The sequence below is a fragment of the Streptococcus sp. W151 genome (genome assembly GCF_053010205.1).
Genome location: NZ_JBRKNT010000001.1, coordinates 748,645 through 806,315, shown reverse-complemented (window position 1 = coordinate 806,315; position 57,671 = coordinate 748,645). Strand labels below are relative to the sequence as shown.

47 protein-coding genes (2 of these 47 only partly in view) are annotated in these 57,671 nt (G+C 41.6%); 41 read left to right on the top strand and 6 right to left on the bottom strand.

Annotation, left to right across the window (positions count from 1 at the left end):
* A protein-coding gene (locus ACVC7Q_RS03850; protein WP_447264899.1) for a cation-translocating P-type ATPase crosses the window boundary here: on the bottom strand, positions 1–210 show its beginning. The gene continues 2,130 nt to the left of window position 1, outside the view; the window shows 210 of its 2,340 coding nt (coding positions 1–210); the start codon lies at positions 208–210; the stop codon falls past the left edge of the window.
* 172 nt (positions 211–382) lie between these two features.
* On the opposite strand from ACVC7Q_RS03850, the gene ACVC7Q_RS03845 reads away from it, so the two are divergent.
* The 14 genes from ACVC7Q_RS03845 to ACVC7Q_RS03780 all read left to right on the top strand — a co-directional run bounded on the left by ACVC7Q_RS03845 (position 383) and on the right by ACVC7Q_RS03780 (position 16,957).
* Positions 383–1,129, top strand: a complete 747-nt coding sequence (locus tag ACVC7Q_RS03845; protein WP_003006324.1) for a lysophospholipid acyltransferase family protein — start codon at positions 383–385, stop codon at positions 1,127–1,129.
* A gap of 66 nt (positions 1,130–1,195) precedes the next feature.
* Positions 1,196–1,864: a helix-hairpin-helix domain-containing protein gene (locus tag ACVC7Q_RS03840; RefSeq protein WP_447264898.1), complete on the top strand. Its 669-nt coding sequence runs from the start codon at positions 1,196–1,198 to the stop codon at positions 1,862–1,864.
* Positions 1,845–4,091, top strand: a complete 2,247-nt coding sequence (locus tag ACVC7Q_RS03835) for a DNA internalization-related competence protein ComEC/Rec2 (RefSeq protein ID WP_447264897.1) — start codon at positions 1,845–1,847, stop codon at positions 4,089–4,091. Before ACVC7Q_RS03840 ends, ACVC7Q_RS03835 begins: the two co-directional genes overlap by 20 nt.
* Before the next feature lie 75 nt (positions 4,092–4,166).
* Positions 4,167–4,769 (top strand): DUF805 domain-containing protein, encoded by a 603-nt coding sequence (locus tag ACVC7Q_RS03830; protein ID WP_447264896.1) that lies wholly within the window; start codon positions 4,167–4,169, stop codon positions 4,767–4,769.
* Positions 4,770–4,792: 23 nt separating this feature from the next.
* Entirely contained in the window at positions 4,793–5,827 is a 1,035-nt protein-coding gene (holA, locus tag ACVC7Q_RS03825) for a DNA polymerase III subunit delta (RefSeq protein ID WP_447264895.1), read from the top strand.
* A gap of 88 nt (positions 5,828–5,915) precedes the next feature.
* The gene (sodA, locus tag ACVC7Q_RS03820) at positions 5,916–6,521 is read left to right on the top strand and encodes a superoxide dismutase SodA (RefSeq protein ID WP_447264894.1); all 606 of its coding nucleotides are present in this window, start codon (positions 5,916–5,918) and stop codon (positions 6,519–6,521) included.
* A 209-nt stretch (positions 6,522–6,730) separates the two neighbouring features.
* Complete coding sequence (locus ACVC7Q_RS03815) at positions 6,731–8,203, top strand: helicase HerA-like domain-containing protein (protein WP_447264893.1); 1,473 nt, start codon at positions 6,731–6,733, stop codon at positions 8,201–8,203.
* Positions 8,204–8,301: 98 nt separating this feature from the next.
* Complete coding sequence (locus ACVC7Q_RS03810) at positions 8,302–9,369, top strand: serine hydrolase (protein WP_447264892.1); 1,068 nt, start codon at positions 8,302–8,304, stop codon at positions 9,367–9,369.
* Between the two features lie 315 nt (positions 9,370–9,684).
* Complete coding sequence (locus ACVC7Q_RS03805; protein ID WP_447264891.1) at positions 9,685–10,374, top strand: Crp/Fnr family transcriptional regulator; 690 nt, start codon at positions 9,685–9,687, stop codon at positions 10,372–10,374.
* Between the two features lie 237 nt (positions 10,375–10,611).
* Entirely contained in the window at positions 10,612–11,841 is a 1,230-nt protein-coding gene (arcA, locus tag ACVC7Q_RS03800; RefSeq protein WP_447264890.1) for an arginine deiminase, read from the top strand.
* 84 nt (positions 11,842–11,925) lie between these two features.
* Positions 11,926–12,942: an ornithine carbamoyltransferase gene (gene argF, locus ACVC7Q_RS03795; protein ID WP_155168925.1), complete on the top strand. Its 1,017-nt coding sequence runs from the start codon at positions 11,926–11,928 to the stop codon at positions 12,940–12,942.
* 82 nt (positions 12,943–13,024) lie between these two features.
* Positions 13,025–13,969: a carbamate kinase gene (arcC, locus tag ACVC7Q_RS03790; RefSeq protein ID WP_447264889.1), complete on the top strand. Its 945-nt coding sequence runs from the start codon at positions 13,025–13,027 to the stop codon at positions 13,967–13,969.
* Positions 13,970–14,093: 124 nt separating this feature from the next.
* The gene (locus tag ACVC7Q_RS03785) at positions 14,094–15,605 is read left to right on the top strand and encodes a YfcC family protein (RefSeq protein ID WP_368403693.1); all 1,512 of its coding nucleotides are present in this window, start codon (positions 14,094–14,096) and stop codon (positions 15,603–15,605) included.
* 17 nt (positions 15,606–15,622) lie between these two features.
* Entirely contained in the window at positions 15,623–16,957 is a 1,335-nt protein-coding gene (locus ACVC7Q_RS03780; RefSeq protein ID WP_447264888.1) for a dipeptidase, read from the top strand.
* Between the two features lie 29 nt (positions 16,958–16,986).
* Here ACVC7Q_RS03780 and ACVC7Q_RS03775 read toward each other — a convergent pair whose 3' ends face one another.
* A complete protein-coding gene (locus ACVC7Q_RS03775; RefSeq protein ID WP_009732532.1) occupies positions 16,987–17,457 on the bottom strand; it encodes an arginine repressor in 471 nt (156 codons plus the stop codon).
* 11 nt (positions 17,458–17,468) lie between these two features.
* Complete coding sequence (gene queA / locus ACVC7Q_RS03770) at positions 17,469–18,497, bottom strand: tRNA preQ1(34) S-adenosylmethionine ribosyltransferase-isomerase QueA (protein WP_447264887.1); 1,029 nt, start codon at positions 18,495–18,497, stop codon at positions 17,469–17,471.
* Between the two features lie 307 nt (positions 18,498–18,804).
* On the opposite strand from queA, the gene ACVC7Q_RS03765 reads away from it, so the two are divergent.
* The 10 genes from ACVC7Q_RS03765 (at position 18,805) to alaS (ending at position 31,054) form a co-directional block, all read left to right on the top strand.
* A complete protein-coding gene (locus ACVC7Q_RS03765; RefSeq protein WP_447264886.1) occupies positions 18,805–19,512 on the top strand; it encodes a glucosamine-6-phosphate deaminase in 708 nt (235 codons plus the stop codon).
* A 188-nt stretch (positions 19,513–19,700) separates the two neighbouring features.
* The gene (locus ACVC7Q_RS03760) at positions 19,701–21,047 is read left to right on the top strand and encodes a DUF1958 domain-containing protein (protein WP_447264885.1); all 1,347 of its coding nucleotides are present in this window, start codon (positions 19,701–19,703) and stop codon (positions 21,045–21,047) included.
* A gap of 71 nt (positions 21,048–21,118) precedes the next feature.
* Complete coding sequence (locus tag ACVC7Q_RS03755; protein WP_447264884.1) at positions 21,119–22,291, top strand: MFS transporter; 1,173 nt, start codon at positions 21,119–21,121, stop codon at positions 22,289–22,291.
* A 281-nt stretch (positions 22,292–22,572) separates the two neighbouring features.
* Positions 22,573–23,034: a hypothetical protein gene (locus tag ACVC7Q_RS03750; protein WP_447264883.1), complete on the top strand. Its 462-nt coding sequence runs from the start codon at positions 22,573–22,575 to the stop codon at positions 23,032–23,034.
* A 74-nt stretch (positions 23,035–23,108) separates the two neighbouring features.
* Positions 23,109–24,059: a competence protein CoiA family protein gene (locus tag ACVC7Q_RS03745; RefSeq protein ID WP_447264882.1), complete on the top strand. Its 951-nt coding sequence runs from the start codon at positions 23,109–23,111 to the stop codon at positions 24,057–24,059.
* Between the two features lie 72 nt (positions 24,060–24,131).
* Positions 24,132–25,934: an oligoendopeptidase F gene (gene pepF / locus ACVC7Q_RS03740; RefSeq protein WP_447264881.1), complete on the top strand. Its 1,803-nt coding sequence runs from the start codon at positions 24,132–24,134 to the stop codon at positions 25,932–25,934.
* A gap of 1 nt (position 25,935) precedes the next feature.
* Positions 25,936–26,655: an O-methyltransferase gene (locus ACVC7Q_RS03735; protein WP_447264880.1), complete on the top strand. Its 720-nt coding sequence runs from the start codon at positions 25,936–25,938 to the stop codon at positions 26,653–26,655.
* A 72-nt stretch (positions 26,656–26,727) separates the two neighbouring features.
* Positions 26,728–27,672, top strand: a complete 945-nt coding sequence (gene prsA / locus ACVC7Q_RS03730; RefSeq protein ID WP_447264879.1) for a peptidylprolyl isomerase PrsA — start codon at positions 26,728–26,730, stop codon at positions 27,670–27,672.
* Between the two features lie 253 nt (positions 27,673–27,925).
* Complete coding sequence (locus ACVC7Q_RS03725; RefSeq protein WP_447264878.1) at positions 27,926–28,411, top strand: LURP-one-related/scramblase family protein; 486 nt, start codon at positions 27,926–27,928, stop codon at positions 28,409–28,411.
* Between the two features lie 24 nt (positions 28,412–28,435).
* Positions 28,436–31,054, top strand: coding sequence for an alanine--tRNA ligase (alaS, locus tag ACVC7Q_RS03720; RefSeq protein WP_447264877.1), 2,619 nt, complete (start codon positions 28,436–28,438; stop codon positions 31,052–31,054).
* Between the two features lie 108 nt (positions 31,055–31,162).
* Here the strand turns inward: alaS and nrdF are convergent, their stop codons facing one another.
* From nrdF to nrdH, 3 genes are all read right to left on the bottom strand, one after another.
* Entirely contained in the window at positions 31,163–32,122 is a 960-nt protein-coding gene (nrdF, locus tag ACVC7Q_RS03715; RefSeq protein ID WP_003011591.1) for a class 1b ribonucleoside-diphosphate reductase subunit beta, read from the bottom strand.
* Positions 32,123–32,234: 112 nt separating this feature from the next.
* Complete coding sequence (nrdE, locus tag ACVC7Q_RS03710; RefSeq protein ID WP_447264876.1) at positions 32,235–34,394, bottom strand: class 1b ribonucleoside-diphosphate reductase subunit alpha; 2,160 nt, start codon at positions 34,392–34,394, stop codon at positions 32,235–32,237.
* Between the two features lie 114 nt (positions 34,395–34,508).
* Positions 34,509–34,727, bottom strand: a complete 219-nt coding sequence (nrdH, locus tag ACVC7Q_RS03705) for a glutaredoxin-like protein NrdH (protein ID WP_003006408.1) — start codon at positions 34,725–34,727, stop codon at positions 34,509–34,511.
* Positions 34,728–35,196: 469 nt separating this feature from the next.
* Between nrdH and ACVC7Q_RS03700 the strand changes: the two genes are divergently transcribed.
* The 17 genes from ACVC7Q_RS03700 to murA form a co-directional block, all read left to right on the top strand.
* On the top strand, positions 35,197–35,460 hold the full coding sequence (locus tag ACVC7Q_RS03700) for a phosphocarrier protein HPr (protein WP_003006411.1): 264 nt from the start codon (positions 35,197–35,199) through the stop codon (positions 35,458–35,460).
* 4 nt (positions 35,461–35,464) lie between these two features.
* Entirely contained in the window at positions 35,465–37,198 is a 1,734-nt protein-coding gene (gene ptsP, locus ACVC7Q_RS03695; RefSeq protein WP_447264875.1) for a phosphoenolpyruvate--protein phosphotransferase, read from the top strand.
* 490 nt (positions 37,199–37,688) lie between these two features.
* Positions 37,689–39,596 (top strand): 1,4-alpha-glucan branching protein GlgB, encoded by a 1,908-nt coding sequence (gene glgB, locus ACVC7Q_RS03690; RefSeq protein ID WP_447264874.1) that lies wholly within the window; start codon positions 37,689–37,691, stop codon positions 39,594–39,596.
* Positions 39,597–39,646: 50 nt separating this feature from the next.
* The gene (locus tag ACVC7Q_RS03685; protein WP_447264873.1) at positions 39,647–40,789 is read left to right on the top strand and encodes a glucose-1-phosphate adenylyltransferase; all 1,143 of its coding nucleotides are present in this window, start codon (positions 39,647–39,649) and stop codon (positions 40,787–40,789) included.
* Entirely contained in the window at positions 40,779–41,915 is a 1,137-nt protein-coding gene (gene glgD, locus ACVC7Q_RS03680) for a glucose-1-phosphate adenylyltransferase subunit GlgD (protein ID WP_447264872.1), read from the top strand. Before ACVC7Q_RS03685 ends, glgD begins: the two co-directional genes overlap by 11 nt.
* Positions 41,915–43,342 carry a glycogen synthase GlgA gene (gene glgA, locus ACVC7Q_RS03675; protein WP_447264871.1) on the top strand — a complete coding sequence of 476 codons (1,428 nt, stop codon included), beginning with the start codon at positions 41,915–41,917 and terminating at the stop codon, positions 43,340–43,342. Before glgD ends, glgA begins: the two co-directional genes overlap by 1 nt.
* A 232-nt stretch (positions 43,343–43,574) precedes the next feature.
* Positions 43,575–49,529, top strand: a complete 5,955-nt coding sequence (locus tag ACVC7Q_RS03670; protein WP_447264870.1) for a ZmpA/ZmpB/ZmpC family metallo-endopeptidase — start codon at positions 43,575–43,577, stop codon at positions 49,527–49,529.
* Between the two features lie 227 nt (positions 49,530–49,756).
* Positions 49,757–49,957, top strand: coding sequence for a F0F1 ATP synthase subunit C (locus tag ACVC7Q_RS03665; RefSeq protein ID WP_003006433.1), 201 nt, complete (start codon positions 49,757–49,759; stop codon positions 49,955–49,957).
* A 33-nt stretch (positions 49,958–49,990) separates the two neighbouring features.
* Positions 49,991–50,704: a F0F1 ATP synthase subunit A gene (atpB, locus tag ACVC7Q_RS03660; protein ID WP_004219958.1), complete on the top strand. Its 714-nt coding sequence runs from the start codon at positions 49,991–49,993 to the stop codon at positions 50,702–50,704.
* 19 nt (positions 50,705–50,723) lie between these two features.
* A complete protein-coding gene (atpF, locus tag ACVC7Q_RS03655) occupies positions 50,724–51,218 on the top strand; it encodes a F0F1 ATP synthase subunit B (RefSeq protein ID WP_004219970.1) in 495 nt (164 codons plus the stop codon).
* Positions 51,218–51,754 (top strand): F0F1 ATP synthase subunit delta, encoded by a 537-nt coding sequence (locus ACVC7Q_RS03650; RefSeq protein ID WP_013903319.1) that lies wholly within the window; start codon positions 51,218–51,220, stop codon positions 51,752–51,754. The genes atpF and ACVC7Q_RS03650 overlap by 1 nt, the downstream gene beginning before the upstream one ends.
* Positions 51,755–51,769: 15 nt before the next feature.
* Positions 51,770–53,275, top strand: coding sequence for a F0F1 ATP synthase subunit alpha (atpA, locus tag ACVC7Q_RS03645; protein ID WP_049496722.1), 1,506 nt, complete (start codon positions 51,770–51,772; stop codon positions 53,273–53,275).
* 15 nt (positions 53,276–53,290) lie between these two features.
* The gene (locus tag ACVC7Q_RS03640; RefSeq protein WP_049490543.1) at positions 53,291–54,172 is read left to right on the top strand and encodes a F0F1 ATP synthase subunit gamma; all 882 of its coding nucleotides are present in this window, start codon (positions 53,291–53,293) and stop codon (positions 54,170–54,172) included.
* 85 nt (positions 54,173–54,257) lie between these two features.
* Positions 54,258–55,664: a F0F1 ATP synthase subunit beta gene (gene atpD, locus ACVC7Q_RS03635; protein ID WP_013903321.1), complete on the top strand. Its 1,407-nt coding sequence runs from the start codon at positions 54,258–54,260 to the stop codon at positions 55,662–55,664.
* Between the two features lie 13 nt (positions 55,665–55,677).
* A complete protein-coding gene (locus ACVC7Q_RS03630) occupies positions 55,678–56,097 on the top strand; it encodes a F0F1 ATP synthase subunit epsilon (RefSeq protein ID WP_003002471.1) in 420 nt (139 codons plus the stop codon).
* A gap of 98 nt (positions 56,098–56,195) precedes the next feature.
* On the top strand, positions 56,196–56,426 hold the full coding sequence (locus tag ACVC7Q_RS03625) for a DUF1146 family protein (RefSeq protein WP_013903322.1): 231 nt from the start codon (positions 56,196–56,198) through the stop codon (positions 56,424–56,426).
* A gap of 66 nt (positions 56,427–56,492) precedes the next feature.
* Positions 56,493–57,671: the 5' portion of a UDP-N-acetylglucosamine 1-carboxyvinyltransferase gene (gene murA, locus ACVC7Q_RS03620; protein WP_447264869.1), read on the top strand. The gene runs 105 nt beyond the window's last position; the window shows 1,179 of its 1,284 coding nt (coding positions 1–1,179); the start codon lies at positions 56,493–56,495; its stop codon lies off the right edge, out of view.

Genomic DNA, 57,671 nt, shown 5'->3' with positions numbered 1-57,671 from the left:
CGCGAAAAAGATCATATTGCTCCAGGCCTGTACAGCAGCCAAGGCTACGGCAATCACAAAGTTTAAGGTATTAAACAAGGTGAAGACGTTGCGCTTAATGATTTGCCAGGTACTGGTACTTGTATTCGTTGTAAAATCATTGGTTTGTCCGCGATCCATTTTCTTGCGGACTTCACTGAGGGATAACCCCTTTAATTCATTCGTTTCCATAGACAATATGATATCATTTTTTTGAGAAAAAGACTATCTAGAATCGGTCCGCTGAGACATTTTTTATCTAAAAAAGTTTGCGGTCAAAATCAGGATACGGTATAATAAGAAAGAACGTTTTACATGATGGAATATCTTGTAGAGATTAATGAAATGGATTTGAGGAACAACTATGTTTTATACCTATTTACGTGGCCTTGTTGCCTTTATTCTTTGGGTTTTAAATGGGAATGCCCATTACCATCATAAGGACAATATTCCAGATCGGGAAGAGAACTACATATTGGTATCGCCTCACCGGACCTGGTGGGATCCAGTCTATATGGCCTTTGCGACCAAGCCAAAGCAGTTTATCTTTATGGCGAAAAAAGAACTCTTCACCAATCGTATTTTTGGATGGTGGATTCGTATGTGTGGGGCTTTTCCGATCGACCGTGAAAATCCGGGAGCAGAAGCCATTAAGTATCCTGTCAATATGCTGAAAAAGAGCAACCGTTCCTTGATTATGTTTCCAAGTGGAAGCCGTCATTCTCAAGACGTCAAAGGCGGTGTTGCCATCATTGCCAAAATGGCTAAGGTCCGTATCATGCCAGTGACATATACTGGTCCAAGAGACTTGAAAGGGTTGGCAACGGGTGAACGCATTGATATGAACTTTGGACATCCGATTGATATTTCGGATATTAAAAAGATGAATGACGAAGGAGTGGCAGAAGTTGCCCGTCGTATTCAAGAGGAGTTTGACCGTTTGGATGCGGAAGCGCAAGCGATCAACACTCCAACAAAACCGTTTATCTTGATTCGTTTGTTAAAAATCCTTTTGATTCCTCTTGTCTTAGTCGTGGGCATCTTGACCTTGCTCTTTAGTTACCTAGCCAGCTTTGTATGGGATCCGGACAAACATCGAAAAAACAAGTAAAAAAACTGAGAGTTTTTCTCAGTTTTTTTTATTTTTACGAATAATAAAAGTGAGAGGAGGTTTCTTATGGAGGATATCATCGAAAAAATCAAAGAATATAAGCTCTTTTTAACACTTACAGCTATCGGACTCTTACTTGGAGGGTATTTTCTTTTTCATCGACCTCAGTCGAGTACATCAACTATACCGGATCTCTATCAGACTTCCCGTTCAACTTCGAGCAAAGAAAAGACATCTGTTTCTAGTTCAAGAGAAGAAAAGCCGGCTGCTTCAGTGTCTGATGCGCCCGAGATCATTACGGTCGATGTCAAAGGGGCTGTTAAACAACCAGGTGTCTATGAGTTGCGCTCTGATAGCAGAGTCCACGATGCCATTCATAAGGCGGGTGGAATGACTGCTGAAGCCAATAGCCAATCAGTCAATTTGGCACAAAAACTCTCTGATGAAGCAGTGATTTATGTCGCCAAAGAAGGGGAGGATGTTCCAACACTTGGAAGTTCAGAAAGTCCTGCAACTTCGTCTGCATCAGCAGAAAAAACAGGCAAGGTCCATTTAAATCGAGCGACCGAGTCAGAACTCCAAACGGTATCAGGCATTGGTCAGAAACGAGCCCAGGACATTATCGCCTATCGCGACGCAAATGGCCCTTTTCGATCAGTGGATGATCTTAAAAATGTTTCAGGAATCGGAGAGAAAACACTGGAGAAACTAAGAGATGCTTTCACGGTGGATTAAAGACCTTCCTTTTTCGCTTGTCCATCTCGCTTTTTTACTTCTTTGGTTGTATTTTAGTGTTTATCGCCCATCTTGGCTTTCGATCAGCGGTCTAGTAGTGGTGATATGTTTAGTGGTTCATCACTATAAGGAGGATCGCCCAAGTTTGTTGCGTCTTGCTTTAGCAACTCTTTGTTTTGCGGCCTTCTTTGTTTTTCAGCGAGCCCAGGATCATCCAAAACAAGTCGAAAGTCGCTCCCCAGCCCATTTACATCTGATCCCAGATACCATCAAGGTTAATGGAGATGCCCTGTCTTTTCGTGCTAAAGATCAGGGTAGTACCTACCAAGTTTTTTACACCTTGAAATCTGAGAAAGAAAAACAGCAGTGGCAAAATCAAATCCACTTGCTGGAGTTGACGTATAAGGGTGTCATAGAAGAGCCAGAAGGGCAGCGAAATTTTAGAGGTTTTGACTATCGAGCTTATTTGAAGACTCAGGGAATATATCACCAAATTAGAATTGAAACGATCCAATCTGCGCTTCCCGTCCAAACGTGGAATGTTTTCGATTGGCTATCTCAATGGAGGCGCCAAGCTATTGTTTGGAGCAAGGAGCACTTTCCACAGCCAATGAACCAGTATATGACCGGCCTTCTTTTTGGTTATTTAGATACGGATTTTGAGGAGATGGATCAGCTTTACACGAGTTTAGGAATTATTCATTTGTTTGCCTTGTCTGGGATGCAGGTCGGCTTTTTCATCAATGGGATCCGAAAAGCTCTTTTACGTCTAGGAATCTTGCAAGAGACAGTCGATATCTGGATGCTTCCAATCTCTTTGATCTATGCTGGCTTGACAGGTTTTTCTGTTTCAGTCGTTCGCAGTCTCTTACAAAAACTCCTCTCTCAAAAGGGCGTCCGAGGGATGGAAAATATGGCGATGACCTTGATGCTCTTAATGATTCTCATGCCTAAGTTTCTCCTGACGGCTGGAGGCGTCTTGAGTTGTGTCTATGCCTTTATTTTGACCTTGGTAGATACTAATTCTTATTCAGGAATTAAAAAGGTGCTAGTGGAAAGTTTCTGGATTAGTCTGGGGATCTTGCCCCTTTTGACCTATTATTTTAGTGTCTTTCAACCATGGTCACTCCCTTTAACCTTCCTCTTTTCTTTCTTGTTTGATCTTGTTCTCCTTCCAGGGTTAACAGTGCTATTTATCTTATCGATTCTAAAGCCGCTTACGATTTTTAACAGTTTCTTTCTTCTCATAGAGGAATGTATTCGTTGGATCTCAAAGCTCACGTCGGTACCGTTGGTATTTGGTCAGCCGACGGGATTAGCTCTGATCGTCCTCTTACTTCTTTTAGGGACCTTATATGATCTTCGAAAGCAAAAAAACCTTCGTTTTCTGTTCATCGGTATGATTCTACTCATCTTTTGTTGGACCAAGCATCCTTTAGAAAATGAGATCACCATGGTGGATATCGGTCAAGGAGACAGTATCTTTTTACGCGATTGGAAAGGAAGGACCATTTTGATTGATGTCGGAGGACGCGTCACTTTTAAAAGTGGAGACAAGTGGCAAGAGCGCAGTCAATCTGCCAATGCGGATAAAACCTTGATTCCCTATCTCAAGAGTCGAGGTGTTGGAAAACTCGATGCTTTGGTCTTGACCCATACAGATCAGGACCATATGGGCGATATGCTAGAGGTTGCAAGACAAATCCCAGTTAAAAAAGTGTATGTCAGTCCAGGCAGTCTAACCAGTTCCAAATTTCAAGAGAAATTGAAACAGCTTCATAGTCCAGTTAAAGTAGTCCAGAGAGGGGATCAACTTCCTATTTTTGATCATCATCTCGAAGTCTTATCTCCTGATGAAGTGGGGGATGGCAAAAATAATGATTCGATTGTCCTCTATGGGCAGTTTTATCAGAAACGGTTTTTGTTTACAGGTGATCTGGAAGAAGCTGGGGAGAAAAAACTATTGGGAAACTACCCCCAATTACAAGTGGATGTCTTGAAAGTAGGCCACCACGGATCGAAAGGTTCCTCTAGTGATGTATTTTTGGATCAGGTACATCCTCATTTGGCTTTAATCTCCGTTGGAAAGAAAAATCGCTACCAGCACCCTCATAAAGAATTGCTCGATCGTTTAGAGGAACGATCCATTTCTTACCTTCGTACAGATGGAAGAGGAGCGATTCGCTTGATTGGGTGGGATCATTGGAGGGTAGAAACGGTCCGCTAGAGATGAGGAGAGGTTTGCTTTCTATGCTGAAAATTGCTATTATAGAAGGTGAAATCAATGTAAAGGTAGAATCGTATGAACGCATTTAAGCAATTTTGGATACAGTATGCAGATTTTTCAAGTAAGACCAGTCGAGCCCATTTTTGGCTAGCCTTTTTCTGGAATTTCCTGATTTCTTTGCCTCTTTGGGTTTTTTACATCGTGACTTCTTTATCCCATCAAAATGCTCAAGAAATACTCAATTTTTCAACTGTTCATTCTAAAACAGGTCTATGGGCACTCGCTTTCTTAGCATTCTTTTACTTCCTCATTTTGGTACCCAGTCAAGCCATTTGTGTGCGTCGCTTGCGGGATGCTGGGATCCATTGGTCTTGGATCTTTTTGAACCTTGGTCCGGTCCTACTCTATTTGTTGACGGGGCTAGATATTTTCCTGTTTCTTTGGGTGATTACAGTTGTTTCTCTCCTGATTCTCATGATGCTTCCAGGAAAAAATACCTTCCCAAAACCAGTAGAAACTCCTATGGGAGTAACTTCTGAACCACAGGTCACCGCGACAGGGGGGAGCTTTGGAGGCAACTCGTTTGAGCAAATTCCTAATTTTGTAGCAGCTCCAGATTTGTCCGACGAAAAACCACCATTGGAACAAAAAATGGCTGCTGAACACGAAATCCACTAAACGGATAAAGATAAGAGAGTTTCATGCAAGCAATTACCGATACTAAACATCTGACGGTTCAAACTCTGCCTTCTATTCTTGTCTTGACAGGCGAGGATGTAGGTCAATTTGAATGGTTAAAAAAAGACATTTTAAAAAAAATAGGCTATGATCCCTCAGATTTGAATTATTCTTATTTTGATATGAAGGAAGCCTCCTATGCTGAGGTAGAGCTGGATTTGGTCAGTCTTCCCTTTTTCGCTGATGAAAAAATTGTGATTTTGGATCACTTATTGGATCTGACTACTGCCAAAAAACGCTATTTAACAGATGAAGATCTGAAGCAATTTGAAAACTACCTGGAAAATCCTTCTGAATCGACCCATTTGCTGATATTTGCAGAAGGGAAATTAGATAGTAAGCGTCGCTTGGTCAAACTCCTAAAACGGGATGCCCAAATCATTGAAGCGGCGACTCCTAAAGAGCAAGAGGTAAAGCGCTATTTTGCAAGCCAAGCCAAAGAATTGGGCCTGCAGTTTGTGGGCGATTCCTTGGACCAACTACTATTAAAATCTGGCTATGATTTTGGAGAGTTACAGAAGAATCTCGCTCTTTTGCAGGCTTATAAAGAGGATGGTCAGATTACCCTCGAAGATATTGAGGAGGTTGTTCCCAAAACCTTGCAAGATAATATTTTTGATCTGACCCAAATGATTCTCAAACGCCAAATCGATCAAGCCCGGAATTTGGTGAAAGATCTCCGCTTACAAGGAGAAGATGAAATAAAATTGATTGCTATTCTGTTGGGGCAATTCCGAATGTTTTCTCAAGTAAAAATATTTTCAGAAGAAGGTCAATCCGAAAGCCAAATCGTAGCGAGCTTGTCGGAGTTGTCAGGACGCAAGGTCAATCCATATCAGGTGAAGTTTGCCTTACGGGATAGCCGCAAGCTTTCCCTGTCCTTTTTGAAACAGGCCATGATGACCTTCATCGAGACGGATTATGCAATTAAAAGTGGAACGTATGATAAAGACTACTTATTTGATTTGGCACTTTTAAAAGTGGCAAATAGCGTCTAAACATGAATGAAATTGCAAGCAGATTAGTTGAATAATTTAGCTGTTTACGTTATTATCAAATCAGTAATAAAGAAAAGAGGACCATAAAATGGCTATCATTTTACCAGAATTACCATATGCTTATGATGCATTGGAACCTTATATCGATGAAGAAACCATGCATTTGCACCATGATAAACACCATCAAACATATGTAAACAATGTGAATGCAGCTCTTGAAAAACATCCTGAAATTGGAGAAGACCTTGAAAGCTTGTTAGCTAATGTTGAATCCATACCAGCTGACATTCGCCAAGCGGTGATTAACAATGGTGGTGGTCATTTGAACCACGCTCTTTTCTGGGAATTGATGACTCCAGAACAAACAGCTCCTTCAGCAGAACTTGCTGCAGCTATTGATGCCACATTTGGTTCATTTGAAGACTTCAAAGCAGCCTTCACAGCAGCAGCAACGACACGTTTTGGTTCTGGCTGGGCATGGTTGATTGTCAACAAAGAAGGTAAACTTGAAGTCACTTCAACAGCAAACCAAGATACACCAATCTCTGAAGGAAAAACACCAATCCTTGGTTTGGATGTTTGGGAACATGCCTACTACGTGAAATACCGTAACGTACGTCCTGACTACATCAAAGCTTTCTTCTCAGTGATCAACTGGAATAAAGTTAATGAGTTGTTTGCAGCAGCAAAATAATAAAATAAAGGAATCTATAAGAGCGACAATTGGCTCTTATAGATTTTTTGTTTGTATCCGGAAAATCGGAGTATAATTTCTTGCGTTTGGACAGGAAAATGATACACTAGTAGGAGTGTGTCTTACTTATCAGAAGCCCAGTTTGAAGGGCCTAGGCAAGGAAAAGATGACCGTTAAAATGAAAACTGAAACATTCAGGGAGAAATGAAATGACTAGTATTACCATTACCAAAGGAGCAGTTGAGACGCCTATCTATTTACGGATGTTGAATCGTCATGGCTTGATTGCAGGAGCAACAGGGACAGGGAAAACAGTTACCCTCAAGGTCCTCACAGAAAAATTAAGCAAAGAGGGCATTCCGGTCTTTCTAGCTGATATCAAGGGAGATTTATCTGGTTTAGCCAAAGCGGGGCAATGGACTCCAAAACTGGAAGAACGCTACAAACTGCTTGGTCTCAAAGATCCGTTTGAGCCGCAAGCCTTCCCTGTTCGATTGTGGGATGTCTTTGGCCAAGCTGGTCATCCTGTTCGTGCGACTGTCGAAGGAATGGGGTCGTTGCTTCTTTCTCGTCTACTTGATTTGAATGAAACTCAATCAGGAATTCTTGCAATTGTCTTTAAAGTGGCTCAAGAGAAAGATTGGCCCTTGCTTGATTTGAAGGACCTGCAAAGCCTTTTAAAGGAAGTCTATGAACACAGCTCAGACTATTCTGCCCAATATGGTAATATCACCAAACAATCTGTTGGTGCGATCCAAAGAAGCCTCTTGGTTCTTGAAGAAGAAGGAGCGGATCAGTTTTTCGGAGAGCCTGCACTTGATTTAAGTGACTTTATGCAACTCGATGCATCAGGGCGTGGGTATATCAATATTCTTTCAGCTACAAAGCTCTTTCATTCACCAAAATTGTATTCAACCTTTTTAATTTGGATGTTGTCTCGTCTCTTTGAAACACTTCCCGAGGTTGGGGATCCCGAAAAGCCAAAACTGGTTTTCTTCTTTGATGAAGCCCATCTCCTCTTTAAGGATGCAAGCAAGCTCTTTCTTGAGAAGGTCGAGCAAGTCGTGCGCCTGATTCGTTCTAAGGGTGTAGGGATTTACTTTATTACCCAAAATCCTCAAGATCTACCAGAATCTGTTTTGGCACAGCTTGGAAATCGTGTACAACATGCTCTTCGAGCTTATACACCAAAAGAAATGAAGGCCATCAAGGTGGCTGCCCAAAGTTTTCGTCCGAATCCAGACTTTGATACAGAAACAGTGATCACAGAATTAGGGACAGGGGAAGCCTTGGTTTCTTTCCTGAATGAGAAGGGGCAACCTAGTGTTGTTGAGCGTGCTTATATTCTCTCTCCTCAATCGAGTTTTGACCTCTTAAATGAAAGTGAACAATTGGCCTTAATCACGACATCGCCTTTCCATCAAAAGTATGCGACGACGATTGATCGGGAATCTGCCTATGAAAAATTAGCAGCTAAAGCAAGCAAGGAAGCACAAAAAGAGGAGAAAAAAGAAGCAGAAAAAGAACGAGCTACGGCGGAAAAAGCAGAGCAAAAGCACAGTCCAGGTCGCCCAAGAAAATCCAGTCTTGAAAAAGCTAAGGATTCCTTCTTGAGTTCCTTATTCCGGACGATTGCGCGTGAGATCGCTAAGCTAATTATGGGCTCCTTTAAACGAAAATAAGCCATTGATGAAAAGAAATAAACTTTTTAAAAAGAAATCGTTTTCTATTTCTGATAATTCTTGTTATTTTCAGTAGAATCTTTTATAATTAATCTCGTATGAAAAAATATTTTAATCTACGCTCGATCATGATTGCGATCAGTATTCTATTGTGCTTAGTGGGAACAAGCGCACTGGGCTACTTGCATGTTACGCAACCAACAGCATCAGCAATTGAAAAAAAAGCAAAGAAAACAAAAGAAGCAAAAGAAAAAGATATAGAAAAGTCTACGCCTGAGACGAAAAAACCACGTGTCAAATCTCCTGAAGCCAAGCAAGCAGTAGTAGACGCAGACATGGAAACGATGAGTGCTTATGGCCTTGTCTATGATTATGCTAATAAGGGGTTGGTAGAGGTTGTCCAGGATTTCCTAGCGGAAAGTGGAATTGATCCGTCACAAGTTGCCTTCACGTATCGCAATGCCATTACAGGAGAGCAATTTGCCATGAATGATCTTCAACCAATGACGGCAGGAAGTACCTATAAGCTACCGTTGAATATGTTGGTGGTGGATGAGGTCACAAAGGGTAAACTCAATTTAACAGATCGGTTTGACATTAACAACACCTACTATGAATATGTAGGGGAACATGACAATTACGTTGCTGCCTTTGATGGAGCCATGTCTATCCCTGATATGCAACGCTATTCATTAGTTTACTCTGAAAATACCCCAGCCTATGCCTTGGCAGATCGTTTAGGGGGAATGGAGCAAGCGCGCAAGTTATTCAGTCGCTATGGTCAATCTCGCTCACCAGAAGTCAAAACCTTTAGCGAAGATAATAAAACGACAACGGATTATTATATCCATGTATTGCAATATCTTTGGAATCATCAAGAAAAATATGCAGATTTGTTGGAATTGATTGGGGAATCTTTCCCAGGTGAGTACTATAAGAAATTCTTGCCAGATTTGGTCATTCAACAAAAACCGGGCTATGTTGCGGAAGCGCTCAATGTGGATGCCATTGTCCGTGAATCGACCCCTTATTTGGTTGCCATCTATACTGCAGGGCTGGGTGGAACGACCCCAGAAAGTTCTGAAATCAGTGGTGTTGGTCTTTATCAATTGGGTCAATTGGCTTATGTTATTAATGAATGGCATCGTGTGAATATGAATGAATAATTGACGGAAGAGGCTGGGACAAAAGTCCTGGCCTCTCAATTGTCTTTGGATTGTCGAGCAAGACGCAGTGGTTGAGTGGGCTCTACTACGCAGATTTCATCAGCTTTTACAGCCCTACTCAACTGTGCGGAGGTAGGACGATGAAATCGAATTCTAACGAATTACTGATTTCTGTCCCACTCTCTTTTCTTCTATCACAGTAGCTTAGAATTCACTTGGTGTTTCGAAATACTTTTCTGTTTTAAAGAGGCTTCTTTCCCTCTTCTATCAAAAAATATGTTATACTAATTAATAGTAATAAGAGGAAGTATAGACATGATTACAAAGGAAGATTACCAGTTGGTCCGCTCGCATCCAGCCTTCTCTGCGTTGCCAGTGGAGCTATTTGATAAATTAGCTGTTGAAATTCATGCTAGGGATATCCAAAAAGGACAAATTTTATTTTATGCAGGAGATAAGCGGGATCGCATTTTTCTGCTTTCAAAAGGCTTTGCTCGCATTGAGCAATTCGATTCGTCTGATCAATTTTCCTATATGGATTATATCAAGAAAGGGGCCCTGTTCCCTTATGGTGGGATGTTTCAGGATGAGCGTTACCACTATACAGCTAGTGCGGTGACAGATTTGCGTTGTTTCGTTATCCCTGTCAACCTCTATGAATTATCTGCCCAAGAGAGTAAGGAGCAGTTGCTCTTCATTACGAGAAAGCTCTCGTCAATTTTAGAATTTCAAGAGTTGCGTCTACGTAATGTCGTGACAGCTAGTGCCAGTGAGCGTGTGGTTCAATCTTTAGCTATCTTGTGCAAGGACTATGAAAGTTTAGGAAATCAACTTCCATTTCCAATCAGTATGAAGGAAATGGCCAAATTAGCGGCCACAACCCGAGAAACCGTCAATCAAGTTTTAAAGAAACTCATCGATTCTCATAAGATACAGTATGAGAGAAAACAATTAACCTTTCTAGATACAGCCTACTTTTTAAATAGTTTTAAAGAGATCAATTAATTTGTTGATCTTTTTTATTTTTGTAAAAAAAAAATATATATTCATAAAAACAATATAAAAGACAAAATATGCAAAGAAAACGCTTCATATTAACTAAAAAATAGAAATAATTCAAAATAATGACAAATTCTTTGCATTAAAAAAGTAGAATCCTTCGTGAAAGCGGTAACAATAAAGAATATAATAACAATTGTAATAAAGCTTGTGAACAAGTTCGAAGAAAAAGGAGGACTATAGATGTCTACACACCCAATTCATGTTTTCTCAGAAATTGGAAAACTGAAAAAAGTTTGTTTGCACCGTCCAGGTAAAGAGTTGGAAAACTTGATGCCTGACTATCTTGAACGTCTTCTTTTTGATGATATTCCTTTCTTGGAAGATGCTCAAAAAGAACACGACGCATTTGCTCAAGCGCTTCGTAACGAAGGTATCGAAGTACTTTATCTTGAACAGTTAGCTGCTGAGTCATTGACTTCTCCAGAAATTCGCGATCAGTTTATCGAAGAATACCTTGAAGAAGCGAACATTCGTGGACGCCAAACAAAAGTTGCGATCCGTGAATTGCTTCATAGCATTGAAGACAACCAAGAATTGGTTGAAAAAACAATGGCAGGGGTTCAAAAAGCTGAACTTCCAGAAATTCCTGAAGAAGCAAAAGGATTGACAGACCTTGTTGAATCTGACTATCCATTTGCGATTGATCCAATGCCAAACTTGTACTTCACACGTGACCCATTTGCGACAATTGGTAATGCAGTATCATTGAACCACATGTACGCAGATACACGTAACCGTGAAACTTTGTATGGTAAATACATCTTCAAATACCACCCAGTTTACGGTGGAAAAGTTGAACTTGTCTACAACCGTGAAGAAGATACTCGTATCGAAGGTGGAGATGAGTTGGTACTTTCTAAAGATGTATTGGCAGTTGGTATCTCACAACGTACTGATGCTGCATCAATCGAAAAATTGTTGGTAAACATCTTCAAGAAGAACGTTGGCTTCAAGAAAGTATTGGCCTTCGAATTTGCTAACAACCGTAAATTCATGCACTTGGATACAGTATTCACAATGGTGGACTACGATAAATTCACAATCCACCCAGAAATCCAAGGTAACCTTCGCGTCTTCTCTGTAACTTATGAAAACGAACAATTGAAGATCGTTGAAGAAAAAGGTGATTTGGCTGAATTGCTTGCTGAAAACCTTGGTGTTGAAAAAGTTACATTGATTCCATGTGGAGATGGCAATGTCGTTGCTGCTGCGCGTGAACAATGGAACGACGGTTCAAATACTCTTACAATCGCACCTGGTGTGGTAGTCGTATACGACCGTAACACTGTTACGAACAAAAAATTAGAAGAATACGGACTTCGTTTGATCAAGATCCGCGGAAGTGAATTGGTTCGCGGTCGTGGTGGACCTCGTTGTATGTCAATGCCATTTGAACGTGAAGAAATCTAATGTAGAAGACCGAGAGCTGGTCTTGAGGGATCAGCTCTTCCTTCTTACTGATCAATACTAGAAAGAAAATAGGAGACAATTAGAATGACAAATTCAGTGTTCCAAGGACGTAGCTTCTTGGCAGAAAAAGACTTTACACGCGCAGAGTTAGAATACCTCATCGGACTTTCAGCTCACTTGAAAGACCTTAAAAAACGCAACATCCAACACCACTATCTTGCTGGAAAAAACATTGCGCTTTTGTTTGAAAAAACTTCAACTCGTACTCGTGCTGCCTTCACAACAGCAGCTATCGACCTTGGTGCTCACCCAGAATACCTAGGTGCAAACGACATCCAACTTGGTAAAAAAGAATCTACAGAAGATACTGCTAAGGTTCTTGGACGTATGTTTGACGGTATTGAATTCCGTGGTTTCAGCCAACGTATGGTTGAAGAATTGGCTGAATTCTCAGGTGTTCCAGTATGGAATGGTTTGACTGACGAATGGCACCCAACTCAAATGCTTGCAGACTACTTGACTGTTCAAGAAAACTTTGGACGCCTTGAAGGTTTGACACTTGTGTACTGTGGTGACGGACGTAACAACGTTGCAAACAGCCTTCTTGTAACAGGTGCTATCCTTGGTGTGAACGTACACATCTTCTCACCAAAAGAACTCTTCCCAGAACAAGAAATTGTTGAATTGGCAGAAGGATTTGCAAAAGAAAGTGGCGCTCATATCTTGATCACTGAAGATGCTGACGAAGCTGTGAAAGGTGCAGACGTACTTTACACTGACGTTTGGGTATCAATGGGTGAAGAAGACAAATTTGCAGAACGTGTTGCCCTTTTGAAACCTTACCAAGTAAACATGGATTTGATTAAGAAAGCTGATAACGAAGACTTGATCTTCTTGCACTGCTTGCCAGCCTTCCACGATACAAACACTGTTTACGGTAAAGATGTTGCTGAAAAATTCGGCGTAGAAGAAATGGAAGTTACTGACGAAGTGTTCCGCAGCAAATATGCTCGTCACTTTGACCAAGCTGAAAACCGTATGCACACTATCAAAGCGGTTATGGCAGCTACTCTTGGTAATTTGTACATTCCAAAAGTTTAAGACTTAACCGTATACCAACAGCTATAGGGGCTGGACTGCTAGCTTTAGTCCTGCCCCTATTTTTTATAGAAAGGGAAAATTCATGTCAAGAAAAATCGTCGTTGCTTTGGGAGGAAATGCTATTCTCTCATCTGATCCTTCTGCGCAAGCTCAACAAGAAGCACTTGTAGAAACAGCTAAACACTTAGTTAAATTAATCAAAAATGGGGATGAGTTGATCATCACTCACGGGAATGGTCCTCAAGTAGGAAACCTCTTGCTCCAACATTTGGCTGCAAATTCTGAAAAGAACCCAGCTTTCCCACTTGATTCATTAGTTGCTATGACTGAAGGAAGCATTGGCTACTGGCTTCAAAATGCTCTTCAAAATGCTCTTCTTGAAGAAGGAATTGAAAAAGATGTGGCTTCTGTTGTGACACAAGTCGTTGTTGATAAGAACGACCCAGCTTTTGTTAACCTCAGCAAACCAATTGGCCCATTCTACTCAGAAGAAGAAGCAAAAGCAGAAGCTGAAAAATCAGGTGCAACTTTCAAAGAAGATGCTGGTCGTGGCTGGCGTAAAGTTGTGGCTTCACCAAAACCAGTGGATATCAAAGAAATCAATACCATTCGTACTTTGTTGAACGACGGTCAAGTCGTTGTAGCTGCTGGTGGTGGCGGTATCCCGGTTGTGAAAGAAGCAGATGGTAGCTTGACTGGTGTTGAAGCGGTTATCGATAAAGACTTTGCATCTCAACGTTTGGCTGAATTGGTAGAAGCAGACCTCTTCATCGTCTTGACTGGTGTCGATTATGTCTTTGTGAACTACAACAAACCAGATCAAGAAAAATTGGAACATGTCAATGTCGCTCAATTGGAAGAGTACATTAAACAAGACCAATTTGCACCAGGAAGCATGCTTCCAAAGGTGGAAGCTGCTATTGCCTTTGTAAATGGTCGTCCAGAAGGAAAAGCAGTCATCACTTCACTTGAAAACCTTGGAGCTTTGATTGAGTCTGAAAGTGGAACAATCATCCAAAAAGACTAATGAAAAATTAGGAAAAAACTAGTATTTTAAAGCTTATTGTGATAGAATAAGTCTATAGGTAAGCGTTTTACAAGAGACTCTTGTAAAACATCACTCACACTTTGTTGCGTTAGGAGGAAGACAAATGAGTGAAAAAACGAAAAAAGGATTTAAGATGCCTTCATCTTTTTCCGTATTGTTAATCATCATTGCCATTATGGCAGTGTTAACTTGGATTATTCCAGCTGGTCAATACAAGGTTGACGATGCAGGTGCTATCATTGCAGGTAGTTATGAATCTGTAAAAGCACATCCTCAAGGGATTTGGGATATCTTGATGGCTCCAATCAATGCGATGCTTGGTAAAGCACCAACCAGTGCAGCGATTGACGTAGCCTTCTTCATCTTGATGGTCGGTGGTTTCCTTGGCGTTGTGAACGAAACAGGTACCCTTGATGTAGGGATTGCTTCTATCGTTCGCAAATACAAAGGCCGCGAAAAAATGTTGATCTTGATCTTGATGCCATTGTTTGCCCTTGGTGGTACAACTTATGGTATGGGTGAAGAAACTATGGCCTTCTATCCACTTCTTGTTCCTGTTATGATGTCTGTTGGTTTTGACAGCTTGACAGGGGTGGCTATTATCCTCTTAGGATCACAAATCGGATGTTTGGCGTCGACATTGAACCCATTTGCGACAGTTATCGCTTCTGATACTGCAGGGATCTCAAGTGCTTCAGGTCTCTTGCTCCGTGTAATCTTCTGGATTGTCTTGACAGGACTTAGTACCTACTATGTATACCGTTATGCAGATAAGGTTCAAAAAGACCCAACCAAATCTCTCACCTATGCAACTCGTGAAGAAGATTTGAAACACTTCAACGTAGAAAGTGGCGAAGAAATCCCTTCACAAATGAACAAGAAACAAAAACGTGTCTTGCTCGTCTTCATTTCAACATTCGTCATCATGGTTGCTGGATTTATCCCATTCAAAGATTTGGGTATTACATTCTTTGAAAACTTTAACGAATCTCTTCATAAAGTTCCAGTGCTTGGTCAATTGATCGGTAACACAGATGCTCTTGGTACATGGTACTTCCCTCAAACAGCTATGCTCTTTGCCTTCATGGGAATCCTTGTTGGTATCATTTATGGCTTGAAAGAAGATAAAATCATTTCATCCTTCATGAATGGTGCAGCTGACCTCTTGAGTGTTGCGCTTATCGTAGCAGTAGCACGTGGTATCCAAGTCATCATGAACGATGGTATGATCACTGCGACAATCCTTCACTGGGGTGAAGAAGGACTGAAAGGTCTGTCATCTCAATTGTTCATTGTCTTGACTTACATTTTCTACTTGCCAATGTCATTCTTGATCCCATCATCATCTGGTCTTGCCAGCGCAACAATGGGTATCATGGCACCTCTTGGTAAATTCGTCAATGTACCAGGTAGCTTGATTGTCACAGCTTACCAATCTGCATCTGGTGTCTTGAACTTGATCGCACCAACTTCAGGTATCGTAATGGGAGCTCTTGCTCTTGGACGTGTTGATTTGAGTGCATGGTGGAAATTTATGGGTAAATTGGTCGTAGCGATTGTTGTGATTACTATTGCCCTTCTTCTACTGGGAACTGTGGTTCCATTCTTGCAATAGAATAAAGTAGGTGTTTCATGAAAAAAAGAATTAAGGACGATGTGAAAGAGCAGTTTTTAAACTCTCTTCAAACCATCATTTCTTACCCTTCTGTATTAAATGAAGGGGAAAATGGAACACCGTTTGGACAAGCTATCCAAGATGTCCTAGAAAAAACCTTAGAGCTTGCTCAAGAATTAGGTTTTCAAACATATATAGATCCTGAAGGATACTATGGATATGCAGAGATCGGTCAGGGGGAAGAACTCCTGGCCGTTCTTTGTCACTTGGATGTTGTTCCAGCCGGTGATCTAAAAGATTGGCAAACGCCACCCTTTGAAGCGACTGTTGTCGGTGACTATCTAGTAGGTCGTGGTGTACAGGATGATAAGGGGCCGTCCCTCGCTGCCCTCTATGCAGTTAAGAGTTTGCTGGATGATGGCATCCAGTTTACCAAACGAATCCGCTTTATCTTTGGGACGGATGAAGAAACCTTATGGAGGTGTATGAACCGCTACAATCAAATTGAAGAACAAGCGGATCTTGGGTTTGCACCAGATTCTTCTTTCCCATTAACCTATGCTGAAAAAGGCTTGTTACAAGTGAAATTGCATGGCCCAGGTTGGGATGATCTTCCTTTACAGGCTGGTCAGGCCCTCAATGTTGTTCCAGATAAAGCGACCTATGCAGGTCATCGTTTAGAAGAATTGCTTCCCGTTTTGGATCAAAGTGGGGTTCAGTATAGCCAAACAGAAGATTCTGTAACGGTTATGGGAGTTTCAAAGCACTCCAAAGATGCAGCCGAAGGAGTGAATGCCATTGTCGGTTTAGCTGAAAGTCTGTCCCTCATTCAACCCCACCCAGCCTTGCTCTTTATTGCAGATGCTGTTGGTGAGGATGCAACTGGAGAAGCCCTATTTGGAAAAATTACAGATGAACCAAGTGGGGATCTTTCCTTCAACCTTGCGACCCTTGTGATCGATCAAGAGCAATCGGAAATTGGAATTGATATTCGAATTCCAGTCCTTGCAGATAAGGAGAATTTAGTGGCTCGTCTGCAAGAAATTGCGGCTAGCTATCAGTTGGAGTATGAAGAATTTGACTATTTGGCTCCTTTATATGTACCGTTAGATAGTCCTTTAGTCAGCTCTTTGATGGCCGTCTACCAGGAAGAAACCGGGGATAGGACACCAGCCATGTCTTCGGGTGGTGCGACATTTGCGCGGACTATGGAAAACTGTGTAGCTTTCGGCGCTCTTTTCCCAGGTGCAGAGCAGACCGAGCACCAGGCCAATGAACGAGCAAAAATTGACGATCTCTACGCTGCGATGGAAATCTATCGAGAAGCCATTCAGCGCCTAGCGACAAAATAAAAAGTTTGGAAACTAAGTTTCCAAACTTTTTATTTGCTAAAGAAGAAGGGTGGGGTGAATTCTTTTAATTTTTCAAAGCAATCCAAAGCTCCTTGGTTGTCTTCACAGATGACCAAGCAGACATCGTCCCCACAGATAGTAGCTACAATTTGATCCAGTTCCAGTGCATCTAAGATCGCACCAAAGGATTGGGCAAGCCCTGGAAGAGTTTTTACAACGACCTGGTTTTGAACGGGCCGCAACATGACTAAGGCATCTTCCATATACATCCGCAGGCGCTTTTCCCAACGGGAAGGAGCGATGGTGTTCATGGCATAGTAGGAACTATCCCCCTCGTTAATTTTCACTAGATTCAAGGATTTAACATCCCGTGAAAGGGTGGATTGGGTAACGAGAACCCCATTGGCTTCAAGGGCTTCTTGGAGTTCTTGTTGGGTATGAATCCTACGCTCAGAAATAATAGAGCGGATCAAGCGGTGGCGGCTTTCAATTTTATTCATGAGAGACTCCTTTACTTGATGAACATAGCATCCCCAAAGCTGAAGAAGCGGTACCGTTCCTGAATAGCATGGTGGTATGCTTCTAAGGTTAATTCACGGCCAGCAAAGGCAGAAACCAACATGACTAAAGTTGATTTTGGAAGGTGAAAGTTGGTCGAAAAGGCATCGACTACTTTCCATTCATAACCTGGTTTAATGAAAATATTGGTCCAGCCAGAATCGGCTTGGATATCACCTGCAAATTTATTTCCGATCGTTTCAAGCGTCCGGATAGAAGTTGTTCCAACAGCTACGATGCGTTTCCCTGCAGCTTTTACTTGACGAAGGGTCGCAGCAGCCTCTTCTGAAAGTTGGTAAAATTCAGAGTGCATCTCATGGTCTTCGAGATTGTCCACTGATACTGGACGGAAGGTACCAAGCCCTACATGAAGTGTCAAGTAAACAAGCTGAACACCCTTTGCTTCAATCTTTTGGAGCAATTCTTGGGTGAAATGTAGACCTGCTGTTGGGGCTGCAGCAGAACCGTTTTCTTTAGCATAAACAGTTTGGTAGCGTTCGCGGTCAGCAAGCTTTTCGTGAATATAGGGAGGGAGTGGCATTTCGCCAAGACTTTCCAAGACTTCTAAAAAGATGCCTTGATAGTGGAAGTGAACGATACGGCCTCCGTGTTCCAATTCTTCCTCGACAGTGGCAGTCAATCGACCATCTCCGAAGCTCACTGAAGCCCCTACTTTTAATCGTTTAGCAGGCTTTGCTAAGACTTCCCAACAGTCATCTTGGGTATTTTTGAGGAGAAGGAATTCGACGTGACCACCTGTTTCTGGCTTGACGCCGTGAAGACGGGCAGGCAGTACGCGCGTATTGTTCATGACAAGAGCATCTCCTGGCTCCAATTCATCTAAAATTGCATCAAAGTGACGATCTTGGAATTGCCCTGTTTTTCGATCCAGGATCAAGAGTTTAGAGGCATCGCGTTTTTCAAGAGGGGTTTGGGCAATCAGTTCTTCAGGCAAATCAAAGTCAAAGTCGTTGGTATTCATTTGCGCTCCTTTTATAATAAATTTGTGAGTAGATAGATGGCTGTCCCGATAGCTAAGAGCATCAGGCTGATTCCCATCAAAAAGATCAGGACCTTGAGAATCTTTCTTTGGTGAATCAAGAAAGATAAGAGAAACACAAGGAGTCCGATCAAAAAAAAGATGAATAATAGTGATACAATCATACCTTTCATTATATCACGAATTGATATGAAATTGAAAAAAATGCTAGAAAAAGATAGCGGTTTCACTTGACAAAAATTGGTCTATACCATATAATAAAAGCATAGAGAAATAGGAGGTCTATCCAATGAAAATTATTGAAGTAAAGGACCAAATTGAGGGTGGAAAAGTTGCCTTTGATATATTGAAAGAAAAATTACAGGAAGGTGCGCAAACCTTAGGTCTTGCGACAGGAAGCAGTCCCCTTGAGTTTTATAAACAAATTCGTGAAAGTGATTTGGATCTGTCCAATCTAATCAGTGTAAACTTAGATGAGTACGTAGGGTTAACAGGAGATGATCCTCAATCTTATCGGTATTTCATGGAGAAACATCTCTTTGATGCCAAGCCATTCAAAGAAAGCTATCTCCCATCAGGTGTAGAAGAATCTGCCGATCAGGAAGTGATCCGTTATAACAAAATACTCGAAGACCATCCAGTGGACCTTCAAATCTTAGGGATTGGACGCAATGGGCATATCGGTTTTAATGAGCCGGGCACTTCCTTTGATAGTCAGACCCACTTAGTTCAGTTGGATGCCTCTACGATTGAAGCCAATTCTCGTTTCTTTGATAAGATCGAAGATGTACCAACCCAAGCTATCTCGATGGGGATTGCCAATATCTTAGCTGCAAAATCGATCGTCTTGTTTGCATATGGGGAATCAAAAGCCCAAGCGATTAAAGGAACTGTAGAGGGTGAAAGGACAGAAAAAGTGCCCGCTAGTGCCCTTCAAGGCCATCCAGATGTGACCATTATAGCGGATAAGGAAGCTTTGAGCTTGTTAAGTCGTTAATAAACAGGACCTATCGCCGATTTATTCGGGCCAGATAGGTTTTTTTCTGCTTCAAAGTATGGTACAATACAAGTAATTAACTGCTGTGATTGGCTCTTTTCGCCTACTGGGAGACAAGAAGAAAGAGCATAAAGGTTAGAAGCTTGTTTCAACCTCCAGCTGATTAGTCTGTTATAAAGGAAAAGTTTATGATAAAAAAATATTTGATGTCTATTTGCCTCCTTCTGAGTCTCTTATGCCAACCAATTCTAGCTAGTGCGGATGAGTTGGTGGATATGGCTCAAAAGATGTATCCAAATGACAATGTCCAAGCCATTAACCGTCCACACTCTTCGCTCATTATTGACGGCAATACGGGAAATGTTCTTTGGAAAGACAATATCGATGAAGTCAGAGATCCGGCCAGCATGAGTAAGCTCATGACGCTCTATCTCTTGTTTGAAGATATGGCAAATGGCAAGATCAGTAAAGATACAGTGATCAAGGCGACCGCTTCAGATCAAGCGATCGGTAAGATCTATGAAATCTCAAATAATAATATTGTTGCTGGAGTAGACTATACTATTCCTGAGTTGATTACCATGACCGTGGTTCCATCCTCAAATGTATCGACCCTCATGTTGGCCAATCTTATGTCCAACAATGATCCAGACGCCTTTATCGAGCGCATGAATGCCAAGGCTAAGGAATTGGGGATGACGAATACGGTCTGGAATAACCCAAGCGGGGCTGCCATCTCAACCTTGCAAGGCTACTATCAGGTAAACAATTATCCAAATGATGCGGCTAACCAGACGACTGCGCGTGATTTGGGAATTTTGGTCTATCATTTTATCAATCAATACCCGGATATCTTAAGCTATACCAATCAAGCACAAGTCACGGTCAAAAAAGGAACTCCGTATGAGGAAACCTTTGATACCTATAATTATTCATTGCCAGGAGCCAAGTATGCCTTAAAAGGTGTGGATGGTTTGAAAACGGGATCAAGCCCTCGTGGAGCCTTCAACTATATTGCAACCATCAAACGGGGCAATCAGCGTTTAATTGCTGTGATTATGGGGGTTGGAGATTGGGCAGACCAAGATGGGGAATACTACCGTCACCCATTTGGGAATGCCTTGATTGAAAAAGCCTATAAAGATTTTGGCTATAAGAAATTATTGGATGCTGGTGTCCAGCAGATTGATGGTAAGACCTATACACTCGAAAAACCATTCTATGCAACGGTGAAAAAGGGAGCTAAAGAGCCCACACTTGCAGTAAAAGATGGGTATTTGACAGTGGATAATGATCTCTATACTCTGTCTGAAGGAATCCGAGATGATATGAAGGTGGAAGAAGGGGCCAAGCCAGAACTGGTCAAAGAAACAGCAAGTGGAAAAAAGGCGACTGCCAAGCAAAGTAAATGGCTTTCGCTAGATCACTTCCTGATTTTGATTCCGATTCTCATTCTTGTCATCATTCTCTCGATTGAAAAACAAAGTCGAGATCGACGCAAAAGAGACGCCCAAAAGCGCTATTATAAAGATTAAGAATAAAACCTAACTGATTGTCGGTTGGGTTTTGTCATTGTTCCATTAGGATACTTTTAGAAAGGACGTAAATGAAAAAATTCCGTAATTCTTATGCAGCTTATATGCTACTCTATAGTTTTTATTTTATGTCTACCTCCCTCTTTTCGACCTTAATTTCTGTCTATTTGATGGGGAAACACTATAGTGCGACCCAAGTATCGACCTTGGTATCTGTTGCCTTTTTCTTATCCATGGTAGCCCAACCCTTCTTTGGGTATATCAATGAACGATTTGGAATCGTAAAAATGACAACCCTCAGTCTGAGCATTATCATAGGTGGAGTCTTAGGTTTTCTTTGGGCTCCCAATCTCTTTTGGCTGACAGCTTTTTATGGAATCGTTCTAGTTTGTTTGAATGGAACAGCTCCCATGATGGAAGTTTTTGCAACGCAAAGTCCATACGCTTTTGGGAAGATTCGCGTTTGGGGAACGATTGGCTACTCAGTTGGAGTACAAATAGCCGGGTGGGTCTATCATCAGTTTAGTCCCCAAGCAGTCTATTATACGGTTTTAATCACTATTGTCCTAAGTATTTTCTGTCTGAGTGCCGTTCGAATGAAGAAAAAAGAGACAGTTATAGAAAAGGAAAAAGAGCCCGTTTCTATTTGGCCTCTTCTTCACAACGGTCCTTATCTCTTCTTTATTATTCTGATTGGCTTGGCTTCAGGGGTTGGTAATATCGGTCACACCTATATTCCTGAATTGCTGATGGATAGTGGTCTACCGGTTCATATTGCCTCAACGGTTGTGGCTATCTCAGTTGTAGTAGAAGCTCCTTTGATCTTTTTCTCCGATCGATTCATGGACCACTGGCCTTTACGGGTTTTGATCGCTCTTCCAATCGGGATTATTTTCGCTCAATATGCCGTCTATGCTCTTCCAAGTCCTGTCTTCTTAAAAGTGCTCCTGACACTCTTAGCCAAGCATACGACAGGCATGGTTTTGGTTATGGTTTCCTTACGGTTTATTGCCCAACAGGTGAAGGGGAAAGACTTGGTTCTTGCTATGGCTATTGTACAGGGGGCGCGCTACCTAGGTACGATTCTATTACAACCACTGGCTGCACACTTTATTGAATACGGTGGCTATCAACTTATGAGCCTCTTTTTAGCAGGAGTAGTAGGAATCGTTTTTGTAATGACCTTTGCCTTAAAAATGCCCCAAGGAAGTTCTCACAGCCTTTTTGGTGGCAATGTAGAATAATTTATTTGCTAGAATTGTACGACTAGCTACAGAAGAATTGGGCAGAAATACTGATTTCATTGTGTTCTGTCCAATTTTTTTGCTATTATCAAGAACTAGTGATTAATTTGACAATCAAAGTATTCGATGATAGAATGAGGTAAAATAAAAATAAAGGTGACCATTTTATGAAAAAAATGATCTTATCGACAGCTACTCTTTAGACGATTGTTTCCCTAGCTGCTTGTTCAAATAAGCAAGAAACAAAGAAGGAAACTTCAAATAGTCAATCAACTACTAAAGTGACGAGCAAATCTGCCAACACTTCAAAAAGTAAGGATACTTCAACAGATTCAGAAGATACTTCATCTTCTAGTCTCTTAACAGATGCTGAAATTAGTAAAGCAAAAACAGTTGGAGACTTCAAAAAGTTGTTTGCAAAATTAATGGATCAATCTGTATCTATTACTGAAGAAGCAGGTGCTTCTGTGACGGGTTCTGCAAAAGAGCAATACGATGCAACGATTAGTGCCTTGAAGCAAGGATTGGAAAACCAAAAAGATATCTTTAATGAAGGATTGGAAAGCATAGGTTCAGATAGCACGGTCGTTCCTAAAGAAGACCGTGAAGCTTTGATCGAAAGCTTGAAAGATGCTCGAGAAGAGTTGGAAAGTACTCGTAAAGAAATGAAAGATATGCAGAAAGAATTGAGTAAATCTCCTGTTGCAGATGACGACAGTGATGATTCAGATTCTGAAGAATAAAAGGAAGAAAAGGTTGGAATTTCCAGCCTTTTTCTTATTTTTTTTTCGAATGATATAGATGAGGAGGTGGGGCTATGTTTATTGCCATGGATAAGAATCAAAAGCGGTGGAACTGTATGGAAGAGATCCCAGCTGTGACAGAAGGTCCCTTCTATTGCTTAGCTTGTCATAGTCCAGTGCGTCTAAAAAATGGCTCGGTTCTACGGGCTCATTTTGCCCATGTAGAATTACAGCATTGTCCCTATCATCACGAAGCTGAGAGTTTTGAACATCTGGAATTGAAAGCTTGTCTTTATAACTGGGCCTCCAAGGAGTCTAATACAGAAGTCGAAAGTTATTTAGCAGATTTTCAACAAATTGCCGATCTTTTGGTAGTAGACAAGAATTTAGCTTTGGAAGTACAGTGTAGCTCCTTATCTTTGGAGCGTTTGAAGGAGAGAAGCGATGCTTATCGATCCCATGGTTATCAGGTCTATTGGTTACTTGGTAAAAAGTTATGGCTAAAGGAAAGACTGACCAAGCTACAGGCTGGTTTTCTATATTTTAGTTATAATCGTGGGTTTCATCTTTGGGAATTGGATTTGACCAAGCAAGAGCTCCGTTTGCATTACCTCATCCATGAAGATTTGAGAGGGCGTTTGCATTATCAAACAGAAATTTTTCCTTTTGGTCAAAGGTCTTTACTGGAAGTCTTACGGACCCCATATTTTTCGCAACCCATGCAACAAATGGCAGTCGATCTCGATCGTACATTTTTAACCTATATACAGCAGCAGCTCTTTTACCGTCACCCAAAGTGGATGAGGCTTCAGGAAGAATTCTATTTGCAGGGACACCATCTAATGGAACTGGGGCTGGATTACTTTTATCCTCTTTGTCGTCCGATCCTTTCACAGAACTTGCTTCAAATTGAAGAGGATGTAGAAGATTACTACCAGCAATTTATGACCTATTATCAGACGCAAGGGATCCAACCCGTTCAGATCATTTATCCCCCACGTTTTTATACTCAGCAGAAAAGCTAACTTTCTAGGATAGAAATCCTCCCGAAATGTTCATTTTTATGCTAAAATAGTACCATTGGAGGATTAATCGAAATGGTAAAACAACGTAATGAAATTGATGAAAAATACCAATGGGATTTGTCGACAATTTTTGCGACAGATCAAGCTTGGGAAGAAGAAGCAGCTAGCTTAGCTTCAGATATTAAAGCAGCTAGCCACTATGCTGGCCATTTGTTGGATTCAGCGCAAACGCTTTTGGAGACAACCAATGCTTATTTGGAATTGAGCCGTCGCTTAGAAAAGGTCTATGTCTATGCTCATATGAAAAATGACCAAGATACACGAGTGGCTAAATACCAAGAATACCAATCAAAAGGGATGTCTCTTTATAGCTTGTTAGGCGAAACTTTTGCCTTCTATGAGCCTGAGTTCATGGCCATTACAGATGAGCAGTACAAGGCTTTTGTGAGTGAGGTTCCAGCCTTGGAACAATATGGTCATTATTTTGATCGTTTGCTAGAGAAAAAAGAACATGTCTTGTCCCAAAAAGAGGAAGAATTACTTGCAGGAGCTGGTGAAATCTTTGCTGCTGGTGGGGAAACATTTGAAATTTTGGACAATGCAGATATTGTTTTTCCAACTGTGCATGATGACAAGGGTGAAGAAGTTCAATTAACACATGGAAACTATATTTCTTTGGTAGAGTCAAAAGATCGTGCCGTTCGTAAAGAAGCTTATGAAGGTCTCTACAAGGTCTATGAACAGTACCAACATACCTATGCAAAAACCTTGCAAACCAATGTAAAAGTTCACAACTTCAATGCCAAAGTTCGCAAATTCTCATCTGCCCGTGAAGCAGCCCTTTCTGAAAACTTTGTACCAGAAAGTGTTTATGATAGCTTGGTAGCAGCTGTGAACAAACACTTGCCACTTTTGCAACGTTATGTGCAATTGCGCTCAAAAATTCTAGGAATCTCAGACTTGAAGATGTACGATATGTATACGCCATTATCCGATACAGACTACAAGTTTACTTATGAAGAATCATTGGCCAAAGCAGAAGAAGTCTTGGCTGTTTTGGGTGAGGATTATCTTTCTCGTGTGAAACGTGCCTTTAGCGAACGGTGGATCGACGTGCATGTCAACCAAGGAAAACGCTCAGGTGCCTATTCAGGTGGTTCTTATGATACCAATGCCTTTATGTTGTTGAACTGGCAAGATACATTGGATAACCTCTTCACCTTGGTACATGAAACTGGTCATAGTATGCATTCTAGCTATACACGTGAAACTCAGCCGTATGTTTATGGAGACTACTCTATTTTCCTTGCTGAAATTGCCTCTACAACCAATGAAAATATCTTGACAGAACGTCTCCTAGAAGAAGTAGAAGACGATGCAACTCGTTTTGCTATTTTGAATCACTTCTTGGATGGCTTCCGTGGAACCGTCTTCCGTCAAACTCAGTTTGCTGAATTTGAGCATGCTATCCATAAAGCAGACCAAGAAGGTACTGTTTTGACTAGTGAATTCTTGAACAACCTCTATGCAGAACTCAATGAGAAATACTACGGTCTTTCAAAAGAAGACAACCCTGAAATCCAATATGAATGGGCTCGTATTCCTCACTTCTACTATAACTACTACGTTTTCCAATATTCAACTGGTTTTGCAGCAGCTTCAGCTCTAGCTGAAAAAATCGTTCATGGAACCCAAGAAGATCGTGACAAATATATCGACTACTTGAAGGCTGGAAACTCTGATTATCCACTCAATGTCATCCGCAAAGCAGGTGTGGATATGGAAAAAGAAGACTATTTGGACGCAGCTTTTGCAGTCTTTGAACGTCGTTTGAATGAATTTGAAGCCCTAGTAGAAAAATTAGGACTCGCATAAAATGGTAGAGTCTTATAGTAAAAATGCCAACCACAATATGCGCCGGCCAGTCGTTAAAGACGAGATCGTTGACTTTATGCGGACCCGTCAAAAGCCGGTAGCTGGTGCCTTGAAGGAATTAGAAGCATTCGCCCGCAAGGAAAATATTCCCATCATCCCGCATGAAACGGTAGCATACTTTAGACTACTCTTGCAAGCTTTACAACCAAAGAAAATCCTTGAAATTGGGACAGCAATTGGATTTTCAGCTCTCTTAATGGCTGAATATGCTCCCAATGCACAAATTACCACTATTGATCGGAATGAAGAAATGATTGGTTTTGCCAAGGAAAATCTGGCTAAATACGATCAGAGAAAGCAAATCACCTTGCTTGAAGGAGATGCTGTAGATGTCATACAGGATTTAACAGAGACCTATGACTTTGTCTTTATGGACTCAGCCAAGTCTAAATACATTGTCTTTTTGCCCCGCATTCTAGAACTCTTAGAAGTTGGAGGAATTGTGGTACTGGATGATATTTTCCAAGGGGGAGATGTTGCCAAAGACATCATGGAAGTTCGTCGTGGGCAACGAACCATTTACCGGGGGCTTCAAAATCTCTTTAATGCGACTCTCAATCATCCAGGTTTGACCGCTAGTTTGGTGCCACTTGGAGATGGTATTTTGATGATTCGTAAAAATGCAGAGACGGTAACCTTGCCAGATCCCAGCTCTTTTTAGGTAAATTTAAGGTATTCTCTCTAATTTGTGGTAAAATAGAAGAAGTTTAAAAAGGAACGGAGAATAATTTTCATGAAGAAAAAACTTGTAGCAGGTGCTGTGACCTTGCTATCAGTCGTAACGCTAGCAGCATGTGCCAATGGCACAAACAAAGACGTAGTGACTATGAAAGGGGACACGATTACAGTTTCTGATTTCTATGATGAAATCAAAACAAACCAAGGAGCTCAACAAGTTCTTTTCCAAATGACCATCAATAAAGTCTTTGAAAAAGAATATGGATCAAAAGTTTCTGATAAAGAAGTCGATAAAGAATTGGCTAAACAAAAGAAACAATTGGGGAAACAATTTGAAGCTTACTTGGCGCAACAAGGTTTGACGGAAGAAACAGCGAAGAAACAAATCCGTAGCAATATGTTGTTGGAATATGCAGTTAATCAAGCTGCTAAGAAAGATATCAAAGAGTCAGACTACAAGGCGGCTTTTGAATCTTACACACCAGAAGTAACAGCACAAATTATTAAGTTGGATTCTGAAGATAAAGCAAAAGAAGTGTTGGAAGCTGCTAAAGCTGAAGGTGCAGACTTTGCCCAAATCGCTAAAGACAATTCTACAGATACGGCTACAAAAGACAAAGGTGGCGAAGTCAAGTTCGATTCAGGAACAGCAGATATTCCATCTCAAGTCAAAGAAGCTGCCTTTAAGTTGGATGAAAATGGAATTTCAGATGTCATCACAGTTTCAGCAGGTCAAAACTATTCTGCTAGCTACTATATTGTCAAATTGAACAAGAAGACAGAAAAAGGTTCTGACTGGAAGAAATACGAAAAACGTCTGAAAGAGATCATTGTTGACGGTCGTAAGCAAGATACTAACTACATCCGTAGCATTATTGCAAAAGCGATGACCAATGCCAATATCAAGGTCAAAGATGATGCCTTCAAATCAACATTCAACCAATATTTGCAAAATATCGGTGTTGAAACAAGCGGTAGCAGCTCATCATCTAAAAAATAGTTGACGGTTCCTTTTGGAACTTGTATAATGAAATAGTTGAGAATAAATCATTGTTACTCGGAATCAGAGAAGTGGCGGGGGTGCGAGCCATGGAAGAGAAATGATTTTGCTACTCGGCTGAGACAATTGCATACAAAATGAAGAATGACAAGTTCATTGAATGAAGGTGGTACCGCGGTTTTTCGCCCTTCGTTTAGTGGCTTGTCTTTTGTTTGTGAATCGTTCTCTGAAGCTTTTCAAAGGAGATCAAAAGATGAGAACCTATCAAGTGAAACAAAAATTTCGATTGGGTGGCGAACGCTTCGATATCAAAGATGAGTTAGGAAATGTCGAATACCAGGTTGAGGGATCCTTTCTTAAGATTCCTAAGACCTTTACCATCTATGATCAAAATGGAGAAAAAGTTAGCTATATTACCAAAAAAACAATCAGCCTTCTTCCAAAATTTGAGGTTGAGTTGATGAATGGGGACCGCTTTTATATCTATAAAAAGCTGACGCTCTTCAGAGACAAATATGAAATCGAAGATTTGGGGCTTCGGGTGCAGGGAAATATCTGGGACCTGGAATTCAAATTGTTCGATGATCGGGATCAAATCGTCGCTGAGATTAGCAAAGAACTCTTTCATCTAACCTCTACTTATCAAGTATCGGTTTATGAGGATGAATACGCTGATTTAGTCATCTCACTGTGTGTCGCTATCGATTATGTCGAAATGTTAGAAGCAGGCGCCAACTAATCTTATAAAAATTAGGAGACAAATATGAAACAATTATCTAGTGCACAAGTCCGCCAAATGTGGCTTGATTTCTGGGCAAGCAAAGGCCACTCAGTAGAACCATCTGTTAGCTTGGTTCCTGTAAACGACCCAACCCTTTTGTGGATTAACTCAGGGGTTGCCACTCTTAAGAAATACTTTGATGGAACCATCAAACCTGAAAATCCACGGATTACCAATGCTCAAAAGGCTATTCGTACCAATGATATCGAAAACGTAGGGAAGACTGCTCGTCACCATACTATGTTTGAAATGTTGGGGAACTTCTCCATCGGGGATTACTTCCGTGATGAAGCCATTACTTGGGCTTATGAGCTTTTGACAAGTCCTAAATGGTTCGACTTCCCCAAAGACAAACTTTACATGACCTATTATCCAGATGATAAGGATTCATACAACCGTTGGATCGCTGTTGGTGTGGATCCAAGTCACTTGATTCCAATCGAAGACAACTTCTGGGAAATCGGTGCGGGACCTTCTGGACCAGATACTGAAATCTTCTTTGACCGTGGGGAAGCTTTTGATCCTGAAAATATTGGTCTTCGCTTGCTTGCAGAAGATATCGAAAATGATCGTTACATCGAAATCTGGAACATTGTCTTGTCACAATTTAACGCAGACCCTGCCGTTCCTCGTAGCGAATACAAGGAATTGCCACACAAGAACATTGATACGGGCGCTGGTTTAGAGCGTTTGGTAGCCGTTATCCAAGGGGCGAAGACCAACTTTGAAACAGACCTCTTCATGCCAATTATCCGTGAAGTTGAAAAGATGTCTGGTAAAACCTATGATCCAGATGGCGACAACATGAGCTTCAAGGTGATTGCAGACCACATCCGTTCGCTTTCATTTGCGATTGGAGATGGGGCTCTTCCTGGTAATGAAGGTCGTGGTTACGTTCTTCGTCGTCTCCTCCGTCGTGCTTCTATGCATGGTCAAAAATTGGGGATCGAAGGAACCTTCTTGTATAAATTGGTTCCAACCGTTGGGAAGATCATGGAAAGTTACTACCCAGAAGTACTTGAAAAACAAGACTTCATCGAAAAAATCATCAAGAGTGAAGAAGAATCTTTTGCTCGTACATTGAACTCTGGTCAACACTTTGCCCAAACCATCGTTGAAGACTTGAAAGAAAAAGGCCAAACGGTTATCGCTGGTCAAGATGTCTTCAAACTCTATGATACATACGGATTCCCAGTAGAATTGACAGAAGAAATCGCCGAAGAAGCTGGAATGACAGTCGACCGTGAAGGCTTTGAAGCAGCTATGAAGGAACAACAAGAACGTGCGCGTGCATCAGCTGTTAAAGGCGGATCTATGGGGATGCAAAATGAAACCCTTCAAAACATCACAGTTGAAAGTGTCTTTAACTACAATGCTAGTCAATTGCCTTCTAAGTTGGTGGCTATCGTAGCGGACAATGCTGAAGTAGAAGCTGTTTCAGAAGGAACTGCATCACTGATCTTTGCAGAAACACCTTTCTACGCTGAAATGGGTGGACAAGTAGCTGACCACGGTCAAATCTTGGATGCGGCAGGAAATGTCGTAGCGACTGTAACAGACGTTCAAAAAGCACCAAATGGACAAGCACTCCATACTGTTGAAGTCCTTGCTCCTCTTGCCTTGAACCAAGAATACACCTTGGCCATTGACACTAATCGTCGTCACCGTGTTATGAAGAATCACACAGCAACTCACTTGCTCCATGCAGCTCTTCACAATATTCTTGGTAACCACGCAACCCAAGCAGGATCTCTCAACGAAGTAGAATTCCTTCGCTTTGACTTTACTCACTTCCAAGCCGTAACTCCTGAAGAATTACGCGCTATTGAGCAACAAGTCAATGAGAAGATCTGGGAAGCAATCGCAGTAGAAACAATTGAAACAGATATCGATACTGCTAAAGAAATGGGAGCGATGGCCCTCTTTGGTGAGAAATACGGTAAAGAAGTCCGTGTTGTCACCATCGGTGACTACTCAGTGGAACTCTGTGGTGGTACCCATGTAGGCAATACTTCTGAAATCGGTCTCTTCAAGATTGTCAAAGAAGAAGGGATTGGGTCAGGAACTCGTCGTATCTTGGCAGTGACTGGCAAGGAAGCCTTCGAAGCTTATCGTGATCAAGAAGATGCTCTGAAAGCAGTCGCAGCAACCTTAAAAGCCCCTCAACTCAAAGAAGTCCCTCACAAGGTGGAAGGTCTTCAAGAGCAACTTCGTCAATTGCAAAAAGAAAATGCAGAATTGAAGGAAAAAGCAGCGGCTGCAGCAGCAGGTGATGTCTTCAAGAATGTTCAAGAAGCAAATGGTCACAGCTTTATCGCAAGCCAAGTTTCTGTATCAGATGCAGGTGCCCTTCGTACCTTTGCGGATAACTGGAAACAAAAAGACTACTCTGATGTGCTTGTTCTTGTCGCAGCCATCGGTGACAAAGTGAACGTCCTTGTAGCCAGCAAGACAAAAGATGTGCATGCAGGTAATGTGATTAAAGAATTGGCTCCAATCGTTGATGGACGTGGCGGTGGTAAACCAGACATGGCCATGGCAGGAGGAAGCAACCAAGCGAAAATCCAAGAATTGTTGGATGCAGTAGCAGGTAAATTGTAATAAACAGAAGAGGTTGGATGTTTGTCCGACCTCTTTTTTCTAAAAAGAAACATATCCAATCAGAAAAAATTGCAACAAAAAACCTTTCCATCTGGAAAGGTTTTTGTCTTATAGGCCGTAGTTGTAATCGTCATCCTGCATGGCTTCTACTTCACCGAGGAGGTAACCATTTCCGACTTGAGAGAAGAAGTCGTGGTTGGATGTTCCGGTTGAGATCCCGTTCATGACGATTGGGTTGACATCATCTGCTGAGTCTGGGAAGAGCGGATCTTGTCCCAAGTTCATGAGGGCTTTATTAGCGTTGTAACGAAGGAAAGTCTTGACTTCCTCTGTCCAGCCAACACCGTCATAGAGGCTCTCTGTATAGCCTTCTTCATTCTCATAGAGGGTGTAGAGTAAGTCATACATCCATTCTTTGAGTTTTTCTTGTTCCTCTTCTGGTAATTCGTTAAATCCGAGTTGGAATTTATAGCCGATATAGGTTCCGTGAACAGATTCGTCCCTGATTATCAACTTGATGATCTCAGCCACGTTGGCCAACTTGTTGTTTCCAAGATAGTAGAGCGGTGTGAAGAAACCAGAGTAGAAGAGGAAGGTTTCAAGAAAGACGCTAGCAACTTTCTTTTCTAGAGGAGTGCCATTGAGGTAGATTTCATTGATGATCTCTGCCTTCTTTTGAAGGAAAGGATTGGTATTGGTCCATTCGAAAATCTCTTCGATTTCTGACTTGGTATTCAAGGTAGAAAAGATGGAAGAGTAGGACTTAGCATGGACAGATTCCATAAATTGGATGTTGTTAAAGACAGCTTCTTCGTGGGGAGTACGGATATCTGCACGAAGAGCTTGCACACCCGTTTCTGACTGCATGGTATCCAACAGAGTCAATCCACCAAAGACTTTACCAACGAGGTCTTTTTCTTTATTAGACAACTTTCTCCAGTCATCCAAGTCGTTTGACAAAGGAATACGTGTATCCAACCAGAATTGCTCGGTTAGCTTTTCCCAAGTAGATTTATCGATGACATCCTCGATGGCATTCCAGTTAATGGCTTTGTAGTATGTTTCCATTTGCATCACTTTCTTTTTCTATTCATTCAATCGTTACTATTCTACCATAAATGGATAGAATACGCACAAAAAGTCGGCGAACCGACTTTTAATGGCGAACCTTGGGGCTGTCTTAGATGATACAGCTTTCACATTGGTTAGCACCGACTTCTCCACCATCATCTGTAAAGGTACGGACGTAGTAGATAGACTTGATACCCTTGTTAAAGGCGTAGTTACGAAGGATAGACAAGTCACGAGTGGTTTGTTTGTTTTCAGTTTTCCATTCGTAGAGACCTTTTGGAATATCGCTGCGCATAAAGAGGGTCAGTGAAAGACCTTGGTCTACGTGCTCAGTTGCAGCCGCATAAACATCAATCACCTTACGCATATCCATGTCGTAGGCAGAAGTGTAGTAAGGGATGGTTTCGGTTGATAAACCAGCAGCAGGATAGTAGATCTTTCCGATTTTCTTTTCTTGGCGCTCTTCAATCCGTTGTGTGATTGGGTGGATAGAAGCAGACACATCATTGATGTAGCTGATAGAACCATTTGGTGCAACAGCCAAGCGGTTTTGGTGGTAAAGACCATCTGCTTGAACTTTAGCACGCAGTTCTGCCCAATCCTCTGCACTTGGGATGAAGATATCTTTAAAGAGTTCTTTCACGCGATCAGATTTTGGTACAAATTCTCCACTTGTGTACTTATCGAAGTAGCTACCGTTGGCGTAGTCTGATTTTTCGAAGTTGTGGAAGGTAACGCCTCGTTCACGCGCGATGTTGTTTGATTCTACGAGAGTCCAGTAGTTCATGAGCATGAAGTAGATACTTGTAAACTCAACAGACTCCGGAGATCCGTATTCGATCAATTGTTGCGCAAGGTAGCTGTGAAGTCCCATGGCTCCAAGTCCAAACGAATGCGCCAGTTTATTTCCATGATCAATAGTTGGAACGGCCACGATATGGGAACTATCTGTAACGAAAGTCAAGGCACGAACCATGGCACGAATGGAACGACCAAAATCAGGTGAAGTCATCATGTTGACCACGTTGGTTGAACCAAGGTTACATGAGACGTCAGTTCCCATTTGGACAAATTCTTGGGCATCGTTGATCAAGCTTGGTTCTTGAACCTGGAGGATCTCTGAACACAAGTTACTCATGACGATTTTCCCATCAACTGGGTTTGCCCGGTTAGCAGTATCGATGTTGACTACATAAGGGTAGCCAGATTCTTGTTGCAATTTAGAAATTTCAGTTTCCAAATCACGTGCCTTGATTTTTGTCTTACGGATATTTGGATTAGCGACTAACTCATCGTATTTTTCAGTGATGTCGATGTAGTTGAATGGTACTCCGTATTCACGCTCAACAGAGTATGGGCTGAAGAGGTACATTTCTTCATTTTTACGCGCCAACTCATAGAATTTGTCTGGTACGACGACCCCAAGTGAGAGGGTCTTAACCCGAACTTTTTCATCGGCGTTTTCTTTCTTAGTAGAAAGGAAGGCAATGATGTCTGGGTGGAAGACGTTCAAGTACACCACACCAGCCCCTTGACGTTGTCCCAATTGGTTCGAGTAAGAGAAGCTATCTTCAAACAGTTTCATAACAGGTACGACCCCAGAAGCAGCTCCTTCATAGCCCTTGATCGGTGCTCCAGCTTCACGAAGGTTGCTGAGGGAGATCCCAACCCCACCGCCGATACGAGAAAGTTGAAGGGCAGAGTTGATAGAACGTCCGATTGCATTCATATCATCAGTTACCTGGATCAAGAAACAAGAAACCAATTCTCCACGACGGGCACGACCAGCGTTTAAGAAAGAAGGAGTAGCTGGTTGGTAACGTTGGTGGATAATTTCGTTTGCGATGTCTCGTGCGATAGCTTCATTTCCATCCGCAAAATAAAGAGCATTAAAGAAGACGCGGTCTTCCATACTTTCGAGATAGTACTCTCCATCGTTTGTTTTCAGAGCGTATTGGTTATAGAATTTATAAGCCGCCATGAAGGACTTGAATTGGAAGTTTTGGTCTTTGATAAATTGGGCCAATTCCTCTAAAAATTCAGGACGATATTTCTCGATAAAAGCTCTCTCAATGTAATTGTGCTCGAGAAGGTACTGAATCTTATCTGTAATCGAGTCAAAGGCTTTAGTATTTGGTACAACATTTTCTTTAAAGAAAGCATCTAAAGCTTCCTTATCTTTATGAAGCATGATTTGGCCGTTTACTGGACGGTTGATTTCATTGTTAAGACGAAAATACGTCACATCTTCAAGAGATTTTAATCCCATAATAATCCTTTTCTAGTTCAAAAAAATGAAGAGGAGAAGTCCTCTCTTTACAAGTAAAAAGTCTAGTGTTAGGTTGCTAACGCTAGACCCTATTTAAGCAAAATACTGTGTTTATTAAGAAAGTTTCTTCAACTTAGCTGGTTGAAAACCAGAAAATACTTCATCCGGTGTTTGAATAACTGGAGCAGCATTAAAGCCAAGGTTTTTAACATGTTCTACAAATTCTGGCTGTTCATCTAAGTTAATTTCGCGGTATTCCACGTGATTGCTATCGAGGAATCGTTTGGTCATTTTGCACTGAACACAATTATTTTTTGAATAAATGGTTACCATTTCTTTTTCGTTCTCCTATCGAAATATAAATCTGTAAACAGTATAAACAAAATCCAGCAACTTGTCAACAAAATAAAACTAAATATTGTGCAAAGAGATGAAATGGAGTTTTTAAAACACAATATATTGTGGTGGACGGAAATTGAGAAATTCCAAGAAATGGGACAGGAATAGGCTTTAAAGCATCTTTAATTAGTTATAATTTTTTGGGGAATCAATATCCTGTGGTTCAGTTGCTTCTTTTTATTTGAAAGCGGAGGAAAATGTTACTTTATAGTAGAAAATTGAAAAGATATTTTCTCCGTTCTTCAGTAGCTTCTTAGAATGTATCTAAATTGGGATTTTTCGCAGTCTTTTTCTGTAAGTCAGTAATAAAAATCTTGAAAAAAATTTCAAAAGATGATATAATACCAAATTGTAAGGGTTATCACATGTAACTCAAAACTAATTTTAAAAGGAGAGTCAAACTATGGCTTCTAAAGATTTCCACATCGTGGCAGAAACAGGTATCCACGCACGTCCAGCAACTTTGTTGGTTCAAACTGCTAGCAAATTTGCTTCAGATATTACACTTGAATACAAAGGTAAATCAGTTAACTTGAAATCAATCATGGGTGTTATGAGCCTTGGTGTTGGTCAAGGAGCTGACGTTGTAATTTCTGCTGAAGGTGCTGACGCTGATGATGCGATCGCAGCTATCTCAGAAACAATGACTAAAGAAGGATTGGCTTAAAAATATGACAAAAATGCTAAAAGGAATTGCAGCATCTGACGGTGTTGCCGTTGCTAAGGCATATTTGCTCATTCAACCAGACTTATCATTTGAGACTGTTTCAGTCGAAGATACAAGTGCAGAAGAAGCTCGTTTGGATGCAGCTCTTGAAGCTTCACAAAACGAGCTTTCTCTAATTCGGGAGAATGCAGTAGCAAGCCTTGGTGAAGAAGCAGCGCAAGTTTTTGATGCGCATATGATGGTTCTCGCTGACCCTGAAATGATTGGTCAGATCAAAGAAACGATTCGCACGAAAAAAATCAATGCAGAAGCTGGCTTGAAAGAAGTCACTGACATGTTTATTGCGATTTTTGAAGGAATGGAAGACAATCCTTACATGCAAGAACGTGCAGCAGACATTCGTGACGTGACCAAACGTGTCCTTGCCAACTTGCTCGGTAAGAAATTGCCAAACCCTGCTTCTATCAATGAAGAAGCAATCGTAGTAGCGCATGACTTGACGCCATCTGATACAGCTCAGTTGAACAAAAAATTTGTAAAAGCTTTTGTTACGAATATCGGTGGACGTACTAGTCACTCAGCAATCATGGCGCGTACGCTTGAAATTGCAGCAGTTCTTGGTACAAACAACATTACAGAACTTGTAAAAGATGGTGATGTTTTGGCTGTTTCAGGAATCACTGGTGAAGTCATCATCAACCCAAGTGAAGAACAAATTGCTGCCTTCAAAGCAGCTGGTGAAGCTTATGCAAAACAAAAAGCTGAATGGGCTCTCCTTAAAGATGCTCAAACAGTTACTGCTGATGGAAAACATTTCGAATTGGCTGCTAACATCGGTACACCTAAAGACGTTGAAGGGGTAAATGATAACGGTGCAGAAGCTGTTGGTCTCTATCGTACAGAATTCTTGTATATGGATTCTCAAGACTTCCCAACTGAAGATGACCAATACGAAGCTTACAAAGCGGTTCTTGAAGGTATGAACGGTAAACCTGTTGTCGTTCGTACAATGGATATCGGTGGGGATAAAGAGCTTCCTTACTTCGACCTTCCTAAAGAAATGAACCCATTCTTGGGTTACCGTGCTTTGCGTATTTCTATCTCTGAAACCGGTAATCAAATGTTCCGTACACAATTGCGTGCTTTGCTTCGTGCATCTGTTCACGGTAAACTGCGGATCATGTTCCCGATGGTTGCTTTGTTGACGGAGTTCCGTACGGCTAAAGGCATTCTTGAAGAAGAAAAAGCAAAATTGGTTGCTGAAGGAGTTGCGGTAGCAGATGATATCCAAGTAGGTATCATGATTGAAATCCCAGCTGCTGCAATGCTTGCTGATCAATTTGCTAAAGAAGTTGATTTCTTCTCAATTGGTACAAATGACTTGATCCAATACACAATGGCTGCTGACCGTATGAACGAACAAGTTTCATATCTTTACCAACCATATAACCCATCTATCCTTCGTTTGATCAACAACGTGATCAAAGCGGCTCACGCTGAAGGTAAATGGGCTGGTATGTGTGGTGAAATGGCCGGCGACCAAACGGCTGTTCCACTTCTTGTCGGAATGGGCTTGGATGAGTTCTCCATGTCAGCGACATCTGTCCTTCGTACACGTAGCTTGATGAAGAAATTGGATACAGCTAAGATGCAAGAATATGCCAACCGTGCTCTTACAGAATGTTCAACAATGGAAGAAGTGCTTGAACTTTCTAAAGAATACGTGAACGTAGACTAAGAATCAATCAGAGAGTGGGACAGAAATCGGTAATTCGTTAGAATTCGATTTCGTCTTCCCACCTCCGCACAGTTGAGTAGGGCTGTAAAAGCTGATGAAATCAGCGTAATAGAGCCCACTCAACCACTGCGTCTTGCTCGACACTCCAAAGAAAATTGAGAGGCTAGGACTTTTGTCCCAGCCTCTTTTTTTTATGATTTTTCTTCTTTGTTCATATAAATGTTCATTTTATTCGTAGTAAACTAGTTAGTAATAAAAATATTGATTCAAATGTTCGGTTTTTAATTTAAATTCCAAAGGATATATAGTATAATCGTAAGTAAGATTAGGAGGATAGCGAAGGAATGGAGTAAAAGGTTTGGAAAAGAAAATGAAAGAACTTTTCCTGATAAAATTACATGATTTTCTGGAATCAACTTGAAAACTAATTAGTTTTATAGTAAAATAGAAACATGTAGAAAACGCTTACAAAAACAAAAGAGGTGAGTATATGGATAGAAGTATAGACTTATGGACATTTGGAAGAGGGGATAATTTCCATCTTCAAGAGTATTTAGGTGCTCACAAGGAAACAAGGGGAGAACAAGAAGGGTATGCCTTCCGTGTTTGGGCTCCCAATGCCCAGGCAGTTGATCTGATTGGTGACTTCACTGATTGGGAAGCGCGGAAAATTCCAATGGTTCGTAATGAAGGAGGCGTCTGGGAAGTCTTCTGTACGGATGCAAAAGAGGGAGAGATATACAAATATTTGGTGACACGAAATAATGGTCATCAGGTTCAAAAAATTGATCCTCTAGCCTTATGGATGGAAAAACGACCAAATACAGGGTCTATCATTAAGACCATTCCGGAAAAGAACTGGAAAGATGGTCTTTGGAGAGCACGCCGAAAGAAACTTGGTTTTAAGGAACGACCTGTTAATATCTATGAGGTTCACGCAGGATCTTGGAAACGAAATGATGATTATAGTTCATATACTTTCAAACAACTAAAAGAAGAACTCATCCCTTATTTGGTTGAGATGAACTACACCCACGTAGAATTTATGCCAGTGATGGCCCATCCATTGGGATTGAGCTGGGGGTATCAACTCATGGGCTATTTTGCCCTCGAGCACACTTATGGTAGCCCAGAAGAATTTCAAGATTTCGTGGAAGAATGTCACCTCAACAATATCGGAGTGATTGTGGATTGGGTACCTGGCCATTTCATCATTAATGATGATGCTTTGGCATATTATGATGGAACACCAACTTTTGAGTATCAGGATGAACATCGGGCCCATAACTATGGTTGGGGAGCTTTGAACTTCGATTTAGGAAAGAATCAAGTACAGTCTTTCTTGATTTCTAGTTTAAAATTTTGGATCGAAACCTATCATTTAGATGGAATTCGGGTCGATGCTGTGAGCAATATGCTCTATCTCGATTATGATAGTGGTCCATGGACACCAAATATTGATGGGGGAAACCTCAACTATGAAGGGGTTCATTTCCTCAGACGTTTGAATGCGATTATCAAGAACGAACACCCAGATGTTATGATGATTGCAGAAGAAAGTTCTGCTGGTCAAAAGATCACAGGCCCTGAAGAAGAAGGTGGTCTAGGCTTTGACTATAAATGGAATATGGGTTGGATGAATGATATTCTCCGATTCTATGAGGAAGATCCCGTCTATCGGAAATATGATTTCAATCTAGTGACCTTTAGTTATATGTATGCATTTTCTGAGAATTTCTTACTACCATTTTCACATGATGAAGTGGTGCACGGTAAGAAGAGTTTGATGCACAAGATGTGGGGAGATCGTTACAATCAATTTGCTGGACTCCGTAATCTTTTAACCTATCAGATCTGCCATCCAGGTAAGAAATTGCTCTTTATGGGTTCAGAATTTGGTCAATTTTTGGAATGGAAGTCAGAGGAGCAACTGGAATGGGGTAATCTAGAGGATGAAATGAATGCTAAGATGCGTCGTTTCACTTCTCAGCTCAATCATTTCTACAAAGAACACAAAGAATTGTGGGAGATTGATGATAGCTTTGATGGCTTAGAGATTATTGATGCAGACAACCGAGATCAGAGCGTCTTGTCTATGGTCCGGAAGAATCGTAAAGGCGAGCTTCTAGTATGTGTCTTTAATATGGCACCAGTAGAACGCAAGGACTTTACGATTGGTGTGCCTGTATCAGCGGTCTATGAAGAAATTTGGAATACAGAATTAGAAGAATGGGGAGGTGTCTGGAAAGAGCACAATCCGACAGTTCAGTCTAAAGATGGACTGTGGAAGGATTATGAACAAACCTTGACCTTTACTTTGCCTGCTTTAGGAGCTAGTATTTGGAAGGTAAAACGCAAGGTGCGTAAGACAAAATCTAAAACATCAGATAAGAAATGACGATCGGTTGACTCTATGGGAGTCCAAGCTTTAAAAAGAGGAAGTAGTCAATGAAGAATGAAATGCTCGCTTTAATTCTTGCCGGAGGGCAAGGAACACGTCTTGGAAAATTAACCAAAAACATCGCAAAACCTGCAGTTCAATTTGGTGGGCGCTATCGTATTATCGATTTTGCTCTATCCAACTGCGCCAACTCAGGAATTCACAATGTTGGTGTGATTACACAGTACCAACCACTGGCCCTCAACAGTCATATCGGAAACGGTTCAAGCTGGGGCCTGGATGGAATCAACACAGGTGTTTCTATTTTGCAACCTTATTCAGCTAGTGAAGGAAATCGCTGGTTCGAAGGAACTAGCCATGCCATCCTTCAAAATATCGACTATATCGACAGCATTAATCCTGAATATGTGCTAATTCTTTCTGGTGACCATATCTATAAAATGGACTATGATGAGATGCTTCAATCTCACAAGGATAATAATGCGAGCTTGACCGTTGCAGTCCTAGATGTACCTTTGAAGGAAGCAAGCCGTTTTGGAATCATGAATACCGATGCCAATAATCGGATTGTTGAATTTGAAGAAAAACCAGCTGAACCAAAATCTACCAAAGCTTCCATGGGGATTTACATCTTTGACTGGGCTCGTCTCCGCAATATGTTGGTTGCTGCTGAAAAGAGCGATATCGATATGTCAGACTTCGGTAAAAATGTCATTCCAACTTATCTAGAATCAGGCGAAAGTGTTTATGCTTATGAATTCAATGGTTATTGGAAAGACGTTGGTACGATTGAGTCTCTTTGGGAAGCCAATATGGAATATATCGATCCAAATAATGCCTTGGATAGTCGCGATCGTCACTGGAAAATCTATTCACGCAACCTCATTTCTCCACCGAACTTTTTTGGGGAACATGGGCACATCGAAGATTCTCTTGTCGTCGACGGTTGTTTGGTAGACGGCACAGTCAAACACTCCATCTTATCAACAGAAGCTAAAGTTCGTGAAGGAGCAGTTGTCGAAGATGCTGTCGTGATGAGCAATGCCATTATCGGTAAAGGAGCTGTTGTGAAACGCGCGATTATCGGAGAAGGCGCAGTCATTGCAGAAGGTGTCGTGATTGATGGAACAGAGGAAGTACAAGTTGTCGGTTACAATGAAAAAGTGGGGGTAGCAACAGATGAAGATTGATAAATATTCAGCCATTTTAGGAAATACAGTTGGGTATCATGATATGTCCACTTTGACTAGCCATCGTCCGGTAGCATCCCTACCGTTTGATGGGAAATACCGCTTAATCGACTTCCCATTGTCTAGTCTTGCAAATGCTGGTATTCGTAGTGTTTTTGGGATTTTCCAACAAGAAAATATTAGTTCGGTCTTTGACCATATTCGTTCAGGTCGTGAGTGGGGCTTGTCTACTTTATTGAGCCACTATTACCTCGGAATCTATAATACTCCAGTTGAAAATACAACGGTAGGGCCAGAATACTACCAACAATTATTGACCTATTTGAAACGGTCTGGTTCTAATCAAACAGTTGCTTTGAACTGTGATGTATTAATGAATATTGACCTCAATCAGATTTTCCACCTTCATAATACCATTGATCGTCCGATTACAGTGGTTTATAAAAAGTTGCCTCTGCAAAACATTTCTGAAGTGAATGCTGTCTTGGAAATTGATGAAACAGACCATGTTACAGAGCAAAAACTTTTTGATGGTAAGAATCCTGATGAAGTCTACAATATGTCAACAGATGTCTTTATTGTAGATACTCCTTGGTTGATTGAAAAAATTGAAGAAGAAGCCAAGAAAGAATACCCACAAAAACTTCGCTATATCTTACGTGAATTGGCGGTAGAATACAATGCATTTGCTTTTGAGTATACAGGCTATCTAGCAAATATTCACTCAGTTGAATCCTATTATCAAGCAAACTTGGATATGTTGGAAAACCAAAAATTCATGAAGCTCTTTTCACCAAATCAAAAGGTGTATACAAAAGTGAAGAATGAAGAGCCAACTTATTATTCCAAGACTTCAAATATCAAATCGTCCCAATTTGCTTCTGGTAGTATTGTAGAAGGAACCGTTGAACGCTCTGTTGTTTCACGCCGGGTACACCTTCATGAAGGTTCAGAAGTCCGCAGTAGTCTTCTTTTCCCTGGTGTTGTCATTCATGAAAATGCAATCGTTGAACATGCCATCCTGGATAAGGGGGCCGAAGTGGCTGCTGGTGTGACGATTCGTGGGACAAAAGAAGCACCTGTCGTGGTTAAAAAAGGAACGATTGTTACAGAGGATATTGTCTAATGAAACTATTATTTGTTGCAGCTGAAGGAGCACCGTTTTCTAAAACAGGGGGGTTGGGAGACGTCATTGGCGCTCTTCCTAAATCCTTAGCTAAAAGTGGTCATGATGTGCGCGTGATCCTCCCATACTATGATATGGTAGAGGCCAAGTTTGGAGATCAAATCGAAGATGTCTTGCATTTTGAGACCAAAGTTGGCTGGAGAAGTCAATATGTGGGTGTGAAACGCATTGTGCGCGATGGAGTCACCTTTTACTTTATTGATAACCAACACTATTTCTTTAGAGGCCATGTGTATGGTGACTTTGATGATGGCGAACGGTTTGCCTTTTTCCAGCTCGCGGCCTTAGAAACGATGGAACGGGTTGACTTCATTCCAGATGTTCTTCATGCACATGATTACCATACGGCGATGATTCCTTTCTTGCTTAAGGAGAAATACCGTTGGATTCAAGCTTATCATGGGATTAAGACAGTATTGACCATCCATAATTTGGAATTCCAAGGTCAGTTTGACCCAGGAATGTTATGGGATCTATTCGGAGTGGGATTTGAACGCTATGCAGACGGAACGCTTCGGTGGAATGATTGCCTGAATTGGATGAAAGCCGGCATTCTATATGCTGACCGTGTGACAACCGTATCTCCTAGTTATGCACATGAGATTATGACTTCTGAATATGGTTGTGGCTTGGATCAGATCCTTCGGATGGAGTCTGGCAAGGTGACCGGTATTGTTAACGGGATTGATGCAGATCTATATAATCCTGAAACGGATCCGCTCCTGACGTATCACTTCAGTCTCTCAGATCTTTCAGGTAAAGCAGCTAGTAAACGAGCTCTTCAAGAACGTGTCGGTCTACCCGTTCGCGATGATGTACCTTTGTTTGGGATCGTCTCTCGTTTGACACGCCAAAAAGGTTTTGATGTTGTGGTAGAAGAGTTGCATCAACTCTTGCAAAAGGATATTCAGATTGTCTTGCTTGGTACAGGAGATCCTGGATTTGAAAATGCCTTTGCTTGGTTCGGTCAAGCCTACCCAGATAAACTTTCAGCTAATATCACATTTGATGTCCAATTGGCCCAAGAAATCTATGCAGCGTCAGATGTCTTCTTGATGCCAAGCCGCTTTGAACCATGTGGCCTTTCTCAAATGATGGCCATGCGTTATGGAACCCTTCCTTTGGTGCATGAAGTCGGCGGACTTCGAGATACGGTCCAACCGTATAATGTTGTTGATGGAAGTGGAACAGGCTTTAGCTTCAATAATTTATCTGGCTACTGGTTTAACTGGGCAGTTGATGAGGCTTTAGCTGTTTACTACAATGACAAACAGGCTTGGTATGGCCTGCAAGAACAAGCCATGACTCGTGATTTCTCATGGGATACGGCTAGTCAACGATACAACGATTTGTACCAGTCCTTATAAGTAAATCTAGTGTAAAAACGCCTTTCGAGGCGTTTTTTGTTTTGCTTTCTTCCTATAAAGAAAACGGTTTATTTTTTTTTGAGTTTTAGAGCTTGCTAAAATAGAAGAAAAAAGATAAGATAGGTAAAGGTAAAAAATCCCGGGAAGGTCCTTATTTTTTGAGATGGTCCCATCCTCTTTAATCAATAAGGGCCTACATGTGGTTCAAATATTACTATATAGGAATTTTAGGATGAAAAAAGCTAAACAAACTTTTGAAAAAATGACCAAATATTCGATTCGGAAATTATCTGTCGGGGTTGGTCCTGTTGCCATTGGAGCCTTTTTATTAGGGGGAACACTCTCAGGAGCACGTCCTGTACAAGCAGATCAGGTGACCTTACCTGCTAATGTGCACTTAGGTTATGTGACAGAAGAAGAGCTAACCGCTGAAGAAAAAGCACAAGTGATTCATGCAATCCCTGAAGACTATCAAAATGAAGATACCTTCTTTCTAGTCTATAAGAAGAAGGAGGCAACTCAGCCAGTGCTTCCCCAAACAGGAAGTCAGGAAGTCGCCCTCTTCGGTCTAAGTCTAGCCACTGCTTCTTTTGCGGTCCTCTTACTTTCTAAAAAGCACAGAAAGAAAGTCATGGCTGTCCTTTTGATTGGAGCTATGGGCCAAAGTCTTCTGCTACCAATTGAAGTTGCAGCTTTGCAAAACCAAGTTTTACGTGCTTATAATCAGAATCTTTCGATCGCATCTAGTAAAGATCTGGCAAATGGCGTGATTCATATTGATGGCTATGACTATGTTGGCTATCTGCGCTACCCGTCTGTCCAAAAGACGAACTCACAAGAACCAAAAGCTATTCAGAGAATCCAACCATCTGTAGAGAGTTCGATCAAAACAAGTGCAGGGATTGCACAAATGGAACCACAAGCGCGTGTGACGCCAGAAGTCGCTCCAGCCTTTCCTCAAGTTGAAAAACCAAGCCTTGAAGTATCTACTGAGCCTGTGCCGTTTGAAATTGTCAACCAAGCTGATCCTACATTAGCCAAAGGGCAAACCAAGGTGCTGACAGCTGGCCAAAATGGAGAGCGGACTATCTTGACGGAAGTCAGCGTGGTAGATGGACAAGAAGTTCGCAGAGTAGTTGAAAGCAAGGTCACTAAAGAACCAGTTTCACAAATTCTTGCCGTCGGGACAAAAGAACATTCGCAACCAATCCCTCAACCAAGCCCTTCTCCAGTTGTAACAGCTAAGGGGACGCAGGAAAAAGGTCACGTGGGTGAAGCTCCTGTTCAACCGGAGAACCCAGCCTATACAGGAGTAGTGGAAGCTAAGGGGACGCAGGAAGAAGGCCACGTGGGTGAAGCTCCTGTTCAACCGGAGAACCCAGCCTATACAGGAGTAGTGGAAGCCAAGGGGACGCAGGAAGAAGGCCACGTGGGTGAAGCTCCAATTCAGCCGGAGAACCCAGCTTATACCGGAGTAGTGGAAGCCAAGGGGACGCAGGAAGAAGGCCACGTGGGTGAAGCTCCAATTCAGCCGGAGAACCCAGCTTATACCGGTGTCATCGAAGCCAAGGGCACGCAAGAAGAAGGTCATGTTGGCGAAGCTCCTGTTCAACCAGAGAATCCAGCCTACCAAGTGACCGAAGGGACAGTGACGGAGACAGAAACGGTAATCCTTCCATATGAAACAGAGTATGTAACGGATGCCAATCGTTACACCGATGAAGAAATCCTCCTTCAGAAAGGCGAAGCTGGTAGCCAGGAAATTCGCCGTGTTTATAAAACGGTCAATGGTGAGAAAGTTGGAGAGCCCCTCAGCACGACAAGAGAAACAGTCAAAGCTCCTGTGACAGAAAAAATTAGTCGTGGGACCAAGGCGATTGAAGGCCAAACAGAGGAAGTTGTTTTTGAGGAAATCCCATTTAAGACAGTAACCGAACAAGATGCCACCCTGCTAAAAGGAAGCGAAATGGTTTCTCAAGCAGGAAAAAATGGGAAGAAGAAAATCACCAAGGTCTATAAGACCATTAAAGGTGTAAAAACTGCGGATGCTCCAACGGTTTCGGAAGAAGTAGTTGAACAAGCCCAAGATCAGATCATTAAAAAAGGGACCAAAGAACTAGACAAGCCAACCTTGACCTTGACCCAGGTCGATAAGGAAGAATTGAAGCGTAGTGCCAAGGCTACCTATCAGTTAAACAAACCAGAGGGTGTGACCATCAAGTCTATCCAGGCGGTATTGAAGAAGGGTGATCAAGTTGTGAAAACTTTTGCCCTTTCAGAGTCTGATTTAGCAGCTACCTTAGCGGACTTGGACTACTACAAGGATTATACGCTGGCAACGACCATGGTCTATGATCGTGGAAATGGGGATGAAGAAGAGGTTCTCAAGGAAGAGCCACTAAGACTTGACCTTAAAAAAGTTGAAGTCAAAAACATCAAGGAAACTAGTCTGATTAGTGTGGATGACCAAGGCCTTGAGACCGATCGTAGCCTCTTGTCAGAAACACCTTCAGATGTGAAACCTTATTACTTAAAGGTTACCACCCATGATAATAAGGTCACAAAACTGGCCGTTGATAAAATCGAAGAAGTGATGGTAGATGGGGCGACCTTATACAAAGTAACAGCCAAAGCTCCAGATCTGATCCAACGGACTGCGGACAACCAGTTCAGCGAGGACTATGTCCACTACATTGCGAAGCCCAAAGCTCATGAAGGTGATGTCTACTACAATTTCAACGAACTTGTAAAAGCTATGCAAGCCAATCCGACTGGTACCTTTAAGCTTGGTAGCAGTATGAATGCGGCCAATGTACCAGCAGCAGGAAAATCCTATGTAACCAATGCCTTCAAGGGAATATTGGAAAGTACAGAAGGCAATACATTTGCTATCCATAACATTACGAGACCGTTATTTGGTAACATCGAAGGTGGTACTGTTAAGAATCTCTTGCTTGAAAATGTTAACATTGACATGCCTGGATTTGATCGAGTAGCACCGATCGCAGGTGTCATCAAAAATAATGCGACTGTCGAAAATCTTAAAGTAACAGGAAGCGTTGTTGGAAACAACGATGTAGCTGGTATTATCAATAAAATTGATGGTAGTGGGAAGGTAAGTAATGTTGCCTTCATCGGGAAACTGCACGCTGCTGGCAATAAAGGTGCCTATCTAGCAGGTGTTGTTGGCGAGAACTGGAAAGGTATTGTAGAAAAGGCTTACGTTGATGCTGAAATTACTGGGAATAAAGCAAAAGCTGCAGGTTTAGTTTATTCTTCTCAAAATGGTGGGAATAACAATACGCTAGGTAGAGAAGGAGTTCTCAGAAATTCAGTTGCTAAAGGTTCGATTGAACTGAAAGAAGCGGTACAATCTGGTGGCTTACTGGGGACCAACTGGGCTTTGGGGGCTATTGAAGACAACATCACCATGATGAAAGTCAAAACAGGTGAGATGGTCTTCGGACACTCGGATATCGATGCAGATGATTACTTCACTTATTCAAGAACCAAACGGAATTTCAGTGTGGAGGACGTGAGTGAAGGTAAGAAATCCTTTAACAATTCACGTAAAATTCCAAGTATTTCCCTTGCAGAAGCTGAGAATAAAATTGAAGCAATGGGGATTACTGCTAATACATTCACCAGCGACAAACCGATTGAAGACAAGCTCAATAACCTTGTTAACAAAGAGGATCAATACAAGGCAATTGATGGCTACGACGCCTCTCGCGAACTTGCTTACCGCAATATAGCAAAATTACAGCCTTTCTATAACAAAGAATGGATTGTCGACCAAGGAAACAAATTGGCTGCGGGTAGTCCTCTCTTGACCAAGGAAGTCTTGTCTGTGACGGCCATGAAGGACAATGATTTTGTAACAGAATTGGCTGATGCCGACCACATCCTGATCCATTATGCGGATAAGACAAAAGATATCTTTAGCATTTCATCGAAAGATTCTAAAGTCAAACAAGTGAAAGAGTACAGTGTAGCAGAACTTGGTGAAGTGGTCTACACGCCAAATATGGTTGACAAAGAACGGACTGAGCTCATTAGTGCTATTGTTGAAACATTAAGCCCAGTAGAATTACAATCTGATCCAATCTACACGCACCTTGGTAGAACTGGTCCAAATAAAGTCAATGCCATTAAGAACCTCTATCTGGAAGAAACCTTCAAAGAGGTGAAGGATAATTTGACCCACTTTGTGAAACAGTTGGTTGAAAACCAAGACCATCAATTGAACACGGATGAGGCTGCCAAACGGGCGCTCATCAAGAAAATTGAAGATAATAAGGCGGCAGTTCTTTTGGGTCTCTCTTATCTTAACCGTTATTACGGAGTGAAATTCGATGATGTCCATCTCAAACAGCTCATGTTGTTCAAGCCAGACTTCTATGGTAAGAATGTTGATGTCTTAGACCGCTTGATTGAAATCGGGTCAAAAGAAGACTATATCAAAGGGACTCGTACCCACGATGCTTTCCGAGAAGTCGTGGCTAAATCGACTCTTTCTGGAAATCTTAATGACTTCCTGAAGTACAATATGGAGCTCTTTACAAGTGATACAGACTTGAATGATTGGTTTATCAAAGCAACCAAAGACAATGTCTATATTGTAGAGCCTGAGACGACCAATTCAGCCTTTGCATCTGCTAAACACAGAGCTTATGAAGGCTTAAACAATGATGTGCATGGCAAGATGATTTTGCCACTCTTGAACTTAAAAGATGCCCATATGTTCTTGATTTCAACTTACAATACCATGGCCTACAGTTCCTTTGAGAAATATGGTAAAAATACGGAAGTGGAACGAACTGCCTTCAAGGCAGAAATTGACAAGGTGGCTAAAGGACAACAGAATTACCTAGATTTCTGGTCGCGTCTCGCAACGGATAAGGTTCGCAATCAGCTCCTGAAGAGCAATAATATGGTTCCGACCCCTGTTCTTGATAACCAAAACTATAAAGGCATCAGTACAGATCGCTATGGCCATACCAACAGTGGCAAAGATGTCGCTCCAATTCGTGAATTGTATGGCCCAACCGATCGTTACCATGCGACAGATTGGCGGATGGGAGCAGTGGCGCGAATTTACGGAAATCCATATAAAGACGATTCTGTCTTCTTCATGGTGACGGATATGATCAGTGACTTTGGCGTTTCTGCCTTCACGCATGAAACAACGCACGTCAATGACCGTATGGTTTACTTAGGTGGGTGGAGACACCGAGAAGGAACTGATATTGAAGCCTTTGCCCAAGGAATGCTCCAAACACCATCCGTATCCAATCCAAATGGGGAATACAAGGCCCTAGGTCTCAACATGGCCTATGAACGTCCTAACGATGGTAACCAATGGTACAATACCAATCCAAACGATCTTCAATCACGTGATGAGATTGATCGCTACATGAAAGGTTATAACGATACGCTCATGCTTCTGGATTACCTAGAAGGGGAAGCTGTATTGGACAAACATAGTAAGGACTTAAACAATGCTTGGTTCAAAAAGGTTGATAAACAATACCGAGGAGCGAACACCAAGAATCAATTCGATAAGGTTCGGGCTTTGAGTGATGAGGAAAAAGCGATTGCTTTAAACACAGTAGATGACCTCATCACCAATAATTTTATGACCAACCGTGGTCCTGGAAATGGCGTCTATAATCCATCTGACTTTGGTTCAGCCTACGTGACTGTGCCGATGATGACAGGGATCTATGGTGGGAACACCAGTGAAGGGGCTCCTGGAGCGATGTCCTTCAAACACAATACCTTCAGGATTTGGGGCTATTATGGCTATGAAAAAGGATTCCTGGGTTATGCTTCAAACAAGTATAAACAAGAGTCTAAACAAGCTGGACTTGCCACTCTAGGAGATGACTTCATCATTAGCAAGATTTCTGATGGAAAATTTAACACTCTTGAAGATTGGAAGAAAGCTTACTTCAATGAAGTTGTGACAAGTGCTAAAAACGGAATTCAGGCTATTGACATCGATGGGAAGACCTATAATAGCTTTGAAGACTTGAAACGTGCATTTGCTGAATCAGTTGATAAAGATAAAGCTACTCTAAGTAACGGTTCTGTCAAATTTGACAATACGGTTGCACTGAAAGAAAAAATCTTTAAGAAATTGCTGCAACAAACAGATAGTTTTAAAACGTCTATCTTTAAATAATTGAATTCTCTCATCTGCTGAGCAGGTGAGAGTTTTTTAGAAGAAAAAATGAATAGAGGTGGACAAAGTATCTAAAAATTAAAAGGAATCAATCGTAGATCGGAAAATTTATCATATTAAAAAATAACGTAATTTAACAAAAACGCTTTCTTTTCTAGGAAATATTTGACTATTATATCTTTTAGGAGTAAACTAAGGAGGTAAAATTAATAAAAGGAGAATTCATCATGAATTTAACATTTTTAGGTCTTTGTTTAGCCTGTTTTGGTGTATCACTGGCAGAAGGTTTGATGATGAGCAGCTTATTGAAATCTGCGTCTCGTCAACCAGAAATTATTGGTCAATTGCGTAGCCTCTTGATTCTTGGTGTTGCCTTTGTCGAAGGTACTTTCTTCGTAACCTTGGTTATGGCCTTCATTATCAAATAAGCACTTCTATTTTAGAAAAGGAGGTGTCAAAACTTGGAAGAAAGTATCACTCCAACGATAACTCTTGGACCTGTAACTTTTAATTTGACCCTACTTGCTATGACCTTGATTGCTGTTTTGGTGGTTTTTGGCTTTATTTATTGGGCCAGCCGTAAAATGACGATCCGACCAAAGGGCAAACAAAATGTGCTGGAATACGCATATGACTTTGTCGTAGGCTTCACCAAAGGAAATATTGGGGAACATTATATAAAGGACTATTCCTTGTTCTTGTTTGTTCTTTTCCTATTTCTTTTAGTGGCCAATAACATTGGATTGATGGCTAAAATCGAAACGACCAATGGTTACAATTTGTGGACATCACCAACCGCTAACCTGGGTTATGACTTTGCCTTTTCATTTTTGATCACCTTAATCGCCCATGTAGAAGGAATTCGCCGACGTGGTGTGAAGGAATATTTAAAGGCTTTTGTGACACCTGGATTTATGACACCCATGAATATTTTGGAAGAATTAACGAACTTTGCCTCCTTGGCACTTCGGATCTTCGGAAATATCTTTGCGGGTGAGGTATTAGCAAGCTTGCTCGTGAACTTATCACACCAAGCTTTCTATTGGTATCCATTTGCCTTTATTGGTAGCATGGCATGGACTGCATTTTCAATTTTCATTTCATGTATCCAAGCCTATGTGTTTACCATGTTGTCATCAATCTATATTGGTAAGAAAATTAATGGTGAAGAGTAAGTAGAGGAGGAGTAGAAGAATGCATGTATCAATGAGTGAAATTATTGGTAACTTTATTCTCATTGCTGGTTCCTTCCTATTATTAATCTTTTTAATAAAGAAATTTGCATGGAACAATATCAATGGAATTTTAGAAGCGCGTGCCAAAAAGATTACAGATGATATTGATGGAGCAGAATCAGCTCGTCAAAAAGCTGAGGAACTGGCAAGTAAACGTGAAGAAGAGTTGGCAGGTAGCCGCAAAGAAGCTGCGTCTATCGTCGAAAATGCAAAGGAAACTGCGGAAAAGAACAAATCGCAAATCCTTTCAGAAGCCACTCAAGAAGCTGTACGTTTGAAAGAAAAAGCGCAACAAGAAATTGCGCATAACAAAGAAGAAGCATTGAACAGTATCAAAGGCGATGTGGCAGATCTCACTGTCAATCTTGCCAGCAAATTGTTGAGCCAACAGCTGGATGCTGAAGGTCAACGCCAACTGATCGATCGCTATCTTGATGAATTAGGAGAAGCCTAATGGACAAAAAGCAACTGATGGTGATTGAGAAATATACCCAGCCTTTTGTTCAATTGGTCTTTGAAAAAGGAGAACAAGATCTTGTCTTTGAAAAATTGACCCAAATCAAGGGCATTTTTGAGGAGACTGGACTTGCTAACTTCTTAGCTCATATCGGTGTAGAGGATGAAGAGAAAGCAAAAAGTCTCAGACTTTTTCAACCCTCTGATTCACAATTACTCGACCATTTGATTGAAGTGGTTATTCTCAATCATCGTGAAGCCTTATTTTATGACATTGTAACGATTTGTTTGGATCAGATTCAACTGTTGAGCAACGCATTTGTCGTCACTGTTACGACAGTTGCTGGTTTGGATCCTGTTCAAGAGCAAAAGCTAGTACCCATTATCGAAAGAAAATTTGGGATTCAAGTTCGCTCAATCCAACAAAAGATCGATCCAGATTTAATTGGTGGCTTTGTCGTGACAGCCAATCATAAAACGTTGGATACCAGTCTCAAACACCAATTGCAAGTTATAAAATCTAAATTGAAATAGAAAGTGGTGTGAATTTTGGCGATTAACGCACAAGAAATCAGCGCTTTAATTAAGCAACAAATTGAAAATTTCAAGCCAAACTTTGACGTCACTGAGACAGGTGTTGTAACCTACATTGGTGACGGAATTGCCCGTGCTCATGGGCTTGAAAATGCCATGAGTGGTGAGTTGTTGATCTTTGAAAATGGCTCATACGGGATGGCCCAAAACTTAGAAACAACGGATGTCGGGATCATCATCTTGGGTGATTTCACGGATATTCGTGAAGGAGACTCTGTCCGTCGTACAGGTAAAATCATGGAAGTCCCTGCAGGGGATGCCTTGATTGGTCGGGTTGTCAACCCACTTGGCCAACCAGTAGATGGTTTAGGTGAGATTGTGACAGATAAATTTCGTCCAGTTGAAACACCAGCTCCTGGCGTTATGCAACGGAAATCTGTCTCAGAACCCCTACAAACTGGTTTGAAAGCTATTGATGCCCTTGTTCCAATCGGACGCGGTCAACGGGAATTGATTATCGGGGACCGTCAAACAGGGAAAACTTCGATTGCCATCGATACCATCTTGAACCAAAAGGGTCAAGACATGATCTGTATCTATGTGGCGATTGGTCAAAAAGAATCAACAGTTCGTACGCAAGTAGAAACTCTCCGTAAATACGGAGCTATGGATTATACGATTGTGGTAACCGCTTCGGCTTCTCAACCGTCTCCATTGCTTTACTTGGCACCTTATGCCGGGGTTGCCATGGCAGAAGAGTTCATGTATAACGGTAAACATGTTTTGATCGTCTATGATGATTTGTCAAAACAAGCCGTAGCTTACCGTGAATTGTCCCTTCTTCTCCGTCGTCCACCAGGACGTGAAGCCTTCCCAGGGGATGTCTTCTATCTCCATAGCCGTTTGTTGGAACGTTCTGCGAAAGTTTCAGATGAATTGGGTGGGGGTTCTATTACAGCTCTTCCAATCATTGAAACCCAAGCAGGAGATATTTCTGCTTATATTGCAACCAACGTGATTTCGATCACAGACGGACAAATCTTTTTGCAAGATAGTTTGTTCAATGCCGGTATTCGTCCAGCCATTGATGCAGGTTCTTCTGTATCTCGTGTAGGGGGAGCTGCCCAAATCAAGGCTATGAAGAAAGTTGCAGGTACCCTTCGTATCGACCTTGCTTCCTACCGTGAATTGGAAGCTTTCACGAAATTTGGTAGTGACTTGGATGCTGCAACCCAAGCGAAATTGAACCGTGGTCGCCGAACTGTTGAAGTATTGAAACAACCTGTTCATGAACCATTGACGGTTGAAAAACAAGTTGTGATCTTGTACGCCTTGACTCATGGTTTCTTAGATAGTGTTCCGGTAGATGACATTCTTCGTTTCCAAGAAGAGTTGTTTGATTACTTTGAAGCACATTATCATCAAATCTTTGAGACGATTCGTTCAACACATGATCTTCCAGCAGAAGAAGAACTGGATGCAGCCCTTACAGAATTTGTCAACCAGTCAAATTTCAAATAGAAATAGGAGTGGAAGATGGCAGTTTCATTAAATGATATAAAGAATAAAATTGCATCCACTAAAAATACCAGTCAAATTACCAATGCCATGCAGATGGTGTCTGCTGCTAAACTCGGGAAATCTGAGCAAGCAGCCAAGGATTTTCAGGTTTATGCCGCTAAGGTACGTAAGTTATTAACAGACTTGCTCCATGGACATGAAACAGAAAATGCCAAGTCCCATCCCATGTTGGTAAGTCGCCCGGTAAAAAAGACAGCTTATATCGTCATTACATCCGATCGTGGTTTGGTCGGGGGCTACAATGCCTCCATCCTTAAAACTATGATGGAAATGAAGACAGAATACCATCCAACTGGAGATGACTTTGAAGTGATCTGTATTGGAAGCGTCGGTGCGGATTTCTTCCGCGCCCGTGGGATTCAGCCGGTTTATGAATTGCGTGGTTTGCCTGATCAGCCTAGCTTTAAGGAAGTTCGCAAGATCATTTCGAAAACAGTCCAAATGTATCAGGAAGGCTTGTTTGATGAGTTGTATGTCTGTTACAACCACCACGTCAACAGTTTGACGAGTCAAATGCGGGTGGAACAAATGCTTCCAATTATTGATTTGGACCCCAATGAAGCGGATGAGGACTACGCATTGAATCTAGAATTGGAATCTAGTCGAGATGCCATTTTGGATCAATTGCTCCCTCAATTTGCTGAAAGCATGATCTATGGTGCCATTATTGATGCTAAAACAGCCGAAAATGCTGCTGGGATGATGGCTATGCAAACTGCAACAGACAATGCCAAGAAAGTCATTGATGAATTAACGATTCAATACAACCGTGCTCGTCAAGCAGCGATTACACAAGAAATTACCGAAATCGTTGCTGGTGCTAGCGCCCTTGAATAGTTGTCGGATACAATTTTAAATACAAAAACAGATGCTCGAAAGAGAACTTTTGAGCAGTAGAAATTACTTAGAATAGGAGAATGACATGAGTTTAGGCAAAATTTCTCAGGTCGTAGGTCCCGTCGTAGACGTTGCCTTTTCCGTTGGAGATAAACTTCCTGAGATCAATAATGCGCTTGTAGTCTATAAAAATGACCAACAAAAATCAAAAGTCGTTCTTGAAGTAGCTTTGGAACTTGGTGATGGGGTCGTACGGACCATCGCCATGGAATCAACCGATGGTTTAACACGTGGAATGGAAGTCTTGGACACAGGTCGTCCAATCTCTGTTCCAGTCGGAAAAGAAACATTGGGACGTGTCTTCAATGTTCTTGGAGATACCATTGACTTGGATCAACCTTTTGCTGAGGATGCTCCTCGTGACTCCATCCACAAAAAAGCTCCATCCTTTGACGAGCTCTCTACTTCAGAAGAAATTCTTGAAACAGGGATCAAGGTCATTGACCTCTTAGCCCCTTATTTGAAAGGTGGGAAGGTCGGACTCTTCGGTGGTGCCGGAGTTGGGAAGACTGTCTTGATTCAAGAATTAATCCATAATATTGCCCAAGAACACGGTGGTATTTCTGTATTCACCGGTGTTGGGGAACGGACACGTGAAGGAAATGACCTTTACTGGGAAATGAAAGAATCTGGCGTTATTGAAAAAACAGCCATGGTCTTTGGACAAATGAATGAGCCACCTGGAGCACGGATGCGTGTTGCTTTGACTGGTTTGACCATTGCGGAATACTTCCGTGATGTCGAAGGTCAGGACGTTCTCTTGTTTATCGACAATATCTTCCGTTTCACCCAAGCCGGATCTGAAGTATCAGCCCTTTTGGGACGGATGCCTTCAGCCGTTGGTTACCAACCTACTTTGGCAACTGAAATGGGGCAATTGCAAGAACGGATTACGTCAACCAAGAAAGGTTCTGTTACATCCATCCAAGCCATCTATGTGCCAGCCGATGACTATACAGACCCAGCGCCAGCAACCGCCTTTGCCCACTTGGATTCAACAACCAACTTGGAACGTAAATTGGTACAATTGGGGATCTACCCTGCGGTGGACCCATTGGCATCAAGCTCACGTGCCCTTTCTCCAGAAATCGTAGGAGAAGAACACTATGCAGTAGCATCTGAGGTCAAACGCGTCCTTCAACGTTACCATGAATTGCAAGATATCATTGCGATCTTGGGGATGGATGAATTGTCTGACGAAGAAAAGACCTTGGTTGCTCGTGCTCGCCGGATCCAATTCTTCTTGTCACAAAACTTCAACGTTGCCGAACAATTTACCGGTCAACCTGGTTCATACGTACCTGTTGCAGAAACTGTTCGTGGTTTTAAAGAAATCTTGGACGGAAAATATGACCATCTTCCTGAAGATGCCTTCCGTGGTGTTGGATCGATCGAAGATGTGATTGCCAAAGCTGAAAAAATGGGATTCTAAGAAGAGGTGAAAGATGAGTCAAATGAACGTCCAAATCGTTACACCGGATGGACTGGTTTATGATCATCATGCCGCATTTGTATCTGTCAAGACAATTGATGGTGAATTAGGGATTTTACCTCATCATATCAATACCATTGCGGTTTTGGCTGTAGACCAAGTAAAGGTTCGTCGTGTCGACGATGACAAACATATTGATTGGATTGCAGTCAATGGGGGGATTATCGAAGTAGCAGATAATGTCATTACCATTGTTGCCGATTCTGCCGAACGTGCTCGAGATATCGACATTAGTCGTGCAGAACGTGCCAAACTGCGAGCTGAAAAAGCGATTGAAGAAGCCAAAGATCAGCATTCGGTTGATATGGAACGTCGTGCTAAAATTGCTCTTCAACGCGCCATTAACCGGATTAATGTCGGAAATCGTTTATAATATATTAAAAAATAAGGTAGAGGTCTTTTCCTCGCCTTATTTTTGTTGAGTGAGAATCAAAAGAAGAAAGTGAGAATCAAATATGGTATAATAGCTGTATGATTCAAATGATTTTTAACTTTTCAAGCCATTTATTGTTTATCTTTTTTGCCTATTACCTATTGTTGAACCTGGTTCAATGGGAAAAGTTTTTAAAAGTAAGTACTGAAAATGCTGTTAAAATCCGTTTTTTGATCTTGATGCTCAGCATTGGAATCGGCTATCTAGCCAGCTCATTTTTTATCAGCGTGTATGAGATGAGTCGGCAGATTTTTATTGGCCAATTCTAGCCACATTTTATCAAAAATATGGTATGATAGAAGTCGTGACTTTAAGAAATTGGAGAACAATCCCGTATGGAAAAAATAATCGTTAATGGTGGAAATAATCGACTAGTTGGAACTGTCAAAATCGAAGGAGCAAAAAATGCTGTCCTTCCGCTTCTTGCTGCAACAGTCCTTGCAAGTGAGGGCGTGACAACCTTAAAAAATGTCCCTGTTTTATCAGATGTCTTCACAATGAACAATGTCGTTCGTGGGTTGAATGCACAAGTGACCTTCAATGAAGAAGAAAATACGGTTGTCGTAGATGCGCAAGAAAAATTATCAGAGGAAGCGCCTTATAAGTATGTGAGCAAGATGCGGGCCTCTATCGTTGTCTTGGGTCCTGTCTTGGCACGCAATGGCCATGCTAAAGTTTCCATGCCTGGAGGCTGTACAATTGGTAGTCGTCCCATTGACCTCCACCTGAAAGGTCTGGAAGCCATGGGAGCTTCTATTACCCAAACAGCTGGTTATATCGAAGCGAAAGCAGACCGACTTCATGGAGCGCATATCTATATGGATTTCCCTTCTGTAGGTGCGACACAAAATATTATGATGGCCGCAACCTTGGCTGATGGAGTCACCGTGATTGAAAATGCTGCGCGGGAACCTGAGATTGTTGACCTAGCTCTTTTGCTCAACAAAATGGGAGCTAATGTCAAGGGGGCAGGAACTGAGACCTTAACCATCGTCGGTGTGGAGAGCTTGCACGGGGCAGACCACAATGTTGTACAAGACCGCATCGAAGCTGGAACCTTTATGATTGGGGCAGCCATGACGGGTGGAGATGTCTTGATCGAAGATGCCATTTGGGAACACAATCGTCCGCTGCTGTCTAAGATGCAGGAGATGGGCGTGACGGTAACCGAAGAAGAAAATGGAATTCGGATTCAATCGGATATCAGTAAGCTCCGTCCAGTGACCGTTAAAACTCTTCCGTACCCAGGATTCCCAACTGATATGCAGGCTCAATTTACAGCCTTGATGGCCATGGCTAAGGGTGAGTCCAACATGATTGAAACCGTCTTTGAGAATCGTTTCCAACATTTGGAAGAAATGCGTCGAATGGGCGTTCACTCAGATATTATGCGAGATACAGCTCGTATCGTAGGAGGTGAAAGCTTCCAAGGTGCAGAGGTCATGTCGACCGATTTGCGCGCGAGTGCAACGCTTGTCTTGATGGGCTTAGTGGCAGAAGGAGAAACAAAGGTC

Coding starts and splice junctions, on each gene's coding strand:
- ACVC7Q_RS03845 (WP_003006324.1), top strand. CDS start 383: ATGTTTTATACCTATTTACGTGGCCTTGTTGCCTTTATTCTTTGGGTT.
- ACVC7Q_RS03840 (WP_447264898.1), top strand. CDS start 1,196: ATGGAGGATATCATCGAAAAAATCAAAGAATATAAGCTCTTTTTAACA.
- ACVC7Q_RS03835 (WP_447264897.1), top strand. CDS start 1,845: ATGCTTTCACGGTGGATTAAAGACCTTCCTTTTTCGCTTGTCCATCTC.
- ACVC7Q_RS03830 (WP_447264896.1), top strand. CDS start 4,167: ATGAACGCATTTAAGCAATTTTGGATACAGTATGCAGATTTTTCAAGT.
- holA (WP_447264895.1), top strand. CDS start 4,793: ATGCAAGCAATTACCGATACTAAACATCTGACGGTTCAAACTCTGCCT.
- sodA (WP_447264894.1), top strand. CDS start 5,916: ATGGCTATCATTTTACCAGAATTACCATATGCTTATGATGCATTGGAA.
- ACVC7Q_RS03815 (WP_447264893.1), top strand. CDS start 6,731: ATGACTAGTATTACCATTACCAAAGGAGCAGTTGAGACGCCTATCTAT.
- ACVC7Q_RS03810 (WP_447264892.1), top strand. CDS start 8,302: ATGAAAAAATATTTTAATCTACGCTCGATCATGATTGCGATCAGTATT.
- ACVC7Q_RS03805 (WP_447264891.1), top strand. CDS start 9,685: ATGATTACAAAGGAAGATTACCAGTTGGTCCGCTCGCATCCAGCCTTC.
- arcA (WP_447264890.1), top strand. CDS start 10,612: ATGTCTACACACCCAATTCATGTTTTCTCAGAAATTGGAAAACTGAAA.
- argF (WP_155168925.1), top strand. CDS start 11,926: ATGACAAATTCAGTGTTCCAAGGACGTAGCTTCTTGGCAGAAAAAGAC.
- arcC (WP_447264889.1), top strand. CDS start 13,025: ATGTCAAGAAAAATCGTCGTTGCTTTGGGAGGAAATGCTATTCTCTCA.
- ACVC7Q_RS03785 (WP_368403693.1), top strand. CDS start 14,094: ATGAGTGAAAAAACGAAAAAAGGATTTAAGATGCCTTCATCTTTTTCC.
- ACVC7Q_RS03780 (WP_447264888.1), top strand. CDS start 15,623: ATGAAAAAAAGAATTAAGGACGATGTGAAAGAGCAGTTTTTAAACTCT.
- ACVC7Q_RS03775 (WP_009732532.1), bottom strand. CDS start 17,457: ATGAATAAAATTGAAAGCCGCCACCGCTTGATCCGCTCTATTATTTCT.
- queA (WP_447264887.1), bottom strand. CDS start 18,497: ATGAATACCAACGACTTTGACTTTGATTTGCCTGAAGAACTGATTGCC.
- ACVC7Q_RS03765 (WP_447264886.1), top strand. CDS start 18,805: ATGAAAATTATTGAAGTAAAGGACCAAATTGAGGGTGGAAAAGTTGCC.
- ACVC7Q_RS03760 (WP_447264885.1), top strand. CDS start 19,701: ATGATAAAAAAATATTTGATGTCTATTTGCCTCCTTCTGAGTCTCTTA.
- ACVC7Q_RS03755 (WP_447264884.1), top strand. CDS start 21,119: ATGAAAAAATTCCGTAATTCTTATGCAGCTTATATGCTACTCTATAGT.
- ACVC7Q_RS03745 (WP_447264882.1), top strand. CDS start 23,109: ATGTTTATTGCCATGGATAAGAATCAAAAGCGGTGGAACTGTATGGAA.
- pepF (WP_447264881.1), top strand. CDS start 24,132: ATGGTAAAACAACGTAATGAAATTGATGAAAAATACCAATGGGATTTG.
- ACVC7Q_RS03735 (WP_447264880.1), top strand. CDS start 25,936: ATGGTAGAGTCTTATAGTAAAAATGCCAACCACAATATGCGCCGGCCA.
- prsA (WP_447264879.1), top strand. CDS start 26,728: ATGAAGAAAAAACTTGTAGCAGGTGCTGTGACCTTGCTATCAGTCGTA.
- ACVC7Q_RS03725 (WP_447264878.1), top strand. CDS start 27,926: ATGAGAACCTATCAAGTGAAACAAAAATTTCGATTGGGTGGCGAACGC.
- alaS (WP_447264877.1), top strand. CDS start 28,436: ATGAAACAATTATCTAGTGCACAAGTCCGCCAAATGTGGCTTGATTTC.
- nrdF (WP_003011591.1), bottom strand. CDS start 32,122: ATGGAAACATACTACAAAGCCATTAACTGGAATGCCATCGAGGATGTC.
- nrdE (WP_447264876.1), bottom strand. CDS start 34,394: ATGGGATTAAAATCTCTTGAAGATGTGACGTATTTTCGTCTTAACAAT.
- nrdH (WP_003006408.1), bottom strand. CDS start 34,727: ATGGTAACCATTTATTCAAAAAATAATTGTGTTCAGTGCAAAATGACC.
- ACVC7Q_RS03700 (WP_003006411.1), top strand. CDS start 35,197: ATGGCTTCTAAAGATTTCCACATCGTGGCAGAAACAGGTATCCACGCA.
- ptsP (WP_447264875.1), top strand. CDS start 35,465: ATGACAAAAATGCTAAAAGGAATTGCAGCATCTGACGGTGTTGCCGTT.
- glgB (WP_447264874.1), top strand. CDS start 37,689: ATGGATAGAAGTATAGACTTATGGACATTTGGAAGAGGGGATAATTTC.
- ACVC7Q_RS03685 (WP_447264873.1), top strand. CDS start 39,647: ATGAAGAATGAAATGCTCGCTTTAATTCTTGCCGGAGGGCAAGGAACA.
- glgD (WP_447264872.1), top strand. CDS start 40,779: ATGAAGATTGATAAATATTCAGCCATTTTAGGAAATACAGTTGGGTAT.
- glgA (WP_447264871.1), top strand. CDS start 41,915: ATGAAACTATTATTTGTTGCAGCTGAAGGAGCACCGTTTTCTAAAACA.
- ACVC7Q_RS03670 (WP_447264870.1), top strand. CDS start 43,575: ATGAAAAAAGCTAAACAAACTTTTGAAAAAATGACCAAATATTCGATT.
- ACVC7Q_RS03665 (WP_003006433.1), top strand. CDS start 49,757: ATGAATTTAACATTTTTAGGTCTTTGTTTAGCCTGTTTTGGTGTATCA.
- atpF (WP_004219970.1), top strand. CDS start 50,724: ATGCATGTATCAATGAGTGAAATTATTGGTAACTTTATTCTCATTGCT.
- ACVC7Q_RS03650 (WP_013903319.1), top strand. CDS start 51,218: ATGGACAAAAAGCAACTGATGGTGATTGAGAAATATACCCAGCCTTTT.
- ACVC7Q_RS03640 (WP_049490543.1), top strand. CDS start 53,291: ATGGCAGTTTCATTAAATGATATAAAGAATAAAATTGCATCCACTAAA.
- atpD (WP_013903321.1), top strand. CDS start 54,258: ATGAGTTTAGGCAAAATTTCTCAGGTCGTAGGTCCCGTCGTAGACGTT.
- ACVC7Q_RS03630 (WP_003002471.1), top strand. CDS start 55,678: ATGAGTCAAATGAACGTCCAAATCGTTACACCGGATGGACTGGTTTAT.
- ACVC7Q_RS03625 (WP_013903322.1), top strand. CDS start 56,196: ATGATTCAAATGATTTTTAACTTTTCAAGCCATTTATTGTTTATCTTT.